Source organism: Bradyrhizobium sp. MI1.3, assembly GCF_055811695.1.
On sequence record NZ_JBVVPQ010000028.1, the window covers coordinates 45,130 to 99,171 of the forward strand.

Sequence of the window (54,042 nt, forward strand, 5' to 3'; positions counted from 1 at the left end):
GAATCCATCCATCCGCGACTTCTGCGGCCTGATGGATTCCGGGCTCGACGCTACGCGCCGCCCCGGAATGACGCTTACTCCGCCGCCTGCCGCGGCGCACGGGCGAGCCGTAGCAGCGCGTCGTCCTCCACCGTCTGGATCGGCGCGAAGTCGCGATGCGCAATGTACTCCGGCCTTGTCGGGGTTCGGATGTAGTTCGAAACCGCGTTCAGCGTCAGGTACACGATCTTGCGCGGGTAGGGCGTGATGTTGCCGGCCGAGCCATGCACGAGATTGCCGTGGAACATCAGCATGCCGCCCGGCTTTCCCGTCGGCGCCACGATGCCGCCCTGCTTGACCAGCCGCGTCACGGTCTCCTCGTCCAGCGTCCACAGCGGATACGAAGTCGTCGCGAGGTCGTGCGAGGCCTTGAGGTCGCCGGCGTTCTGGCTCTGCGGCACCAGCATCAGCGGGCCGTTGATCGGCATCACCTCGTCGAGGAAGATCGCGATGTTCATCGCGCGCGGCTCGGGCATGCCGTCGTCGCGCTTCCAGGTGCCGTAATCCTGGTGCCATTGCCAGACGTCGCCGGTGAAGGCGGATTTTGCGTTGATCTTGAACTGGTGCATGTAGACGGGCTCGCCGAACAATTGCTCGACCGGGTCGATCATGCGCGGATGCGCACCCAGAATGCCGAACGCCTCGTTGTAGAGATGCGCGGCAAAGGCGGTGCGCGGCGCGCCGCTCTTCTCGCGCCAGACTTCCGGCCGGTTCGCGTCATAGATGGCAACCGCCTCGCGCGCGAGGAGATCGACCTCCTCCGGGCTGAACAATTCCGGCAGGAACAGCCAGCCCTCGCGGTGGAAGAACTCCAATTGCTCCTGGGACAGTTTCATGGCGCGTCCTCCTTTGGTTTGTTTCTTGTCATTCCGGAGCGCGACGAAGTCGCGAACCCGGAATCTCCGCAGCATAGGCCGTCCGATGGATTCCGGGCTCGATGCTGCGCATCGCCCCGGAACGACAGCGTGTGCGGTTACGCCGCCTCTTCCGTCGCCCTCAATCGCTCTTCGGTCATTCGTCCCGCCGTTTGCGCGTGCGCAAGCGCCGCACGCTCGGCCGCCTTCGCGTCGCCCGCGAGAATGTGTCCGGCAATGTCGGCATGCTCGGCCCAGGCGCTGCCGCGATAGTCGAGTTCGGACAGCACCGTCGCCATCGAGCGGCGCATATGCGGCCATTGCGGCGTGATCGTCTCCTCGATCACGGGATTGCCGGCGAGCCGATAGATCGCGCGATGAAACGCGACGTCGAGCGCAATCAGCTCGGCGAGCGCGGTCTTGCCGTCGATCCCGCGTCCGGCGGCGAGCGCCGCCTCCAGCCGCGCGCGTCCCGCCGCATCGCTTGCGGCGCGCTCGCCGGCAAGCCGCGCCGCCAGGGCATCGATGGCTCCGCGCACCTCGTAGAGCTGGCGGATGCGTGCGGGATCGAGCTGGGTGACTTCAAAACCGCGCCGGCCGCTTTCCGCGACGAGCCCCTGCCGGTGCAGCAGGTGTAGCGCATGCGACACCGGCTGGCGCGACACGCCGAGCCTGTCGGCGAGCTCGTTCTGCCGGATGCGCTGGCCGGGCTGCAGCGTGCGGTCGGAGATCGCCTCCAGGATCCGCGCATAGACCTGGTCGATCAAGTTCGGAAGCGGGTCGAGGGGGATCACGCCGGCAGCTCCCAGAACGGCAACAGGGAATACGGAATTCCGTATTCAAACGTACGGCGCGAGGGCGAGGGCGTCAAGCGCGGCCAAGGGGGCGTCCGACCTCGTTTTTTGCGCTTCGCCAAGCCCTTGATATTGCTAGGGTCGGCTACTGTGCATGGGGTTGTTTTCGAGGAAAAAGAAAAAGAGGGGTGAGGCACCTACTCCGCCAGGAACGCTTTCATCGCCGCGCCGAACTCCAGCGGCGCCTGCTCGAACATCCAGTGCCCGGCATTGGGGATCACGGCCGTCTTCGCCCCCGCGATGTGCTCGGCCAGCACGCGCCACATCACCGACAGGCTCCCCGTCGTCGCGCCGCCGCCGATCAGGAGCGTCGGGGTCGTGATCGCTTGCGCATCCGCGAGCGTGTAGGGCCTGCGCTGCTCGTTGATCTGGCCGAGCAAGGTGATCGCGTTGTCGCGCAATTGCTGCTTGGCCGCCGCCGGCACGCGCCGCCATGAGCCGTCGCCTTCGATGCCTTCGTAGAAGTTCTGCAGCGCGCCCTCGATGTCACCGGCGCGAATCATCTCGACCGAGCGCGCCGTGCGCGCGGCCAGCGGCGGATGCGCAGGCGTGCCCGCAGGCACCGGCAGGCTCGCGTCGAGATCGCCGCCGGGTTCGGCCAGCACCAGTTTGCGCAACAGATCCGGCCGCGACTGCGCCACGCGAAACGCGATGTGGCCGCCGCGCGAATGGCCCATCAAATCGACCGGCGCGGGTTTGACCTGCTCGATGAAAGCGATCACGTCAGCGACGTGCTGGGCCATCTTGTAGTCGTCGCCGACGGCATCCCAGTGCTCGGGAAAGAAATGCCGCAGGCTGACCGGGATCACGCGATGCGATTTCGACAGCGGGCCGAGCACTGGATACCAGGTGCGGAAATCGCCGAGCGTGCCGTGCACGCAGACCAGCGGACGGCCCTCGCCGATTTCGAGATAGGCCATGTCGTAACCGTTGACGCGAAATGTCTGCATGGTCAGCTCGCCAGGAAATCCAGCACGATCTCGGAATATTTCTGCGGCGCCTGCTCGAACATCGGATGCGTCGCGTTCGGAATGATCGCCGTCTTCGAGTACGGCACATGCGCCGCCAGCGCATGCAGCACTTTCGGCAGCAGGCCCTTGGTCCGCGCGCCCAGGATGAATAGCGTCGGCATCCCGATGGACTCCGCGTCCGCCTTCGAGAACGGCGGGCGGTTGTCGCGGACCTGGCCGATCAGCGTGAAGGCGTTGTCGCGCAGATTCTGCTTCACCAGCGCCGGCAGCCGCGGCCAGGTGCCGGGCCCTTCCAGCGTGTCGACGAAGACGGCAAGGCCGCCGTCGATGTCGCCGGCCGCGATCTTCTCGGCCGAGGCCGTGAACCGCGCCAGCAGTGGCGAGGGGTCGCCGGCATAATCGGGGTCGAGGCTCGCATCGAGCTCCCCGCCGGGCTCGGCCAGCACCAACCGCCGGAGCAGCTCCGGCCGCCGCTGCGCCACGCGGAAGCAGATGTGCCCGCCGCGGGAATGGCCCATCAAATCGATCGGGCCAAGGTCGAGTTCCTCAATGAAGGCGATGACGTCGTCGACATGCTGGGCGATCGAATAGGTGTCGCCGACGCCATCCCATCGCGCCGGGAAGAAATGCCGCAGGCTGACGCAGATCAGCCGGTGCCGCTGGGATAGCGGCCCGAGCACGCAGCCCCAGACACGGAAGTCGTTGAGCGAACCATGCACGCAAACCAGCGGTGGTCGGCCCCGGTCTTCGCCCACGTCGAGATAGGGCATGTCGTATCCGTTGACGTGGAGACTTTGCATTTGCGGGCTCGCGAAAGGGGAGGCGGAACTCCTGTGCAAGATTCCCGGAAACCGGGTGGATCGCAACTATTTCCAAGCTTAGATTTGAGCTCAGTTCACATTGGGGGCATGCAAGGGAACGCAAGCCAGGGACCAAGCCATGACCGACCAGCATTTTGCCCTGTTCGATAGCAAGATCGGCCTTTGCGCCATTGCCTGGGGTCCGCGCGGCATCAACGGCACGCAATTGCCGATGGGTGGTGAGCAGAAGATCCGCACCCGCATCAGCCAGCGGCATGCTGACGCCAGCGAAGCCGAGCCGACTGCCGAAGTGCAGCAGGCGATCGACCGCATCACAAAACTGCTCGCGGGCGAGCCGGATGACCTCACCGACATTCCGCTCGATCTCGACGGCGTCCCCGACTTCAACCGCGGCGTCTACGCCATCGCCCGCACCATTCCGCCAGGCAAGACCGTCACCTATGGCGACATCGCCAGGCAGCTCGGCGGCGTCGAGCTGTCGCGTGACGTCGGCCAGGCGCTCGGCCGCAACCCGTGCCCGATCGTCGTGCCCTGCCATCGCGTGCTGGCGGCCGGCAACAAGCCCGGCGGCTTCTCCGCGAATGGCGGCGTGGTGACGAAGCTGAAGATGCTCGAGATCGAAGGCGCGCTGGTGAACCACACGCCGAGCTTGTTCGATTGAGGCGATGCCGCCGCGGGCTAAATCTTCGCCGCCGCCTTCGGCCAATATTTGTCGCGCAAATGCCGTTTCACCAGCTTGCCGGTGGGCGTGCGCGGCAGCTCGGCTTCGAAATCGATCGAGCGCGGGCATTTGATCGTCGAGAGGCGGCTCTTGCAGTAGGCGATCAGGTCGGCCTCGAGCTCGCTGCCGGCGCGCTTGGGATTGTGCGGTTGCACCACGGCCTTGACCTCTTCGCCCATCTCCTCGTTCGGCACACCGAACACGGCGACGTCGGCGACTTCAGGATGGGTGATGAGCACGTCCTCGGTCTCCTGCGGGTAGATGTTCACGCCGCCGGAGATGATCATGTAAGACTTGCGGTCGGTGAGAAAGAGAAAGCCGTCCTTATCGAGATAACCGACGTCGCCGAGCGTCGACCAGCCCTTTGCGTTGTAGGCCTTCTTCGTTTTCTCGGGATCGTTGTGATAGGTGAACACAGGCGCATCGGCGAAATAGACCGTGCCAATCTCGCCCGTCGGTTGCTCCCCGTCGTTCTCGTCCAGAATCTTGATTTTGCCGACCACGGCGCGGCCGACGCTGCCGCGGTGCTCCAGCCATTCTTTCGAGTTGCAGACGGTGACGCCGTTGCCTTCGGAGCCCGCGTAATACTCGATCAGGATCGGCCCCCACCATTCGATCATCTTGGCCTTGACCTCGACCGGGCAGGGGGCGGCGGCGTGGATCGCGCCCTTCAGTGTCGAGACGTCGTAGCGGTTGCGGACCTCGTCCGGCAGCTTCAGCATGCGCACGAACATGGTCGGCACGAGCTGCGCGTGGGTCACCTTGTACTTTTCGACCAGCTTCAGGAAATCTTCGGCGTCAAAGTGCTCCATGATGATGGAAGTGCCGCCGAGCAGGATCGCCATCATGTTGAAGCGCAAGGGAGCGGCGTGATAAAGCGGAGCCGGTGAGAGATAAATAGTCTCGGCGTTCATGCCGCACATGCTGGCGCAGAGCACACGCAGAAACGCGTTCGGCTCGTCGATCGGCTTGCCCTCGAACGCCTTCTTGATGCCCTTGGGTCGGCCCGTGGTGCCCGACGAATATAGCATGTCATAGCCGGCGACCTCGTCGGCGATCGGCGTTGTTGGCTGGGCGGCCGCTTCCTTGTCGTAGGAGCGGAAGCCTGACAGTGGCTCGTCCATCATGTAGAAGACCGGCTCGCCGGGCGCACCCTTGATCAGGGCCTTGATCTGGTCGGCGCATTTCGGTGTCGTGATCACGACCTTGGCGCCGCAATCGGCGATGATGTAGTCGATCTCGTCCTGCTTCAAATAGCGGCTGATCGCGGTGTAATAGAGCCCGCTGCGTTGCGCCGCCCAGCAGATCTCCATGAAGGCGAGGCGGTTCTCCATCAGCAGCGCGATGTGGTCGCCGGCCTTCAGCCCGAGCGAGCGGAACAGGTGCGCCCCCTGGTTCGAAAGCTCGTCGAGCTCGCGATAGGTGATCGCCTTGCCGGTCCCGGCCATCTGATAGGCGATCTTGTCGGGTGTGGCGCGGGCGTAGATGGAGGGGTGAGTCATAAGCGCGGTCCTAAGGCATACGGGACGACACTATTGGCGAGTAACGGCTTACAGCCGCTCCACGATCGTCACGTTCGCCATGCCGCCACCTTCGCACATGGTCTGCAGGCCGTAGCGCTTGCCGCGCTGATGCAGGGCATGCACCAGCGTCGTCATCAGCTTGGTGCCGGAGCAGCCGAGCGGATGGCCGAGCGCGATGGCGCCGCCATTGACGTTGAGACGTTCCGGATCGGCGCCGGTGGTCTTCAACCACCCCGTCGGTACCGAAGCAAAGGCCTCGTTGACTTCGAACAGGTCGATATCGTCGATCGTCATGCCGGCCTTTTCCAGCGCGCGCTTGGTGGCGTGCAGCGGAGCATCGAGCATGATCACGGGATCGCCGCCCATCATGGTCATGTGGTGGACGCGCGCCAGCGGCTTCAGGCCAAGCTGCTTCAGGCCACGCTCGTTCACCACCATCACGCCGGAAGCGCCGTCGCAGATCTGGCTGGCGCTGGCCGCGGAAAGCTTGCCGTTCTCGGCGATCAGCTTGACGCCCTTGATGCCGTCGAGCGTGGCGTCGAAGCGGATGCCTTCGTCGATGTGGTGGGTGTCCTTGGAGCCGTCGGCGCGGGTGATCTCGAGCGGCACGATCTCCTTCTTGAAGTGGCCGGCCTGGGTTGCCGCGATCGCGCGCTGATGGCTGTTGTAGGAGTACTCGTCGAGCTCATCCTTGGAGAGGCCGTACTTCTCGGCCATCATCTCGGCGCCGGTGAACTGGCTGAACACGATGTTCGGATAACGCTGCTCGATGCCCGGGCTCTTGTAATTGCCAAAGCCGTTCTTGGCGGGAAGCTGCGACGACAGGCCCATCGGTACGCGCGTCATCGATTCCACGCCGGCGGCGATCACCACGTCCATCGCGCCGGACATCACGGCCTGGGCTGCGAAGTGCAGCGCCTGCTGCGAGGAGCCGCACTGGCGGTCGATCGAGGTGCCCGGCACGCTCTCCGGCAGCTTCGAGGCCATAATCGCGTTGCGCGCGACGTTGTTGGACTGCTCGCCGACCTGCATGACGCAGCCCATGATCACGTCCTCGACCAGCGCAGGATCGACCTTGGTGCGGTCGACCAGCTCGTCCAGCACCTTCGCGGCGAGATCGGCCGGATGCCATCCGGCGAGGCGGCCCCCCTTGCGCCCACCGGCGGTACGCGCAGCGGCGACGATGTAAGCCTCGGCCATGTCGGTTTCTCCCTGGATTATTCTGAATGGTTGGTTGTCGGGGCGGATTTAAGGGGCGACTGGTCGTTTAGTCAATCGATCAATTAACTCTTGTGGAGAGGCGCTGCTTGGGCTTATCTGCGGCGGCTCTCGCGCTAAATCGGGGATCTCCGTGACTACCAGCGTACCGAACAGGCTCCCCAGCGGAAAGAATTCCACGGCAGAGAAATTGCTCGTGGCCGCGAGCGAGCTGATGATCGAACGCTCCTCGATCGAGATTTCGCTGAGCGACATCGCCCAGAAGTCCGGCGCCAACGCGGCGCTGGTCAAATATCACTTCGGCAACAAGGACGGCCTACTGTTGGCGCTGCTCGAGCGCGACGCGGGGACGGAACTGTCCAATCTCGAATATCTGCTGGCGCAGCCGATCACGCCGACCGCGAAGCTGAAGCTGCACATCGGCGGCATCATCCGCGCCTATCACCGGTTTCCCTACATGAACCGGTTGATTCACTATCTGCTGCACGAGAGCGTCGCGGGCTCCGCGGACGAAGTCTCGAAATTCTTCGTCGCGCCGCTGCTGGATTTCCATCGCCGCCTGCTAGCCGAAGGCGTCAGTCAGGGCGAATTCCGCGCCACCGATCCGGTGTTGTTCTACACCAGCCTGATCGGCGCCTGCGATCATTTGTTCTTCGGCCGGCACGCGATGTCACGCGCGACCGGCGTCGGCCCGGTCACCGACGACGTCTGCCGGCAATATATCAAGCACATGGAAACGCTGATCTGCGGCGGCATCCTCACGCAAGGCGAGGAAGCTGCCGCGGCCGGATGATCTGGCCAGAACGCAGAAGTCTAGAGAAGAAACGCCCAAGGAAAAGGTAGAGGAAAGGTATTTGCGATGCAGTTGAAAGACGTAGCCGTTCTTATCACCGGCGGCGGGTCGGGCCTTGGTGCCGCGACCGCCCGCGCCATGGCCGCCAAGGGCGCCAAGATCGGCGTGATCGACCAGAGTAAGGAAAACGCTGAGAAGGTCGCCGCCGAAGTGAAGGGCATCGCGCTCCACGCCGATGTCACCAGCGAGGAGCAGATCAAGGCGGCGATCGCCAAGGCGGAAGCTGCGCACGGCGTCGCGCGCGTGCTGATGAACTGCGCCGGCATCGGCGGATCGCAGCGCATCGTCGGCCGCGACGGCGTCTACCCGCTGGAAAAATTCGCGCGCATCATCAACGTCAATTTGATCGGCACCTTCAACTGCCTGCGTCTGTTCGCCGAGCGCCTCGTCACGATCGAGCCGGTCGGTGAAGAGCGCGGCGTCATCGTCAACACGGCGTCGGTCGCGGCTTACGAAGGCCAGATCGGCCAGATCGCTTATGCGGCGTCGAAGGGCGGTGTCGTTGGCCTTACCCTGCCGGCGGCGCGCGATCTAGCGAGCCAGAAGATCCGCGTCAACACCATCGCGCCCGGCCTGTTCCTGACGCCGCTGCTGATGGGCTTGAACGAAGAGGCCCGCAAGAGCCTCGGTGCCCAGGTGCCGCATCCCGCGCGACTCGGCGACGCCAATGAATACGGCTCGCTCGCCGTGCACATCGTCGAGAACCCGATGCTCAATGGCGAGACAATTCGCCTCGACGGCGCGATCCGCATGGCGCCGCGTTAGGGCTCTTTTTCCTTCTCCCCTTGTGGGAGAAGGTGGCGCGCGTAGCGCGCCGGATGAGGGGTCTCTATCCACGGAGACAGACCCCTCACCCAGGCGAATTCCGAGCTCACAGCGTACATGCCCTCTCCCACAAGGGGAGAGGGCGCAGCAATCGGCACCGCGAATGGCGGCAAGCACGAGGCGCCTCATGTCCCAACCGCTGCTGATCGAGCACAACGACGGCGTCGACACCGTGACGCTCAATCGTCCCGAACACCTCAACGCGCTCGATCCTGCGCTGATCGACGCGCTCAATGTCTACTTCCAGGGCCTTCAGCGCAACCGCGACACGCGCGTCGTGGTGCTGAAGGGCGCCGGCAAGAATTTTTGCGCAGGGCTCGATCTCAAGGCGGCGATGGCGCGTCGTGCCGGCCAGCAGGAGCCGCCCGGTGTCACGGAGTCGCTGGACTCGCAGCGGCGCATCGCCGACATCGTGATGCTGATGCGGCGCTGTCCGCAGCCGATCCTCGCGCTGGTACAGGGCGCGGCGGCCGGCGGCGGCTTTGCGCTGGCGCTCGCCTCCGACATTCGCATCGCGACGAGATCGGCGCGGATGAACTGCGCTTTCATCAAGCTCGGCCTTGGCGGCTGCGACATCGGCACCAGCTATTTCCTACCGCGCCTGGTCGGTGTCTCCGTGGCCTCGGAGCTGATTCTCACAGGGCGCTTCATCGGCGCCGAACGGGCGCTCGCGGTCGGGCTGGTCTCCGAGGTCGTCGAGGAGGACAAGCTCGATGATGCCGCCGAACCCTATGTCGACGCGATGATCACGGCCTCGCCCGTGGGCTTACGCCTGTCCAAGGAATGTCTCAACATGAGCGTCGATGCCGGATCGCTGGGGAGACGCACAATGAGTGGAAGCGCGGCGGCGGTGATGACGAAGCCCGCCTTTCGCAAGGTCAAGTGGCTTGCGCGCGACATCGATGTCGAGCGCCGCGACGACGGCACGGTGGTGCTGAAGTCGCGCATCCCGCTGCAGACCTACGAGAAGCATATCCCGGCTTCGCTGGCAAAATGGGCGAAGGAAGCGCCCGAGCGGATCTGGCTTGCCCAGCGCGGCGGCCCGAACCGCGAATGGCGTAAGGTGTCCTATGGGGAGGCCAAGCGCACCGTGGATGCGCTGACGCAAGGCCTGCTCAATCTCGCGCTCGACGGCCGCCCGGTCACGATCCTCTCCGGCAATTCGATCGAGCACGCGCTGATGACGCAGGCCGCGATGCAGGCTCGCGTCCCCGCCGCGCCGGTCTCGCCGGCCTACTCCTTAATGAGCCATGATCACGTCAAGCTGAAATATTTGTTCGACCTGATCAAGCCCGGCGTGGTGATGGTGCAGGACGGCCCGACCTTCGAGAAGGCGCTGAAAGCGCTCGATCTCACCGGCGTCACCGTCGTTCACGTCTTGCGACCCTGCGAGGACATCGAGAGCGTCAGCTTTGCCGCGCTCGCGGCGACGGCCGTGACTGCCGATGTCGAAACGTCGATTGCAAAGATCACGCCTGAGACCGTCGGCAAACTGCTGTTCACGTCAGGCTCGACCGGCATGCCCAAGGCCGTCATCAACACGCAAGCGATGATGTGCGCCAATGCGGCGATGATGATGCAGGTGCGGCCGCGCGATCCCGGCGGTCCGATCTCGACCATGCTGGACTGGATGCCCTGGAACCACACGATGGGCGGCAATGCGGCGTTCCACCCGATCCTGGTCGACGGCGGCACACTCTATATCGACGACGGCCGGCCGATGCCGGGCCAGTTCGATGAGACGCTGCGCAATCTGCGCGAGATCTCGCCGACCTATTACGCCAACGTGCCCGCCGGCTATGCCGCGCTCGCCGCGGCCATGGAGAAGGACGAGGCGCTGTGCCGGTCCTTCTTCAAGAACCTCTCGATCATGGTCTATGGCGGCGCACGACTGCCGGATGATCTCTACGACCGCATGCAGGCTTTGGCCGTGAAGACCACTGGCGAGCGCATCGTGTTCTACACCGGCTGGGGCTCGACCGAGACCGCGCCGACCTCGACCGGCACCTATTGGGACACCGAGCGCGTCGGCCTGATCGGCCTGCCGTTCCCCGGCGTCGAGTTGAAGATGGTGCCTTGCGGCTCGAAATACGAGCTGCGTCTGCGCGGCGTCAACGTCACGCCGGGATATTTCGGCCAGCCTGACCTGACGAAGAAAATGTTCGACGAGGAAGGTTTTTATTGCATCGGTGACGCCGGCATCTTCGTCGACGATTCCGATCCGGTGAAGGGAATCATCTTTGCCGGGCGCGTGGTCGAGGATTTCAAGCTGACCACCGGCACCTTCGTCCATGTCGGCTCGCTGCGCACCGATGCGATCGCCGCCGCGACGCCGGTCGTGCATGATGCGCTGGTCGCGGGGCAGGATCGCGCCTTCATCGGCCTGCTGGCCTGGCCGAATCTGCATGCCTGCCGCCAGCTCGTCGGCAATCCCGATCTCAGCTTCGGAGACGCAGTGAAGCATCCCGAGGTGATCGCCTGCTTCAGGCGCGGGCTGGAGGCTCACAACAAGGAGTGCGAAGGCGCCAGCAGCCGTATCATCGCGCGCGCCATGCTGATGGCGGAACCGCCCTCGATCGACGGCAACGAGCTCACCGACAAGGGCTACATCAACCAGCGCGCCGGCCTGGAGCGCCGTGCCGCCCTGGTGGAGCGGCTTTATGCCGACAAGCTCGACCGGGACGTCATCATTCTCAAGTAATCGACATCATCAACACGGATACGCGCCATGAACTTCGATTTCTCCGACGACCAAAAGCAGCTCCGCGATCAGGCGCGCAAATTCCTCACCGAGAAGTGCCCACCCAAAGCTGTGCGCATGGTTCTCGACGGCAAGGCGCCATACGACAAGGAGCTGTGGAAGAGCCTCGCCGAGATGGGTTTTCTCGGTGTCGCCATTCCCGAGGATTTTGGCGGCGCGGGCGCCGGTCATCTCGAACTTTGCGTGATCGCTGAAGAGATGGGCCGGGCGAACGCACCGGTGCCGTTTTCCTCCACCGTCTATCTCGCAGCCGAAGCGCTGCTGATCGCCGGCAGCGACGCGCAGAAGAAGAAATGGTTGCCGGCAATTGCCTCGGGCGAGGCGATCGGAACGCTGGCGCTGTTCGAGGGCAAGGGCAATCCGTCGCCGAAGAACGTCAAGCTGACGGCTGCGAACGGCGTGCTCAACGGTGTCAAGAAGCCGGTCCCCGATGGCGCGATCGCCGACTTCGCGGTGGTCGCGGCACGCACGGGATCGAGCGGGCGCGACGGCGACATCTCCTTATTCATCGTCGATCTCAAGGACGGCGGCGTCGAGGTGAAAAGCCTGACCAACCTCGATCCGACCCGCGGACAGGCCGAGATCACTTTCAGGGATTGCAAGGCAGAGCCGCTAGGCGCGGCCGGCGAAGGCTGGAGCATCTTGACTCAAGTGCTCGATCGCGCCGCGGTGCTCTGCGCGTTCGAGCAGGTGGGCGGCTCCGACCGCGCGCTGGAGATGGGCCGCGACTACGCGCTCGACCGCATCGCCTTCGGCCGACAGATCGGCTCGTTCCAGGCCGTCAAGCACATGCTGGCAGACATGTACGTGTCGGCGACGCTGGCACGTTCCAACAGCTATTACGGCGCTTGGGCGCTCTCGACCAATGCATCCGAATTGCCGGAAGCGGCTGCAGCCGCGCGCATCAGCGCGACGCAGGCGTTCCAGCACTGCGCCAAGAACAACATCCAGGTTCACGGCGGCATGGGTTTCACCTGGGAGTTCGACTGCCACATGTACTACCGCCGTGCCAACGCCATGGCGCTCGGGCTCGGCAGCCTGTCCTATTGGGAAGACCAGTTGATCGACCGTATGCGCAAGAAGAACGCGGCGTGACGTTATCGTCATTCAGGGGCGCCGCAGAGCGGCGAACTATGATGTGCAATTGCACATCCGAGAATCCAGAGATGAGTGAATAACGTCGAGATTCCGGGTTCGCGCTTCGCGCGCCCCGGAATGACAGAGAGAATAGAACCATGAACTTCGACGATACCCCGCAGGAAGCTGAATTTCGCGCCACTGCTCGCGCCTGGATCGCGGCCAATGCACCGAAGCAGTACGAGGAGGAGCTTCGCAAGTCTTCGCTCGGCCGCACGCAATTGAAGAACGCCAACATTCTGGAAGTGGCAAAGGCCTGGCAAAAGAAGAAGGCCGATGCCGGCTGGGCCTGCCTGCACTGGCCGAAGGAGTATGGCGGCCGCGGCTCGTCGCCGATCGAGCGTGTGATCTGGCAGCAGGAAGAGGGGCCGTTCGGCCAGCTATCCCGCATGTTCATCATCGGCCACGGCATGTGCGGGCCGACCATGATGGCGTTCGCGCGCGAGGAGCACAAGCGCGCCTATCTGCCGCCGCTCGCCTCCGGCGAAAAGGTCTGGTGCCAGCTGTTCTCCGAGCCCGCGGGCGGCTCCGACGTTGCGGGCCTGCGCACGCGCGCGGAGAAAGACGGCGACGAGTGGGTCATCAACGGCCAGAAGATCTGGACGTCGGGCGCGCACTATTCCGATTACGGCATTTTGCTCACCCGCACCGATCCGACCGTGCCCAAGCACAAGGGCCTGACCATGTTCTTCCTGGACATGAAGAGCCCCGGCGTCGAGGTGCGGCCGATCAAGCAGGCCAGCGGCGCTTCCGACTTCAACGAGGTCTATTTCACCAATGTTCGCATTCCCGATCATCAGCGCCTCGGCGAGGTCGGTGACGGCTGGAACGTCTCGCTGACCACGCTGATGAACGAGCGCAGCGCGATCGGCGCGGCCGTCTCGACAGGCTTCCCCGAGCTGTTCGAATATTGCTCCAGCCTGATGCTGGACGATGGCCCGGCAATCGAGGACCGCGCGGTGCGCGCGAAGCTGGCGAGCTGGGCGGTGAAGGCGAGCGGGTTGCGCTACACCAGCATGCGCGCGATCTCCGCGCTGTCTAAGGGCGAGCGCCCGGGGCCGGAAAATTCCATCGGCAAGCTGGTCGCGGGCTCGATGATCCAGGATGTCGCGACCTATGCGCTGGATCTGCAAGGCGCCGCCGGTGTGATCAGCGGTCCTGAAGATTCCGAACTCGCCGGCCGTTTCCAGGCGATGCTGCTGCGCGCGCCGGGCACGCGTGTCGAAGGCGGCACCGACGAGATCATGCGCAACATCATCGCCGAGCGGGTGTTGGGCCTGCCCGGCGACATCCGGGTGGACAAGGACGTGCCGTTCAACAAGATCCCGACGAAGGGAAGAGGTTGATGATCCTCATCCTGAGGAGCCGCGGAACGCGGCGTCTCGAAGGATGCAGGCCCGACTGGGGCCTCGTGGTTTGAGACGGCGCTGCGCGCCTCCTCACCATGAGGGACTAAGACAGAGCAAGAACGAAGAGGTCCGCCGTGAATTTCGACGACACCCCGCAGGAAGCCGCATTCCGCGAGACCGCGCGCAAATGGGTCGAGGCCAACGCGCCGAAGGAGTTTTTGGCCGAGCTGTCAAAATCCTCGCTCGGCCGTATCCGGCTCGCCAACCACGACATCGTCGATGTCGGCAAGGCCTGGCAGAAGAAGAAGGCCGAAGGCAATTGGGCCTGCCTACATTGGCCCAAGGAATATGGCGGCCGGGGTGCAACGCCGATCGAGCGGGTGATCTGGCAGCAGGAGGAAGGCGTCTATGGCAAGCTGACGCAGCCGTTCCAGATCGGCGAGGGCATGTGCGGCCCAACCGTGATGGCTTTTGGCAGCGAGGACGCCAAGCGGCGCCATTTGCCGAAGCTGGCCGCAGGCGAGGAGATCTGGTGCCAGCTGTTCTCCGAGCCGTCGGCGGGCTCCGACGTCGCGGGCTTGCGCACGCGCGCGGAGAAGAAGGGCGACAATTGGGTCGTCAACGGCCAGAAGATCTGGACCTCCGGCGCGCACTATTCCGACTACGGACTTTTGATCGCGCGCACCGATCCCAATGTGCCCAAGCACAAGGGTCTCACCATGTTCTTCCTGGACATGAAGAGCCCTGGCGTCGAGGTGCGGCCGATCAAGCAGGCCAACGGCATGCAGGAGTTCAACGAGGTCTATTTCACCGACGTCGTCATTCCCGACAGCCAGCGCCTCGGCGCCGTCGGCGAGGGCTGGAGCGTGTCGCTGACCACGTTGATGAACGAGCGGATGTCGATCGGCTCGCGGCTTGCGACCGGCGTGCCCGAGATGTTCGAGTTCTGCTCCAATCTGATGATGGAGGATGGCCTCGCCATCGACGATCCCGCCGTGCGCTCAAAACTTGCGAGCTGGGCCGTGAAGTCGAGCGGGTTGAAATACACCAGCTACCGAGCGATCTCGGCGCTGTCCAAGGGTGAACGGCCGGGGCCGGAGAATTCGATCGGCAAGCTCGTGTCCGGCATGATGCTGCAGGACATCGCGACCTATGCCATGGACCTCCAGGGCGCGGCCGGCGTTCTTACAGGCAGCGACGAGGAAACCGTGCAGGGCCAGTTTCAGCAGATGCTGCTGTCCTCGCCCTCGATGCGTATCGCGGGCGGCACAGACGAGATCTTGCGCAACATCATCGCCGAGCGCGTGCTGGGATTGCCGGGCGACATCCGCGTCGACAAGGACGTGCCGTATAACAAGATTCCGACCAAGGGACGGTGATCTAGCCTCTCGCTGTATCTTGTAGGGTGGGCAAAGCGAAGCGTGCCCACCATATGCAGATGCGCCGAGGTAAGTCTGTCGGTGGGCACGGCGCTATGCGCCTTTGCCCACCTTACGTAGAGAAGGCGCGAGTTGATCCATGGACGCACAAGTAAAGCAAGACGACCGCATCGGCGTGCTCGAAGAGCTGCTCAACGAGCGCTACTCGGTCCGTGCCTTCCTGGCCAAGGAGGTCGATCGCGCGACGATCGAACATTTGCTGACCACCGCGCAGCGCACGGCGTCCTGGTGCAACAGCCAGCCCTGGCAGATCGTCATCGCCAGCGGCGAGGCCAAGGAGCGTTTCCGCAATCTGATTTATAAGGAGGCTTCGGGCGGTCTCGGGGACGACTATGATTTCCCGCCGCCACGCGAATATCTCGGCGCGTACCTCGAACGCCGCCGCGAGAGCGGTTTTCAGCTCTACAACACGCTCGGCATCGTGCGCGGAGACAAGACGGCGTACGCGAAGCAGGCGCTAGAGAACTACAATTTCTTCGGTGCGCCGCATGTGGCCATCATCCACACCGACGAGCCGCTCGGCATCTACGGTGCGATCGATTGCGGCGCCTATGTCTCGAACTTCATGCTGGCCGCGCAGGCGCTCGGGCTCGGTACGATTCCGCAGGCGGCGCTCGCGCGCCACTCCGGCCTGATCCGCCGCCATTTCAATCTGCCTGATGATCGCCGCATCGTTTGCGGCATTTCGTTCGGCTATGCCGACAACGCCCATAAGGCCAACAGCTACCGCACGTCGCGTGCGAGCGTGGCCGAGACCGTGACCTTCGTGGACAAGTAATCAGGCGTGGACCGGTGATCGAGGCGGCGCACGCCCCGCATCACGTTTCAGACGCGATCACGTCAGACATACGAAGACGGCCGCGGAAGCGGCCGCCTTCATCGCGGTCTCAATCCGAATAACGCCCGCCGTCAGCCGCCGCTGCCGCCGATCACGGCGCGAATGGTCTCGTCGGGCCCGAAATCCTCCGCGCCGTCGACATAGAGCAGCGCCGCGAGCTTGGAGCGCGCGCGGTTGACGCGGCTCTTGATCGTGCCCACCGCGCAGCCGCAGATCGAGGCCGCATCCTCATAGGAGAAGCCGGAGGCGCCGACGAGGATCAGCGCTTCACGCTGGTCCTGCGGAAGCTTGTCGAGCGCCGTGCGGAATTCCTCGAACTCGAGATGGGCGTTCTGCGAGGGCTGCGTCTTCAGCGTCTTGGCATAGTTGCCTTCGGCATCCTCGACTTCCCGCCGCCGCTTGCGATAGTCGGAGCGGAACAGGTTGCGCAGGATCGTGAACAGCCACGCCGGCAGATTGGAGCCGGGCTGGAACGAGTCGATGTTGGCGAGCGCGCGCAACAGCGTCTCCTGGACAAGATCGTCGGCGCGATCGGCATTGCCGCTGAGCGAGATGGCGAACGCGCGCAGACTGGGCACGGCCGCCAGGATGTCGTTACGCAGGGAGTCCGTGAGAGGCATCAATCCCTCCCATTGTTGTTGTCGTTGGAGCCGCCACCATTTTCCACTTGGGGTGTCGCTCCCGGCGCATCAAGTTTCTTGATCAGTTCCGCGAACCGGTCCGGAACCCCCTGCCGCACCACGTCGTCGTACATGGCGCGCAGCTGGTGCCCAATCCGGGACTGAATCTCCGGAGTGAGCCCTCCCTTGCCGGGGGTCGTGCTTTTGCTGGCTTGAGACTTGAGATCTTTCATGACCTGTTCCACGTTTCCCCGAGTTAAGTAGCTGTAAAATCGAGAAGTTCTCTCAACCGGGAGCCGTTCCCTGGATAGGCTCAATGCGAGTTGCGAGAAAAAGTTCCGCCCCCATGCGGAACTTTTCTCAGTCTGAGGCGTAATCAGCCCAGCAGGGGAACCCGGGCCCCCCGCCTAACGCCTGCACGTCAAGGTCGGCCCGAAGATGATATGGAGTGGGGATGTCCCGTTCACAGCTCGTTGCTGAACACTTGCCGTTGTTGCGCCGGTATGCACGCGCCCTGACGGGCAGCCAGTCCTCCGGTGACGCCTATGTCGCAGCCATGTTGGAAGCCATGCTGGGGGATCCGTCGGTGCTCGACGAGAGCCACGGGCCGCGCGCCGGCCTCTTCCGGCTGTTCACCCAAATCTGGAATTCCGTTTCCGTCAACGACGATTCGGAAGTGACGAACCTGCCGATGCCCCCGGAGCGACGGCTGTCCAACATCACGCCGTTGCCGCGGCAAGCCTTCCTGCTGCTCTCGCTCGAGGGATTCTCGGAAGAAGAGGTCGGCTACATTCTCGGCACCGACGTCGGCGAGACGCGCCGGCTTGCGGATGCCGCAGGGCGTGAGATGGCCGCCGAGATCGCCACCGACGTGCTGATCATCGAGGATGAGACCTTCATCGCCATGGACCTCGAAAGCCTGGTGAAGAACCTCGGCCACAATGTCGTCGGCGTCGCCCGCACCCACGCCGATGCGGTCGCGCTGGCAAAGAACAAGCGACCCGGCCTGATCCTCGCCGACATCCAGCTCGCCGACGGTTCGTCGGGCCTCGACGCCGTCAACGAGCTGCTCCGCACCTTCGAGGTGCCGGTAGTGTTCATCACGGCATACCCTGAGCGCTTCCTCACCGGCGAGCGTCCCGAGCCGGCGTTCCTGATCTCAAAGCCATTCCAGCCGGCTATGGTGTCGGCGGTGGCGAGCCAGGCGCTGTTCTTCCAGCGCAACTCGCGCAACCGCGCGCCGAAAGTGCCGGCGGCGTAAGGAAGCGCCTGCGCCCGGCATTTGACGAAATCCCGATCCGGCGTGCCGCAAGGTGCGCCGGATTTTCGTTGACCGGGTTGCCACGCTTGACGGCCATCGAATTCGCCGCTCATACCTCGTGCAGCGGCCGCGTTGCAGCCGCGGTGCCATCGGAGACGTGTTCATGGACCAGCAACTCCTCGATCGTCTCGCCATCCGCGACCTCGTCGAGAACTGGGCGGTGTGGCGCGATGCCGGCGACTGGGAGCGCTTTGCCACCGTCTGGCACGAGGAAGGCTGGATGTCCGCCACCTGGTTTCAGGGGCCGGCGCGGGATTTCATGCGGGTCAGCCAGGAAGGGTTCGCCAAGGGCGTGCGCATCCTGCATTTCCTCGGCGGCACCAGTATCGACCTCGAGGGGGCGCGCGCCATCGCGCAGACCAAGATGACCATCTCGCAGCGCGCGCCGGTGCACGACGTGCCCTGCGACGTGGTCTGCACCGGGCGCTTCTACGATTTCCTGGAGAAGCGGCAGGGAAAATGGGGCATCGTCCGCCGCCAGCCGATCTACGAGAAGGACCGGATCGACCCGGTCGATCCCGCCGCGACACTTCAGCTCGACCAGAAAGCCCTTGCCGCGCTCCCGGAAGGCTACCGCCACCTCGCCTACATGCAGGAGCTGATCGGCTACAAGGTCAAGCGCGACATGCCGGGCCTGACCGGGCCTGAGGTCGAGAAGCTCTATGCCGAGGGTCGGGATTGGCTGGCGGGGAAGGCGAACTGAACTCCAGACAAAAGTAAGGCGCGACTGGCATCACCACAGTCGCGCCCTACGTCACCGGCTTATGGGGCAGGGGGGAATAGCCGGCTGTTGAGACGACTCCCGTCCGCGAAAGTCGTTCCAGGCGGTTGCGAAATTTTTTTCGCGGGGACAGTGCCCTTTCGCACACGGTTAAGTGATCTTAACGACTGAGAACTCTGGGTCCTCTCCTCGCGTTGTTCCCGCGATCGCCATGGGGCGAGGGACCGACAGCCATGTCACAGATTCAAAAGGTATTTTTAGGCGCGGTCGCGATCGCCGCGACGCTTGGCGCTGTCCAGGTGGGCGCCGTGCAGCTGGCCTCCGGCCATGATCTGGCCGACCGCTGGCAGGCGGTCGCTGACAAGCCGGGCCATAACGTCAATCGCGCCAGCAAAGCCGACCGGCTGGCCGACATCAAGCAGGCTGAGGTTCCGACCCGCACCGTGTCGATGCGGCTGAACGATCTGGCCGACACGTCGGTGCTGTTGCGGGTCCCCGCAGTGATCGAGGCCGGTAACGCCAAGCCGCCGGTGTTGCTCCCGGACCAGAAGCAGAGCCGCAAAAAGCCGACGATCGCCTGCGAGCCGATGGTCAGCTCCCTGACCGAGGTCGCAAAACTGCTCCAGCCCGGCCGCTGCGTGACCTGACCGGCATTTGCCACGGAAAAGTCGCCCTCCGTCCGGAGGGCGATTGCTGCCGTCCACTTGATCCCCTGCCCCCTCGCGTTATATCCCGGGTTTCTTCCCCTTTCGATTGACCGGGTAAACGCATGACGACGTCAGACACGGCTGTGCATACGCAGCCCTTCCAGGCCGAGGTTTCCGAGCTTCTGCACCTGATGGTGCACTCCGTCTATTCCGAGACCGACATCTTCCTGCGCGAGCTCGTCTCGAACGCATCGGACGCCTGCGACAAGCTGCGCTATGAGGCTATCGCTACTCCGGCGCTGCTGGGTGACGGCGACGCGCTCAAGATCCGGATCATTCCGAACAAGACGGCCGGAACGCTTGCGATCGCCGACAATGGCATCGGCATGGAGCGGCAGGAGCTGATCGACCACCTCGGCACCATCGCCCGCTCCGGCACCAAGGCCTTCGTGTCGAAGCTCAAGGAGGCCAAGGATGGTCTGGGCCTGATCGGCCAGTTCGGCGTCGGCTTCTATTCCGCCTTCATGGTCGCCGACAAGATCGTCGTGGTGAGCCGCCGCGCCGGCGAGAGCGACGTCTGGACCTGGACGTCCTCGGGCGGCTCGGGCTTCGAGATCGCGCGTGCCAGCGAGGAGGATGCGGCCCGCGTGCAGCGCGGCACCGAGATCGTCCTGCATCTCAAGGACGAAGCGAAGAAATATCTCGAAGCCTACGAGATCGAGCGTATCGTCGGCGCTTATTCCGACAACATTCTCTTCCCCATCGAGCTCGTGCCCGAAGAGGGTGAGCCGCGTCAGATCAATTCTGCGAGCGCGCTATGGCAGCGCTCGAAATCCGAGCTCACGCCGGAAGACTACAAGAAGGCCTATCAGCAGATCGCCTCCGCCTTCGACGATCCCGCGATGACGCTGCATTATCGCGCGGAGGGGCGTTACTCCTACGCCGTGCTGCTGTTCGCGCCATCGACAAAGCCGTTCGACCTGTTCGAGCCAAACCGCAAGGGGCGCGTCAAGCTCTATGTCCGCCGCGTGTTCATCACCGACGATGCCGATCTGCTGCCGGGCTATCTCCGCTTCATCCGCGGCGTCGTCGACAGCGAGGATCTCCCGCTCAACATCTCCCGCGAGATGCTTCAGAACAATCCGCAACTCGCGCAGATCCGCAAGGCCGTAGCGACCCGCGTACTGTCCGAGCTCGAAAGCCTTGCGGAGAAGGATCCGGAGAACTTCGCGAAAATCTGGGAGGCCTTCGGCGCGGTGCTGAAAGAAGGCATCTACGAGGATTTCGAGCGCCGCGAAAAGCTGCTCGCGCTGTCGCGTTTCACCACGACCTCGGGCGAGAAGCGCTCGCTCAAGGACGTCATCGCCGATTTCAAGCCGAACCAGACCGAGATCTATTACCTCGTCGGCGACAGTATCGAGCGGCTGAAGTCGAACCCCCGGCTCGAGGCGGCGACTGCGCGCGGCATCGAAGTGCTGCTGCTGTCCGATCCCGTCGACGCCTTCTGGACCTCGATGCCCTCGGAGTTTGACGGCAAGCCGCTGAAGTCGCTGAGCCAGGGCGATCTCAATCTCGACCTGATCCCGCGCGTCGACGAGGCCGACGAGGCGAACAAGGACGAGCCGGCCGCCGACGAGGCCGCCACCATCGCGGTGATCAAGGCCGCGCTCGGCGAGCGCGTCAGCGACGTCAAGGCCTCGACGCGTCTGACCAGCTCCGCTTCCTGCCTCGTCGCCGACAGCCAGGGCCCGAGCCGCGAGCTCGAGCGCATCCTGGCCCAGCAGAACCGTGGCATGCGCACCAAGCCGATCCTCGAGATCAACCTGCGCCATCCGCTGGTCACGGCGATCACGAAGGCTCAGGCCGGCTCGAAGGCGGTCGACGATCTCAGCCTGCTCCTGCTCGAACAGGCGCAGATCCTGGACGGCGAGCTGCCGGAGGACCCTGCGGCGTTTGCGGCAAGGCTGAACCGGCTGGTGTTGCAGGGGCTCGGCGGGTAGCCGGCGCAGGCCATATGTGCCGCCGCGCTCATTCCGCCGCGTGATCCTTCCGCTCATCGCACGCGACGGTAGCTTGCGGCTTCTTCTCCATCCAGCGCGAGAGCAGGTCGGAGAAGCGGTCGAGGTAGAGGTAGACGACCGGGGTCGTGAACAGCGTCAGCGCCTGGCTCACGAGAAGGCCGCCAACCATCGCATAACCGAGCGGTTGGCGGATTTCGGAGCCGGTGCCGCTTCCGAGCATCAGCGGCACGCCGCCTAGCAGGGCGGCCATCGTTGTCATCATGATCGGGCGAAAGCGCAGCAGCGCCGCCTGGCGGATCGATTGCTCCGGGGTGAGATGCTGCTCGCGTTCGGCCGCGATGGCGAAATCCACCATCATGATGCCGTTCTTCTTGACGATGCCGATCAGGAGAATGACCCCGATCAGGGCAATGAGACTGAAGTCGAAGCCGAAGATCATCAGGATCGCGACGGCGCCGACGCCAGCCGAGGGCAACGTGGACAGGATGGTCAGAGGATGGATGTAGCTCTCGTAGAGCACGCCCAGAATCAAATAGACCACGACCAGTGCGGCGAGGATCAGCAACGGCACGGTGCCGAGCGATTGCTGGAATGCCTGCGCGGTACCCTGAAAACTTGTTGCCAGCGCCGGCGGCGCGCGCATCTCGCGGACCGCGTGCAGCACCGCGTCGGTCGCCTGTCCCAGCGCCACGCCCTCGGCAAGATTAAAGCTGATCGTCACCGACGGAAATTGGCCTTGATGCGAGATCGCAAGCGGTCGCACGGGCACATTGGTCCAGTTGCAGAACACCGAGAGCGGCACCTCGTCGCCGGTAAGCGGTGATTTGAGATAGATCTTGTCGAGCGTACCGAGCCGGCCTTGCAGGTCCGGTGTGATCTCCAGGACGATGTGATAGCTGTTGGTCTGGGTAAAATATTGCGCGACCTGACGCTGGCCGAACGCGTCATAGAGGGTGTCGTCGATCAGCTGCGGCTGAATGCCGTAGCGTGCGGCGGTGTCGCGATTGATCCTGAGTTGAACCGTCGTGCCTTCGGTTTGCTGGTCGGTCGCGACGTCGCGCAGTTGCGGCAGCGTCTTCATCGCATCGAGGATTTTCGGCGCCCATTCGTTCAGTTCGGCGAGGTTAGCGTCCTGGAGCGTGAATTCGAACTGAGTGCGGGTGGCGCGGCCGCCGAGACGAACGTCCTGCGAGGCCTGCATATAGAGCTTGGCGCCCTCCACCTTGGCGATCTTGGGCCGCAGCCGCGCGATGATCTGCTGTGCGCCGGCATCGCGCTCCTCCAGCGGTTTCAAGGTGATGTACATGCGCCCCGAGTTCAGTGCCGTACCGCCGCCGCCGATGAACATCGCGATCGAAGCGACGGCGGGGTCGGCCTGCACGATGGTGTTGAGCTCCACCTGGCGCCGTTTCATCTCGGCAAAGGAGATGTCCTGGGGCATCTCGGACACGGCTGTGAGGAAGCCGTTGTCCTGCTGCGGGAAGAAACCCTTCGGGATCAGGATGAAGAGGTAGATCGAGAGTGCTACGGTCGCGAAGAAGATGCAAAGGGTGACGAAACTGTGGCGCAGCGCGACGTCGAGCCCGCGTTCGTAGGCGCCGAGCACCCTTCCGAACATCCGCTCGCTCCACTGGTAAAAGCGGCCGTGCCGAGCCTCGTGGTTGGCGCGCAGGAAGCGCGAAGCCATCATCGGCGTCAGGGTCAGCGACACCACCAGAGAAACAAGGATCGCCATCGCCAGCGTGACCGCGAATTCGCGGAACAGCCGGCCGATGATGCCGCCCATCAGGAGCAACGGGATCAGCACCGCGATCAGAGAGATGCTGATCGAGACGATCGTAAAGCCGATTTCGGCCGCGCCCTTGTAGGCCGCAGCAAGCGGCCTCTCGCCCTGCTCGACGTAACGGGTGATGTTCTCCAGCATCACGATGGCGTCGTCCACCACGAAGCCGACCGCGATCGTCAGCGCCATCAAGGAGAGGTTATCCAGCGAATAGCCGAAGACCCACATCAGCGAGCAGGCTCCCAGTAGCGCTAGCGGCACAGTGATGCTCGGGATGATCGTCGCCCAGAAGCTGCGGAGGAAGATGAAGATCACCATCACCACGAGCGCGATAGTGGTCATGAGCGTGATCTGTACGTCCTCGACGGCGGCGCGGATGGTGATGGTGCGGTCGCTGATGATCTTGATCGAGATCGCGGGCGGGATGGCCGCGATCAGCCGCGGCAGCTGCGCCTTGATGCGATCGACGGTCTCGATGACGTTGGCGCCGGGTTGCTTGAAGATGACGAGGAATACGCCGCGCTTGCCGTCGGCCCAGGCCGCCGTCTTCATGTCCTCCGGCCCTGCCACGGCCTCACCGATGTCGCGGATCCGCAATGGAGCGCCGTTGCGATAGGCGACGATGACGTCCTGCCAATGCTGGGCCTGGGTGAGCTGGTCGTTGGCGTAGATCGTGTAGGCGCGCTTGGCCCCGTCGATGCTGCCCTTCGGGCTGTCGGTGGTCGCAGCCGCGATCTGGGCGCGCACGTCCTCCAGCGACAGGCCCTTGGCGACGAGCTTGGCCGGATCGATCTGTATGCGTACGGAGGGTTTCTGCTGTCCGCCGACGAACACTTGGGCGACGCCGGATAACTGGCTGATCTGTTGCGCGAGCTGCGCATCGGTGCGGTCGCTGACGACGGTCAGCGGCAGCGTGTCGGACGTCGCGGACAGGATCATCACCGGCGAATCCGCCGGGTTGACCTTGCGATAGGTGGGAGGCGAGGGCAGGTTCTTCGGCAATTGGCCGCTCGCTGCATTGATCGCTGCCTGCACATCGTTGGCGGCGGCGTCGATCTTCCGGTTGAGGTCGAACTGGATCGTGATCGACGCCGAACCCAGCGAGCTGGTCGACGTCATCTGCGTGATGCCGGGGATCTGTGCGAGCTGGCGTTCGAGCGGCTGCGCCACGGAAGAGGCCATGGTCTCGGGGCTGCCGCCGGGGAGCGAGGCCGAGAGCTGAATGGTCGGAAAGTCGACCTGGGGCAGCGGTGCAACCGGCAGCAGAGGATAGGCCACGAGGCCTACGAACAGGATGCCCGCCATCAGCAGTGAGGTGCCGATCGGATAGCGGATGAACGGAGACGAGAAGCTCTCTTGCATGCCCTGACACCACAGCCCTGGCCAGCGCATCTTCTCCCCGCGCACAGCGGAGTCGCGCCCGAGAGCGCAAGTGCGTTTCCTTCAGCCCATTTGCTTGTTCATTGCCCTGGAACGTCGTCGGTCCGGGCCGGCGTTGTGATCGAAAGACTAGTACGTTCGCTTGGGCCAGCGAACGGATTCCTGCGCTGGATGCTTTGCGACCTTTGTCGAAGGAGAGCTGCAGCGAGTTATGCGTTCCGCGCAAGCCGGAAAACTGGGTGCTTTCCGCTTCCGCATCTTTGCGGCGCTGTGTCTCACTCATTTCGTCGCGTGTCACAAGCCGAAGAGGTATGAAATAGGAACAATCGCTTCTGCCGCTCAGTTGTGCCATATCGAAATGACATAACGCGTGCCGTTGCCACCGATTCGAGGAATGTCCGATGCGCCTGCCGATCCTGACCCTCACCGCAATTGTTACGCTGTTCGCGGCGGCAGATGCCAGCGCCCAGACCTACGATCCGCGTTACCCGGTGTGCATGCACGTCTATATGCCCGGCGGCTTCGGCGGTGGCGGCGGCGACTATTTCGACTGCTCCTTCACCTCGCTGCCGCAGTGCCGCGCCACGGCTTCGGGCCGCTCGGCAAGCTGCGACGTCAATCCCTACTACGCGTTCGACCAACCCCCGCCGCCGCCGCGCCGGCGCCACAAGAACGTGCACTAGCGATCCGCAATGCGGCCTTCAGGGGGAATTTTCATGCGTCGCTTATTCGGCCTGATCATGACCGTCGGTGCCCTGCTCACGGCCGCGCCGTCGCATGCGCAGACCTTCGATCCGCGCTATCCCGTCTGCATGCACGTCTATTCCGGTGCGAACGGGGGTGGCGGGGAGTGGTACGATTGCTCCTTCACCTCCGTGCCTCAGTGCCGAGCTACCGCTTCAGGCCGCTCCGCCAGCTGCGATCTCAATCCGTATTATCCGTTCAACGCACCACCGCAGCGCTTGCGCCATCAGCGCGGCGGCTAGCGCGGGGCAATTACGTCCCGGCGGTCCGTGGGGCATCGCGGATGAGCCGCCGCGTGCCTTTTAGGAGGGCGGCGCCATGTTGACAGCGTCGACGATTGCGTTGGTCAATTGCCACGTCATCTTGTCCGTGGTCCAGTCGCTTGCGTGCAGCCTGTCGTCGTCGCCTGGGTCGACCATGCGGTCGAACGAAATCCCGGCGACATCATGCCAGCCCTTCATCAGCGCGAAACGGCCGAAGACGTTGACGCGCTTCTCCTGCGCGATCTGGCTGATCGCCTTGACCATGGCGCTTGCCTTCCTGGCCTTGGCCGGTGTCAGCAGCGCCGGCACATATTGAAGGTCCATCAGGATCACATCGATCTGCTTGGCGTCGAGCAGCCGGTCAACACCCTCGCGGATCGCTTGCGTGGTGTCCTCGAACGAGGGACCGGCGGATTGCCACACTGAATTGGTACCGACCTGCCAGATCACCAGATCGGGCTTCAGATCGAAGACGTCATGCTCGAACCGATTCAACTCCAAACGAGCATCTTCGCCGCCGACGCCGCGGTTGATCACCTCGATTGCGACGTTTGGAAATTTTACCCGAAGGTCCGACAGCAGCCGCTGCGGATAGGGCGCAATACCCCCTTCGCCCGCCGTGGTCGACGAGCCGATCGCGACCAGCCTGGCCTGTCCGCCCTTCACTCGGTGAGCAAAATTTGTCAGCGGCTGCTCGAAAGGCGCGGCCCGGACGGGAAACTCTAAGGGATCGAGAGCCACGGGTCGCTTTCCTTTCGCAGCCAGAACAACGCCGGCAGAAAGAATAGCCCGTTTCCCCGAGGTCACCTAGCGTCGCGAGGCCCGATTGCTATTGCTTCCGGATGCCTGACAGCTCCACCACCTTGCGCCAACGGTCGGTCTCCGCCGTCAGCATGCCGCCGAATTCGCTGGCATTGCCGTGCAGCGGGATCGCGCCGAGCCCGGCGATGCGGGACTTGATCTCCGCATCGGACAGCGCGGCGTCGATTTCGCGATTGAGCAGGTCGATGATCTCGCGCGGCGTGTCGTGTGGAGCGCCGACACCGTAGAATGAACTCGTCTCGTAGCCGCTGAGCGTGTCCGCGATCGGCGGCGCGTCCGGCAAAATCTCCGAACGCTCGCGCGTGGTGACGCCGAGTGCGCGCAATTTGCCGGCGCGCACGAGCTCGAAGGATGAAGTGACGTTGTCGAACATGCCCTGAATCTGGCCGCTCATCACGTCGGTCAATCCGGGAGCCGAGCCGCGATAGGGCACGTGGATGAACTGCACGCCGGCCAGCGACTTGAACAGCTCGCCGGAGAGATGCAGCGAGGTGCCGATGCCGGAAGAGGCAATCGACATCTTGCCGGGATTGGTCTTGGCGTAGGCGATGAAGTCGGCGACGCTGTTCACCGGCAGGTCGTTGTTGACGACCAGCACCAGCGGAATTCGCGCGACGCCGGCGACCGGCGCGATGCCCTTGGCGAAATCATACGGCAGCGCCGGGTCGAACGAGGCGTTGATGGCGTTGGCGGTCGAGGTCAACAGCAGGGTGTGACCATCGGGGGCGGACGTAATCACCGCCTGTGTCCCGATATTGCTGCCGGCGCCGGGCTTGTTCTCGACGACGAAGGTCTGGCCGAGCCGGTCGGAGAGGCGCTGGCAGAGCAGCCGCGACAGCACGTCGGTGGCCCCACCCGGCGCATAGGGTACCACCCATTTCACGCTGCGCGAGGGATAGGAGGGATTGCCGATCGCAAAGGCGCGTGGCGTGGCGAGCACGGTTGCGGCAGAGGCTGCAGCCTGAAGGAAATGTCGCTTGGTGATCAATGCATGCATCCCGCTCTTCTTCCTTCTCCCTTGTGGGAGAAGGTGGCGCGAAGCGCCGGATGAGGGGTCACTCTCCGCACGTGAACTCGCGGAGAGTGCCCCCTCACCCGTCTCGCCGCTATGCGGCGAGCCACCCTCCCCAACAAGGCGAGAGGGGAAGCTTCCACGCACGATGAGATACTGCAAAGGCTGTGGCTGCGCACGCCCATCCCACCGGTTTGGTAAAGGATGACTAGAGTTAATCGCGCACTAACCCGGTTTTACCTTGTCTCTTAACACCTGGGCAGGGCGTGCGAGCTAAGCTCTCGGAACCAGCAGACACGTTCCGAAAGAATGAACGGCATGACAACCGGCGTCATCGAGCAACCGAAAGCCGCGCGCGCACCTTCGGCTTCGAAAATCTGGCTGAAGGCGATCGAGCTCACCGCACGGATCGAGACGTTGCCGGGCCGGCTGTTCGCCGACGTCGTCGATGATTGGGCGCAGCGCCAGCCCGATCGCATTGCGCTGGCCACCGATGACGCGAGCCTCGACTATGAGGGGCTTTCGAAACGCATCAATCGCTATGCGCGGTGGGCGCGCTCGGCCGGTGTGGCCAAGGGCGACAGTGTCGCGCTGATCATGCCGAACGGCATCGACTATGTCGCGGCCTGGCTCGGCATCAGCCGGGTCGGTGGCGTGGTCGCGCTGATCAACACCAAGCTCGTCGGCCGGTCGCTCGCGCATTGCATCGGTGTCGCAAGGCCCGCCCACATCATTGTCGCGCACGAGCTCAAGGATGCGCTGGACGGCGCGTCGCCACCCCTGAACACGGAAGCAAAGGTCTGGACTCATGGCGATGCCCGCAGCGAACGTGCGATCGATGTCGCGCTTGCCGCCCTCGACGACGGGCCGCTTTCGCCGGACGAGCGTGGCGACGTCACCATCGACGACCGGGCCCTGCTAATCTACACGTCCGGGACGACCGGCCTGCCGAAAGCCGCCAGCATCAGCCACCGCCGCATCCTCAATTGGGGCTTTTGGTTCGCCGGCCTCACCGGCGCGACGCCGCAGGATCGGCTCTACGATTGCCTGCCGCTGTTCCACTCGGTCGGCGGCATCGTCGCGCCATGCAGCATGCTCGCTGCCGGCGGTGCGGTGGTGATCGCGGAAAAATTCTCGGCCTCGAATTTCTGGCCCGACATTGTGCGCCACGACTGTACGCTGTTTCAGTATATCGGCGAGCTCTGTCGCTACCTGCTCAAGGCGCCGCCGTCGGAATACGAGAACCGGCATCGCCTGCGGCTCGTCTGCGGCAACGGCCTGCGCGGTGATATCTGGGACGATTTTCAGGCGCGTTTCGCCATTCCGCGCATCCTCGAATTCTACGCGGCGACGGAAGGCAATTTCTCGCTGTTCAACGTCGAGGGCCAGCCCGGCGCGATCGGCCGCGTTCCGCCGCTGCTCGCGCATCGTTTCCCTGCCGGTCTCGTCAAGCTCGATCCCGATAACGGCGCGCCGCTGCGCAATGCAGAGGGGTTTTGCATCGCCTGCGCGCGCGGCGAGCCCGGCGAAGCCATAGGCCGCATCGGCACGGCGGATGAGGGCGGCGGCCGCTTCGAGGGCTATACCGAGGCGAGCGAGACCGAGAAGAAGATCCTGCGCGATGTCTTTGCCAAGGGCGATTCCTGGTTCCGCACCGGCGACCTGATGCGGCTCGACGAGAAGGGATTCTTCCACTTCGTCGACCGCACTGGCGACACCTTTCGCTGGAAGGGCGAGAACGTCGCGACTTCGGAGGTCAACGACGCAGTGCGCGATTTCAGCGGCGTGATCGACGCCACCACCTACGGCGTCAGCATCCCCGGCACTGATGGCCGCGCCGGCATGAGCGCGATCGTGGTGAACGAGGGCTTCGTGCTCGAGGCGCTGCCCGCCCATCTCGCACAGCGCCTGCCGGCCTATGCTCATCCCGTCTTCATACGCATCTCGCGCGAGCTCGATGCGACCGAGACGTTCAAGCAGAAAAAGGGCGAGCTCGCGCGCGAGGGGTTTGATCCGGGCGCGGTCTCCGATCCGCTGTTCATGCTGGACCCGAAAACCGGCGCCTATGTCGCGCTGGACGCAGAGACATATGCGCAAATCAACGAGGGTACGATCCGGCTCTAGCCGCGCGAAAATCCGCCAGATAGGTCCAATTTTATCCGAATTGTCCAAGAAGCCATTTACTTCTGTCGGGTAAACAAGCGGCCAAGGGAGGCGGTCATCAAGAGCCGCCGGAACACGAACGACAACAGAAGCGAGCCAGCCATGTCGGTACGGTCTAAGGTCATCGAAGCGATCCAGCAGATCGCCAAGGAGCAGCACGTCGCGCTTCCCGCACTCTCTGACGATCTGTCCCTGCACGAGACGGGATTCGACTCGCTCGCCTTCGCCATCCTGGTGGCACGCCTCGAGGACGAGACTGGCGTCGACCCCTTCACCATCTCCGAGGACGCAGCGTTCCCCGCCACCGTGGGCGATTTCGTGCGGGCCTACGAAAATGTCCCCGCGTGAGATCTTTGCGCTCCGCGACCATCTTGGCACGGAGCTGACCGGCCGCACGCTGTCGGACGCGCACGAGGTCGTGTCGCTGACGGATATCCTGTCGCAGACGGTCCTGGCTGGCCGCCTGGGCGAGCTGTCCGGCCGCGCGGTGCTGCTGAAATTGTCCGACCAGCTCCGGTCAGGCCTTGCCATGATCGAGCTCGACGGTATCGCGCGTCGCATGCTGCTGTGCCCACCCGATCTCAACCCCGCGCATCTCGATGCGCTGATGGCGGATGCCGGGATCGATGCCGTCGTCACCGACGAGCCCGATCGCTGGGCCGAGACCGGCGTGCCGCTGGTCGTCACCGCACAACTGCCGCTTCAAGCCACGACGCCGGCCAGGACAGAACGCGCCACGGAATGGCTGATGCTCACTTCGGGCACGTCCGGCGTGCCGAAAATCGCCGGCCATACGTTGGAGGCACTCACCGGCGCGATCATCGCCGAGGGCCCCGCGAAGGCGCCCGCGCCGGTATGGGCGACGTTCTACGACATCCGCCGCTATGGCGGCCTGCAGATATTCCTCCGCGCCGTCCTCTCCGGCGGCTCGATGGTGCTGTCCGATCCGCATGAGGCGCTCGGCGATCACGTCACGCGGCTGAACGCGCGCGGCGTCTCCCACATCTCCGGCACGCCCTCGCACTGGCGCAAGCTGTTGATGAGCGGCTCGGCCGCGCGATTCGCGCCGCGCTATGTCCGCCTCTCCGGCGAGATCGCCGACCAGGCTGTGCTGGACGGCCTGAAGGCGGCGTTCCCGAATTCCTCCGTCGGCCATGCCTATGCATCAACCGAGGCCGGCGTCGGCTTTGCCGTCAATGACGGGCTGGAAGGCTTTCCGGCGGACTATCTCGGCAACCGCAACGGCGTCGAAATGAAGGTCGTCGACGGCTCGCTACGCATCCGTTCGACCCGCACAGCGCACGCCTATATCGGCCGCGACGCGGCCGCGCTCACCGATGCGGACGGGTATGTCGATAGCGGCGATATCGTCGAATTGCGCGGCGACCGCTACTATTTCGTCGGCCGCCGCGGCGGCATCATCAATATCGGTGGGCTGAAGGTTCACCCCGAAGAGATCGAGGCGGTGATCAACCGTCATCCCGACGTACGGATGTCGCGGGCGAAGTCACGCAAGAGCCCGATCACCGGCGGCATCGTCGTCGCCGACGCGATCCTCGCCGACGGTACCGATACGGCGCGCGCGAAAGAGATCCGCGACCAGATCCTGGATCAGTGCCGCGCGCAGCTCGCGTCCCACAAAGTGCCGGCGGTGATCCGCTTCGTCGAGGCGCTCGACGTCACCCCGGCCGGCAAACTGGCGCGCACCGATGCATAATGTTCTCGTCACGGGTGGTAGCCGCGGCATCGGCCTTGCAATCGGCCAGCGGCTTGTTGATGGCGGCTACAACGTGATCGCGGCGGCGCGGCGCGAGAGCGACGCGCTCAAGGCGGCGATTGCCGGGTCGGAGGGGCGCCTGCATTTCCGCGCCTGCGACCTCGCCGTGATCGACGCGATTCCCGCTTTCGCAAAACTCGTGCGCGATGAATTCGGCCCGATCTACGGCCTCGTCAACAATGCCGGCCTCGGCACCGAAGGCCTGCTCGCGACCATGCACAATTCCGAGATCGAGGCGCTGGTGCAGCTCAACGTGCTGTCACCGATCATTCTCACCAAATATGTCGCACGGCAGATGATGGCCGACGGTGCCGGCCGCATCATCAACATCTCGTCGATCATCGCGACCACCGGCTATAACGGCCTCTCCGTTTACGGTGCGACCAAGGCCGCCGCTACCGGCTTCACCCGTTCGCTTGCGCGCGAGGTCGGCAAGCTCGGCATCACCGTGAACGCGATCGCGCCCGGTTTCATCGACACCGAGCTGACGCACAATCTCTCCGACGACAGCCGAAAGCGCATCGCCGGCCGCAGCGCGCTGCGGCGCCTGCCGGAGACCGACGACGTCGCGCGCATGGTGGAATATCTGCTGGGCGAGGGCGGGCGCAACGTGACGGGTAGCGTGTTCACGGTCGACGCGGGCAACACGGCGTAGGCGGAACTCTACTGCCACAATTGCATTGATCCGGCGCAATGACATCATCCGGATTTGGTCGTAAGATGCCGCGCAATTGATTGGCTTACGTCAATCGATCTGCCCTAATCGACAGGGAGCAGTCCATGACCGCTGCGAGCCCGGACAAGGCGTCGGCAAAGCCATCTTCCGCACAGCAAAGCGACGTCCACTGCCAGACCGTTCACTGCCAACCGATGTCTCATCAAAATTCAGGTGATCACGGTTACGAAATGTATCCGCAGAAATTCGTGCGTCTGGTCGGTTGCCACAACGTACCCTCATCCGCGCTGCGCAAGCGCGAGGGCGAGAAGCTGCACTAGACATTCAGGTCCGGTGCTTCGGCAGGTCAATCCGTTCGTGTGAGAACTCCGGCGGGCCGTCGGTCAGGCGGCGGATCCGGCGCTCGCGTTCGTCTTCAGACAGCGCAGGATCGAGCAGCGCCTCGAGTTCATGCACTGCAAGCTCTTCGATCCTGGTGGCATCCGAGGCGAGCGGGTGCCCTGGCGGGAGTGCCGGGGGCGCGACCTTCAGGCCCAGCTCGACCAGCGTACGAATGGCATCGGAGCGCGACAGGTGATGGGTTTCGGCCCAGCTATCGACGGCCGCGGTCAGGCTTTCCGGCATCTTCACCGCGCTGATCGGATCACGTCCGGTGCGCCGGCTTACCGGAGCGATGGAGTCCTTCCTGTCGAAGTCGGACACGTCGATGTTCCCGCGCAACCATGTGAGATCATCGAGACTAGACGCCATTTACGGCCAACTGTTTGATGCCGATCAATGACCTTCTGTGGCATTGCAGCGCGCCCTCATCTTGTTGTCCGGGTCCATTTCGGCCAATGGTTGCAAGGGCGCCCCCCGGCGAACCCGAATCGGTTCTTCCACGTATGTTTCTTTGGACGTGCGTCCCAACTATCCGGCATCATCCGATGACATCAGCGTTCTATAGCGGCATTCCAGTCTTTCGCGGCTTCACCAGCCTGATGGACCCCGCTTTGTATTCGCCGCTGCCCGACGACTGGAGCGTCGGCGTTGCCGACATCGTGGATTCCACCAAGGCCATCGCGTCGCAGCGCTACAAGGCGGTGAACATGGCCGGTGCCGCCGTGATCGCGGCGGTGACGAACGTATTGGAGGGACGCGAATTTCCCTTCGTGTTCGGCGGCGACGGCGCGAGTTTTGCGGTCGCGCCTGATGACCTCGAACTGGCCCGCGAGGCTTTGGCTGCGACCGCGACCTGGGTGCGGGAAGATCTCGATTTGCGGATGCGCGTCGCGCTGGTGCCGGTGAGCGCCATTCGCGCGCAGGGCCTCGACGTGCGCGTCGCGCGCTTCGGCCCGTCGGCCAATTTGTCCTATGCGATGTTTTCTGGCGGCGGGCTCGCCTGGGCGGACGCAGCGATGAAGCGCGGCGAGTTTGCGATCATCGAAGCGCCCGCGGGCACGCAGCCCGATCTCTCCGGCCTGTCCTGCCGCTTCGAGGTGATTCCGGCTGCGCGCGGCCTGATCCTGTCCGTGCTGGTCATGCCGGCCCAGGGCGCCGATCACTCGGCATTCCGCAACGTGATCGAGGACATCATCCATCTCGTCGAGCGCAGCCCGGATGCCGGTCGGCCCGTGCCGCCACAAGGGCCGCCGTTGACATGGCCGCCGCAGGGGCTGGAATATGAGGCGCGCACCATGCGCGGAGGTCCGCTGCTCGGGCGCCGCGCCCGCGTGCTGGCCTACACGCTTTTCGTCTATCTGATCATGCGCTTCGATCTCAAGGTCGGCGGCTTCGTGCCGAAGCTCTATACACGACAGGTCGTGGAGAACTCCGATTTCCGGAAATATGACGACGGCCTGCGCATGATCCTCGACTGTACGCCGGAGCTCGAACGCGCGCTCAGCGATCGTCTCGCAGCTGCCGCGCGCGATGGCATCGTGTGTTACGGTCTCCACCAGCAGGACGCCGCGATGATGACCTGCTTCACCCCGTCGGCGCTCCGCAGCGACCACGTCCATTTCATCGACGGTGCGCGGGGCGGCTACGCCTCGGCGGCGACGGCGCTGAAGGCAATGATGGCGTGAAGCGCTAGCGCCCCGCGCGGGTCCAGGTTTCGCCGCCGCAGAGCGCGCCGACGCAGCCTTCGACCCGCAGTGAATCCGCAGATGTCACGGTCACGCTGCTCGCATAGGTGCTGCCGTCGTCGGCATTGTAGATCTGGCCCGACCATTTGTTCGGTCCTGAAGGCTGCATGCCGCTGAACAATGGCAAGCCGATCATCGGGCGCCTGGCGAGGGCGGGATTGGGATTCTTGCTATCGGTAGCGGGCTGGCCGGTCGCGGTGTCGTGGGGTTCACGCAGCCAGACGACGTTGCCGCAGATGCCGCCGCCGCATTTGCTGATCTTGACGCGGGCATCCCCGGCCTGGGTGAGCCAGGTCCCGTCGGCGCTCTGCGCATGGGCGGCAGTCGCGCCAAGGAACGCAGCCAGAAGGACGATGAGAGCAGCGAATCTGGAAGTCATGAAGAGAGCCCCGAGGTGGAGCGCCTCCATAGCAGCCCAGCAGGATAGTGCAACGCTGGATGGAATCACATTCCTGCGTTTATCTGCCTGCGTGCATTGACCTGCGCTCATTTGCCCCAGCGCACCAAGGCGACCGAGCCTGCGGTCGACAGCCCGAACACCACCATGGCGCCGCCGACCAGTGCGAACAGGGTCCAGGCTGGAGCCTGCGCCATCATGAGGGTGCCGCCGCCGATCGCGACGATCAGAAGGCGCGCGGTGGAGGCGAGCACGGGACCGCCGACCCGCGCCGCGCCTTGCGAGGAGAAATACAGCGACACGCCCATGCCGAAGAACACAAAGGTCGGGCCCGCCCAGTGGAAGTAGCTGTGCGCGGCGGCGGCGACGCCGGCATCCCTGGTGAAGAGCGAAACCCACAGAGACGGATCGAGCGCGATGACGAGGCCGATCAGGCCGACCGTAATTCCCGAGGCCGCGGCCGCGGTCCAGGCCACGCGCCGCGCGCGCCTCACCTGTCCGGCGCCCATCGCCATGCCGACCATCGGCACCGATGCGATGCCGAAGGCGAAGGTGATCGGGATCAGCAAGAATTCCAGTCGCGAGCCGATGCCGTAACCGGCCAACATCTCGGTGCCGAAGGTCGCCAGGATCTTGGTGAAGATCAAAATGGTGAGCACGGTCTGGAGCGGCGACAGGCAGGCGACCGCGCCGACCTTGAGGATGTCGAAGAACAACGCGCGATCGAAATGGAAGGCGCGGAAATCCAGCGGCAGCCGGCTGCGGCCGGACCAGAGATACCAGAGGAAAAAGATCGCAGCACAGGTGAACGCGATCAACTGACCGGCGGCGACGCCGGGCATGCCGAATTGCGGCACGCCGAATAGGCCAAGCCCCAGCGTGCCGCCGAGCGCGATCTGGAGCACGCTCGTCCCGATCAGCGCCATCGAGGGCAGACGCATGTCGCCGGTGCCGCGGATCACCGAGGCCAGCGTGTTGACGAGCCAGATCGCGACCGCGCCGGAGAACAGCATTTGCGAATAGCCGCTGGCTTCCTCGAGTACACGCTCGCGCCCGCCCAGCAGCATGAAGAACGAGCGGCCGAAGACGAGCATCGTCACCGTGAAGAAAAGCCCGCCGCAGAGGCCGATGATGGCGGCGTGCAGCGCCAGCGTCGCCGCACGGGTCCGATCGCCGGCGCCGAGCGCGCGGCTGATCGCAGACGAGACGCCGCCGCCCATCGCGCCCGCGCTCATCATCTGCGTCAGCATGGCGAACGGAAACACCAGCGCGATCGCTGCGAGCGGGATGGTGCCGAGCCGGCCGATATAGGAGGTCTCGGCGACCGCAACCAGCGTGCTGCCGACCATCGCGATCATGTTGGGGATCGCAAGCCGCAGCAGTGTGGGCAGGATCGGTGCCGTCAGCAAGCCGGCGATGGGGGAGGCGACCGGGGCAGGCGGCGGCACGGCGTCTATCGAGGCGTCGATCGTCATGTGTCACCGCGCGGAATATTGGATGATGACCGACATATTATATGGCGTGCGGCGCCGGCGCCAGCCTCGCTTCACGCAGGGCTCACCAGGGCAGGCCGCAGAGGTCGATGGTGCCCAGCGTCGGCGCGCTGACGATGTTGCAGACATAGGGCGCCATGTGGGTGAAGCGGATCCGCCCCTCCGGCTGCTCGCAATAGACCTCGCCCTTGAAGGGGAGCCAGCTGCGGTTCTGGTAGAACGCGACATTGTGCGGCTCGCAGAACAGCAGCGCGAAGCGGACCGCCTCGTTGGCACGCATGGTATGCAGCGCGGCGTCGATCGCCATGGTGGCATAGCCGCGGCCGCGCCGGTCCTCCCGCGTGCAGACGCCGCCGATGCCGCCGATGTGAACCTTCTGCCCGTTCCAGGTGACGGTGCGGAAATAGATGCCGACATGGCAGACGAGACCATCATCGGGCGTCTCGATCAGCACGCGCAAATCGGCATTGGCCCATTTGACGTGAGCCCAGGAGGGCTTCTCGACGGCGTCGCGTCCCCAGACGGCGCTGAGCAGGGGCTGTGCGATCGGCCATGAGGCGTCGCCGTTCAAAATGTCGATCTCGATGCTCATCGCTCTCTCTTTCGCATCTCCGTGCCGCCGGTGCGTTTCGTTCTGCCATAAGCACCTCAAAGGCAATGATATTTTACGGCCCGGTTGAAACGACCGACATCCTTGCGACGATTTTATGCAATCCGGCCAAGCCGCCGCACCATGCCTTCTGGAAAATTCGCGGTATTTAACGGCCACGGAACCTTCTATAAGGGGTGACCGTTAAGTCTCGTTCCCCCATCAGTCGCGGACAACACCCATGACCTTTACGCTGCCCCCACTCCCCTACGCCTATGACGCCCTCGGGCAATTCATGTCGAAGGAAACGCTCGAATTCCACCACGACAAGCATCATCAGGCCTATGTCACCAACGGCAACAACGCGCTCAAGGGCACCGAATGGGAAGGCAAGTCCCTTGAGGAGATCGTCAAGGGCTCGTTCGGCAAGAACCCCGCGGTGTTCAACAATGCCGGCCAGCACTACAACCACATCCATTTCTGGAGCTGGATGAAGCCCAATGGCGGCGGCACCAAGCTGCCGGGCAAGATCGAGAAGAAGATCAACGAGGATCTCGGCGGCTTCGAGAAGTTCAAGACCGACTTCCAGGCGGCCGGCGTCGGCCAGTTCGGCTCCGGCTGGTGCTGGCTCCAAGTCAAGAACGGCAAGCTCGAGATATCCAAGACCCCGAACGGCGAGAATCCGCTGGTGCACGGCGCCACCCCGATCCTCGGCTGCGACGTCTGGGAGCACTCCTACTACATCGACTATCGCAACCGCCGTCCGGACTATCTCAAGGCGTTCGTCGAGAACCTCGTGAACTGGGAATACGTCGAGTCCCTGTTCGACAAGGCGTAAGATTTTAGGCCACCATTCCGGGATGGTGCGCTAGCACCAGACCCGGAATCTCGAGATTCCGGGTTCGGCTTCGCCGCCCCGGAATGACGGAAACAACGGAAGGCGGTCGCACGTGCGGCCGCCTTTTTGCTGTGCGGAATTCGGCCCCGCATGGCCCTGCGCGAGGTGCGCATCGCTCCCGTCATCGTACTGTTTGCATCGCATCTGCGGCGCCCTTAATCAGGACGGGCATCACCCTCGAGCCGAACGCGCCCGTTGTCAGAACCCTCCCCGAAAGACCCGGCGCCCGCCGAGGACGCGGACTCCGAGCCACGGCCGGGGCGCGTGCGCAAGCCGATCGGCTGGTCGACCATCATCATCGCAGCGCTGGTGGCGGTGAGCGCGGGTCTGGTCTGGCGGCGTGACGGCACCGACGGTGTTCTCGAGATCCTGACCCACGATCTCTCGCTGTTCGGCGGCATCCTGCCGCGCGTGCTGGCCGGCTGCATGCTCGGTGCGTTCATCTCCGAGATCCTGCCGCACGAAAAAGTCTCGCGTGCGCTCGGGCCGAAATCGGGCCTGAAAGGCCTTCTGATCGGCACTGCCTTCGGCGCGATCCTGCCCGGCGGTCCCTTCACCGCCTATCCCGTGGCGAGTGCGTTGCTCGCGGTCGGCGCCGATTTCGGTGCCACCATCGCCATGGTCGTGAGCTGGACCTTGATCGGCTATGGCCGGGCGGTGGCCTGGGAAATCCCGATCATGGGTACCGACTTCACGCTGTGGCGCATCGTCATCTCGCTGCCGTTGCCGATGCTCGCAGGCGCGCTCGGCCGCTTCGTCTATGTCCGGCTCTATCCGAAGCCAGCCCTGAAGGACGACGAGAATTGAGCGCCGCGCTTCTAATCGACATCCTGTTGTGGGGCTCGGTGTTCGGCGTCGGCCTGATCGCCTTTCGCCGCGGCCCACCGGTGTTCAAGGCCTCGCTGCGCGAAGGCTCCATGGACTTCATCAACATCGTGCCCCGGATCGCGCTGGGGGTGATCGGCTCCGGCTACATCGCCGCCATCATCCCGCAGGAGGTGATCAGCGGCTGGCTCGGCCCGGACAGCGGTTGGCTCGGGGTCGCGACTGCCGTGGTCGCCGGGGCCGCGACCCCCGGCGGCCCGGTGATCGGGTTCTCGATCGGTACGGTGGCGCTGAAATCGGGCGGTGGGGTACCGCAGGTGGTCGCCTATGTCGTCGCTTGGGCGCTGTTTGCCTTCCAGCGGGTGATTTTGTGGGAAATTCCGTTCATGCCGGCCCGTTTCGTCTGGTTTCGCTGTGCGGTTTCGGTGCCGTTCCCGTTCGTCGCCGCCGCCATCGCCATGGTGATCGGGAAGCCCTAGAGCCCGGCGTGGACAGAGGTAATGTTATAATATAACGTTTCGGCATGGTTCCCGCCGCGTCCCAAGCCCATCATCACGATCATGCTCATGGCCATTCCCATGATCATTCCCGTGACCACGGGCATTCGCATGGACACGATCATACCCACGCACACATCCATGGTGCGGCCTCTCCGCATCCGGCTCAGGCGGCGCATTGGTCGATCCTGCGCATGACGATGGCCGCCCGCCTCGCGGCCGCGCTCTCGGTCTGTGCCGTGCTCTGGGGCGTGGTCTTCCTGGCGATGAGGTGACCATGGCGGCGCTGCATTTCCACAACGTTACGCTCGGCTATGACCGTCACCCGGCCGTGCACCACCTCAATGGTGAGGTCGCCCCGGGCGCGTTGCTGGCCGTGATCGGCCCGAACGGGGCCGGCAAGTCGACACTGCTGCGCGGCATTGTCGGCATCCTCAGACCACTCGACGGCAGCATCCATCTCGGCGGGCTCGACAGCCGCGATATCGCCTATCTGCCGCAGAGTGCGGAGATCGACCGCAGCTTCCCGATTTCGGTGCTGGACTTCGTTGCCACCGGGCTATGGCGCGGGACCGGCCTGTTCGGCGGCATCGGCAAGGCGGCGCGCGAAAAGATCCTCCGCGCGATCGCTTCCGTCGGTCTCAACGGTTTCGAAAACCGCCCGATCGGCACACTCTCGGGCGGCCAGATGCAGCGCGTGCTGTTTGCGCGCGTGCTGCTCCAGGACGCGCGGCTGATCGTGCTGGACGAGCCCTTCAACGCCATCGACAGCAAGACCACGGCCGATCTGCTGGCGCTGGTGAAGCACTGGCATGGCGAGGGCCGCACCGTCCTCGCCGCGCTGCACGACATGGAGATGGTGCGCACCCATTTCAGCGAGACGCTGGTGCTGGCGCGCGGGCCCGTGGCGTGGGGCCCGACGGCAGAGGTGCTGACGCCGGAAAACCTTATGGTCGCGATGCGGATGTGCGAAGCCTTCGACGACAGCGCCGCCGCCTGCTCGGCCGATGATGCCCGCTCACGGGCGGCTTGATATCCGATGCTCTATGACGCGCTGATCGGCCCGTTCACCGAATTCGAGTTCATGCGACGTGCGCTCGCGGCCGTCATCGCGCTGTCGCTCGCGGGCGCGCCGATCGGCGTGTTCCTGATGTTGCGGCGAATGAGCCTGGTCGGCGACGCCATGGCGCATGCCATCCTCCCCGGCGCCGCTGTCGGTTTCCTGCTTTCCGGTCTCAACCTGTTCGCGATGACGGCCGGCGGCCTGATCGCGGGTTTTGCCGTCGCGATCCTCGCAGGCCTCGTCGCACGCTCGACCGGGTTGAAGGAGGATGCCTCGCTCGCGACCTTCTATCTGGCCTCGCTGGCACTGGGCGTGACCATCGTCTCGATCAAGGGCACCAATATCGACCTGCTGCACGTGCTGTTCGGCAATATCCTCGCGATGGACGATCAGACGCTGCTGGTCGTCGCCTTCAACGCCACGGTGACGCTGCTGGTGCTCGCCGTGATCTATCGCCCGCTGGTGATCGAGAGCGTCGATCCCTTGTTCTTGCGCACCGTGAGCCGGGCTGGCGGGCCTGCGCATCTCGCTTTCCTTGCGCTGGTCGTGATCAACCTCGTCAACGGCTTTCAGGCGCTCGGCACGCTGCTCGCGGTCGGCCTGATGATCCTGCCGGCCGGCATCGCGCGGTTCTGGTCGCGCGATCTCACCGTCATGATCTGCATCGCGGTCGTCGCTGCCGCCGTCTCCGGCTATGCAGGTCTTGTGCTGTCGTTCCAGACCCGTGTGCCCTCGGGCCCTGCGATCATTCTGGTGGCGAGCGCGCTCTACACCGTCTCCGTTCTGTTCGGCCGGGTCGGCGGCGTCGTCAGGCAGCTGTTTCCCGGCCGGCATCTGGAAGCGTGACAGCGATGCGGCGCATCCTGCTTTGTGTGCTCTTGCTGATCGCCTCGCCGCTGCACGCTGCGGAGCAGCTGAAGGTCGTCGCGAGCTTCTCGATCCTCGCCGATTTCGTCCGTAATGTCGGCGGCGACCGGATCAATCTGACGACGCTGGTCGGGGCCGACAGCGACGTCCACGTCTACACGCCCGCGCCCAGCGATGCGAAGCGGATCGCGGACGCAAAGCTGGTCATCGTCAACGGCCTTGGTCTCGAGGGCTGGCTGCCGCGCCTCGTGCAGTCCTCCGGATCCAAGGCGCAGGTGATCACCGCGAGCGCCGGCATCGCGCCGCTCAAGCTCGGTTCGGCCGCCGACCCGCATGGCTGGCAGTCCGTTCCCAACGCCAAAATCTACGTCACCGACATCGCCAATGCGCTGGCCGCGGCCGACCCTGATGACGCGGAGCTCTTCCGCGCCCAGGCCAAGGCCTATCTGGAAAAGCTCGAAACGCTTGACCGCGAGGTCCGCGATGCCGTGGCCAAAATCCCGCAGGAGCGGCGCAAGGTGATCTCGACCCATGACGCCTTCGGCTATTTCGCCGCCGAATACGGCGTCCAATTCATCGCGCCGCTCGGCGTCTCCACGGAAACCGAGCCCAGCGCGCGGGACATCGCCACCATCATCGGCCAGATCAAGGCCCAGAAAATCCCAGCCGTGTTCCTGGAAAATATCAGCGACGACCGGCTGATCCGGCGGATCGCGGCGGAGACCGGCTCAAAAGTCGGCGGGACCCTGATTTCGGACGGTTTGACCGGCGAAAAGGGGCCTGCACCCACTTACATTGATATGGTCAGGCACAATATAAAGGCCCTGACCAGCGCGCTTGACCACTAGGGCAGGGGCCACCCCGCCTCGCGTCGCGCGAAAAGCCCGAAGTCCGGAGTTGTTATGTCTGAAGCGACCGCCCCAAAAATTCCCGTGACCGTCCTGACCGGCTATCTCGGTGCCGGCAAGACCACGCTGTTGAACCGCATCCTGTCGGAAAACCACGGCAAGAAGTACGCCGTCATCGTCAACGAATTCGGCGAGATCGGCATCGACAACGACCTCATCATCGGCGCCGATGAGGAAGTGTTCGAGATGAACAACGGCTGCATCTGCTGCACCGTGCGTGGCGATCTCGTGCGCATCATGGAAGGCCTGATGAAGCGCAAGGGCAAGTTCGACGCCATCATCGTCGAGACCACCGGTCTTGCCGATCCGGCACCGGTGGCCCAGACCTTCTTCGTCGACGAGGACGTGCAGAAGAACGCGCGTCTCGATGCGGTGGTCACGGTTGCGGACGCAAAATGGCTGTCCGACCGTCTCAAGGACGCGCCCGAGGCCAAGAACCAGATCGCCTTTGCCGACGTCATCGTGCTGAACAAGACCGATCTCGTCACCAAGGGCGAGCTTGCCGAGGTCGAGGCCCGCATCCGTGCCATCAACCCCTATGCGAAGCTGCACCGCACCGAGCGCTGCTCGGTGGCTTTGGCCGACGTGCTCGACCGCGGCGCCTTCGACCTCGATCGCATCCTCGACATCGAGCCGGACTTCCTGAATGCCGATGATCATGACCACGACCATGATCATCATCACCACGGCCACGACCATCATCACGATCATGATCACGGCCACGGCCTGAAGCACTATCACGACGAGGATATGCAATCGCTGTCGCTCAAGACCGACAAGCCGCTCGATCCCAACGTGTTCATGCCCTGGCTCCAGAATCTGGTGCAGGTGGAGGGCGGCAAGATCCTGCGCTCCAAGGGCATCCTCGCCTTCCACGACGACGACGACCGTTACGTCTTCCAGGGCGTCCACATGATGCTGGAGGGCAACCACCAGCGGAAGTGGAAGGACGGCGAGCCGCGCGAGAGCCGCCTCGTCTTCATCGGCCGCGAATTGCCGCAAGATCTCATTCGCCAGGGTTTTGAGAGCTGCATCGTCTCGTGATGAAAGAGTTTACGCCGCCCGCCGATTCCGCCTCGATCGTCTCCGTCACCGAGCGCGTCAAGCCGCTCGCGCTCGGGATGGTCGTGACCTCCGTGCATTTCCTTGGGCCCCGCGCCGCCTTCGTCGGCGGCGAGGAGACTGTCGCGTTCGTGGATGGCCAGGGCGAGATCAGCAAGGTCGCGGTGCACAGCGGCGGCATTCTCTCCGCCGCCTCCGACGGCAAGCGCCTCGTGATGGGCGGCGACGATGGAAAAGTCGTGTCGCTCGACGCCAAGGGCGAAGTGACGCTGCTTGCGACCGACCCGAAGCGGCGCTGGATCGATGCGGTGGCGCTGCATCCGGACGGTGCCTACGCCTGGTCGGCCGGCAAGACCGCTTTCTTCAAGAGCGGCAAGAGCGAGGAGAAGTCGCTTGAGGTGCCCTCAACCGTTGGCGGCCTCGCGTTTGCGCCGAAGGGCCAGCGTCTCGCGATCGCCCATTACAACGGCGCGACGCTGTGGTTTCCCAACATGGCGGGATCGGCCGAATTCCTGCCCTGGGCTGGCTCGCATCTCGGCGTCACCTTCAGCCCGGACAACAAATTCCTGGTCACCACGATGCACGAATCCGCGCTGCACGGGTGGCGGCTTGCCGACAACAGGCACATGCGTATGACCGGCTATCCCGGCCGCGTCCGCTCGATGTCGTGGAGCGCGGGCGGCAAGGCGCTGGCGACCTCGGGCGCCGACACGGTGATCCTGTGGCCGTTTGCCAGCAAGGACGGCCCGATGGGCAAGGAGCCCGCGATGCTCGCGCCGCTCCAGGCGCGCGTGTCGGTCGTCGCATGCCATCCCAGGAACGACATCTTCGCCGCCGGCTATAGCGACGGCACCGTGCTGATGGTGCGTCTGGAGGACGGCGCCGAGATCCTTGTCCGCCGCAATGGCACGCCGCCGGTGGCCGCGCTCGCCTGGAACGCCAAGGGGACGCTGCTGGCGTTCGCCGACGAAAATGGGGATGGCGGGCTGCTGGAGCTTTGATCTGTCATTGTTCCGGCCGTAGATGGGGCCATGCGGTTTCTGACGACCTTCCAGATCGCTGACTTTGCGGACACGCTGGTCAGTCTGTTCACGGCCTTCGTGCTGGGCACGCTGATCGGTGCCGAGCGGCAGTACCGCCAGCGCACCGCGGGCCTGCGTACGAACGTGCTGGTCGCGGTCGGCGCCGCCGCTTTCGTCGATCTCGCCATGCACCTGACCGGCGCCGACGGCGCGGTGCGGGTGATCTCCTACGTCGTCTCGGGCATCGGCTTTCTCGGCGCCGGCGTCATCATGAAGCAGGGGATGGACGTGCGCGGGCTCAATACCGCGGCGACGCTATGGGCTTCGGCCGCGGTCGGCTCCTGCGCGGGCGCCGACATGATTGCCCAGGCGGCGGCGCTGACGGTGTTCGTGATTGCCGGCAACACCATGTTGCGGCCATTGGTCAACGCCATCAACCGCATTCCGCTGAACGAGAAGACCTCCGAGGCGACCTATTACTTCAAACTCGCGGTCGCACCGGACGCCTTGCCCGACATGCGCGACCGCCTGGTCGAGAAGCTCGAGGGCGCAAAATATCTGGTGGCCGATATCGAAATGGTCGAGACTGGGGACGATCTGATCGAGATCGTGGCAAAGCTGGTCGCGAGCGCCGTCGATCCGAACGAGCTGAATGCGGTGGCGACCGATCTCCAGCACCTGCCCGGCGTCCGCCACGCCACCTGGGAAGTCAGCACCACGGATTGAGCGCGCAGGCGTCGAGTTCCGGCCGTCACGGGCAGGGAACCGCAGACCGGCGATTTCGTTGATCCCCTGGACAAAGGCGGTGATCGACATGCCCGGCCAATATGACAAGCGCAGACTGAAGCTCGACCTGATGGTTGCCTGCTCGCTGTTCGCGGCAGGCGTCGTGGTGTCAGGCATGTCGCTGGCGCAAATCCGCGCCGAGACCCGGATGCAGACGGCCCAGGCGACGCAACCCCTTCAGGGCACGCCGTCCGACGATCAGAACAAGCCCGCGGAAGCCAAGCCCGGCGGCGACCGGCCGACCACGCCCGCCCCAGAGCCGGCGCGACCCGACCCACAGACGCAAGGGGCTGCCGGTGCGGCTAAACCAGCATTGCCGCCAGCGCCAGCCGAGAAGATCGCGCCGCCGATTGAGAGGAAGTAGGCTCCCCTGTCATTCCGGGCTCGCGCCAAGTGGCGCGCCTCGGAATGACGAGCGGAGAGTTGGGTGACGGCTCTCACCGCACCAGAACGTTCCGGAACTGCCACGGATCTGACGTATCGATATCCTCCGGAAACAGTCCCGGACGATCCGTCAGCGGCGTCCAGTCGGTATAAAACCCCTTCACCGGGCCGAGATACGGCAGCTGAATTTCCAGCAGGCGATCGAAATCCATCTCGTCGGCTTCGACGATGCCTTCCTTCGGGTTTTCGAGCGCCCACACCATGCCGCCGAGCACGGCGGAGGTCACTTGCAGGCCAGTGGCGTTCTGGTAGGGCGCGAGCTTGCGGGTCTCTTCGATGGAGAGCTGCGAGCCGTACCAATAGGCATTGTTGTCATGGCCGAACAGCAGCACGCCGAGTTCGTCGATACCGTCGACGATCTCGTTCTCGTCGAGGATGTGGTGCTTCTCCTGCATCTTCGCGGCGCGGCCGAACATTTCATGCAGTGACAGCACGGCATCGTCAGCCGGATGATAGGCATAGTGGCAGGTCGGACGGTACACCGCCGTGCCCGATGCGTCGCGCACGGTGAAATAGTCGGCGATCGAGATCGACTCGTTGTGGGTGACGAGGAAGCCATACTGCGCGCCGCGGGTCGGGCACCAGGTGCGCACGCGCGTGTTGGCGCCGGGCTGCATCAGATAGATGGCAGCGCCACAGCCGGCTTCGTGAGTCCGCGCATTTTCGGGCATCCATTTTTCATGGGTGCCCCAGCCGAGTTCTGATGGCTGCACGCCTTCCGACAGAAAACCTTCCACCGACCAGGTGTTGACGAAGACATCCGGCTCTTTCGGCTTCTTGGAGCGCTGGGTGTCGCGTTCAGCGATGTGGATGCCCTTGATGCCGGCCTGTCGCATCAAGTCCGCCCATTCGGCTTTGGTTTTCGGCTTGGGGGCATTGAGCTTCAGATCGGCGGCGACATTGAGCAGCGCCTGCTTCACGAAAAACGAGACCATGCCGGGATTGGCGCCACAGCAGGAGACCGCCGTCGTCGAGCCTGCAGGGCGCGCCTTCTTGGCAGCCAGCGTCGCTTCGCGAAGGGCGTAATTGGAGCGCGCTTCCGGGCCTTTCGAGGAGTCGAAATAGAAGCCGAGCCAGGGCTCGTTGACGGTGTCGATATAGAGAGCGCCGAGCTCGTTGCAGAGCTCCATGATGTCGGTGGAACCGGTATCGACCGAGAGATTGACGCAAAAGCCCTGGCCGCCGCCCTCAGTGAGCAGCGGGGTCAGCAACTCGCGATAATTGTCCCTGGTCACGGCCTTCTGGATGAAACGCACATTGTGCTTCTCGCAATGCGCCTTGCGGCCCTCGTCCTTGGGATCGATCACGGTGACGCGCGACTTGTCGTATTCGAGATGCCGCTCGATCAGCGGCAACGTGCCTTTCCCGATGGAGCCGAAGCCGACCATGACGATGGGACCAGTGATCTTCGCGTAGATCTGCGAGGCGGGGCTCATGGGATGGTTTCTCCGGAACGTGCTGGCGGACAAAGGGTGGGTGGATCAAGCGCTACGGCGCTTGGCGGTGACTTCGATCTCGACCTTCATCTCGGGCTTGGCGAGGCCGCTGACGACCACCAAGGTCGCGGCCGGCCTGATGTCACCGAGAACCTCGCCGCAGACGGCGAAATGGGCATCGATATAGCTAGCGTCGGTGACGTAATAGGTCGCGCGGACGATATCGGCCATCTCGAATCCGCCCTCCTGCAGGGCGGCTTCGATGGTCTTGAAGCAGTTGCGTGACTGGCTCGTGACATCGGCCGGCATGGCCATCGTCGTGTAGTCATAGCCGGTGGTGCCCGCGACGAAGGCGAACTCGCCGTCGATCACGGCGCGGCTGTAGCCGACGGTCTTCTCAAGCGGAGAGCCGGTGGAGATCAGGCGACGGGACATGGTCTTGGGCCTCGACTGAAGGGGGCGTTTGGCGGGTTAAAGGGCGTTTCTCAGGCCCGCGCAACCCTAAAGCAAAGGGTCGCGCGAGCATCTCCGCTCGCCGCGGCTTTGGTCATCGCGATCATGGCAATCCCTTACGCCGCGCGCGCCTCGAGGCCGCGAACTAGCCTCCGTTTGGGTAGGGCCGCGCCAGTCGGGACGATCATCCCGGCGGCGCCATCCAGCGCACCCGCTTCGAATTCGATCGCCAGCAGGCGGTCGCGCTCGAACGGACCGGGCAGCGACAGCTCGCCGGTGTTGGCGGCTGAGAAGCCGAAGCGGGCGTAATAAGGGGCATCGCCAAGCAGGATCACGGCGGCATGCCCGCGCGCCCGGGCGGCAGCCAGCGCTTGTTGCATCAGCGCGGCGCCGATCCCGAGCTCGCGGCAAGCAGGGTCCACCGCCAGCGGTCCGAGGACCAGAGCGGGCCTGCCTCCGGCGCTGACGTGCCACAGCCGCACGGTTCCCACGAGCTTCCCCTCGCGCATCGCGGCCAGCGCAAGGCCGGCTGCGGGTGCGCGTCCGTCGCGCAGGCGCTGGCAGGTGCGGCCATGGCGGTTATCGCCAAAGGACGCATCGAGCAGCGCTTCACGCATCGCAACGTCGCCAGCACGCTCCGCACGGATCGCGAACGGAGCGGCTTTCGAGGTGGGGTCAACCTGTGTCTTCCGAAGAGCAGTCATGGCGCGTCAGTCCCCGCTTGAAACCGACGTGCGCAAAGCACGCCGGTCCAAGGCGTCGTCAGATCGAAATGTCAGGGAGGAGCCGGCAAGCCGGCTCCCGGGTTCGTCAGGCCTCGGAAAGAGAGGCGATCAGATATGGTAGGTCTTCAGCGGCGGGATGCCGTTGAACGCCACCGCCGAGTAGGTCGACGTATAGGCCCCGGTGCCTTCGATCAGCAGCTTGTCGCCGATCTCGAGCGTCACCGGAAGCGGATACGGGTTCTTCTCGTACAGCACGTCGGCGCTGTCGCAGGTTGGCCCAGCGAGCACGCACGGTGTCATGTCCGCACCGTCATGCGGGGTGCGGATGGCGTAACGGATCGACTCGTCCATGGTCTCGGCGAGACCGCCGAACTTGCCGATGTCCAGATAGACCCAGCGCACCTCGTCCTCGTCGCTCTTCTTGGAGATGAGCACGACCTCGGACTCGATGATGCCGGCGTTGCCCACCATGCCGCGGCCCGGCTCGATGATGGTCTCCGGAATCTGGTTGCCGAAGTGCTTGCGCAGCGCGCGGAAGATCGAGCGCCCGTAGGTGACCACCGGCGGCACGTCCTTCAGGTACTTGGTCGGGAAACCGCCGCCCATGTTGACCATGGTCAGGTTGATACCGCGCTCCGCGCAGTCGCGGAACACCTGCGAGGCCATCGCCAGCGCACGGTCCCACGCCTTCACCTTGCGCTGCTGCGACCCGACATGGAAGGAGATGCCGCACGGCTCCAGGCCCAGACGCTTGGCAACGTCGAGCACGTCGACGGCCATCTCCGGGTCGCAGCCGAACTTGCGCGACAGCGGCCATTCGGCGCCGGCGCAGTCATAGAGGATGCGGCAGAACACCTTTGCGCCGGGAGCGGCACGGGCGACCTTCTCGACTTCGGCGGCGCAATCGACCGCGAACAGCCGAATGCCGAGCGCGAAGGCACGCGCGATGTCGCGCTCCTTCTTGATCGTGTTGCCGAAGGAGATGCGGTCGGGCGTCGCACCGGCGGCCAACGCCATCTCGATCTCGGCGACCGTGGCGGTGTCGAAGCAGGAGCCCATGGAGGCGAGCAAAGCCAGCACTTCCGGCGCCGGGTTCGCCTTGACCGCATAGAACACGCGGCTGTCGGGCAGCGCCTTGGCAAAGGTCTGGTAATTGTCGCGCACGACTTCGAGGTCGACGACGAGGCACGGTTCGGTGTCGAGGCCCTCGCTGCGGCGGTTGCGCAGGAATTCCTGGATACGGTCGGTCATAGCACTCTCCCAAACGGCCCAGCGACGGGGATCCGTTCAAAAAATGACGTCGGATAAGAGCGCTCCGGCCAGATCGCGCGATGGAGGCGCGACGAGCCAAAGACTCAGATCAGACTGTGCTGCCGTGGATTGGTTGGGAATGTTCCCGCCCGCACACCTGGCAATGAAGGACAAGCCTTTTCAGTAGCCCGCGCCGGCGTTGGACTGCCGGTAGAGACCAAAAAAGCCCGATCCGTCGTTGCTTTAAGTCGCGTCCCCCGTTGAGAGCGGGGTGCGCCGGTTCGCCTCCGGCTGCCAGTCACGGTTGCAAAGAGCAAAGTCACCTTCGACAAGGCATCTCTTTGAGAGAGATGCTGGACGCTCCGGGTTTGCTTTCGTCTTCCGGCTATGAGCCTTCCGACTTCCACACTTCCGAAGAGCCCCTCGGCTTCTTCGCCCCTTGGCGGCTGTCCGGCCTCTTGTCCGGATACCTACCGACTGACACACGACCACAGGCACGTGCGAAATTGGGCAATCCGCACATAAGTGTTTTGACTCTGCTTCGCAAGAGATTTTTTAGGCTGCGAACAGAATTGCCTAACATCTGCTTGCGCAGTGTTGCGCGAGCGACGCGGAAGATGAACGCGCGTTAAGTTTTCTGTGCGGCGCGCGTCACTCGCGCGCGTGCGCGCTTCAGCCGCGCTTCGTGAACGGCTCGACGCGCTGAGCGGCGCGGATGAAGGCAGTCATGACGAGCACGCCGAGCGCGAACAGCGCGGCCTGAAGGATGTGCGTGCCCTGCTCGCCCAGCCCGAACAGGATCGCGAGCGCCCAGCCGCCGGCAAACGCCGCGCCGAACACCTCGGCGCCGATCAGGATGGCGGCGCTGATGACGGTGATGACGCTCGGCCAGACGATCCGACGGGAAGACGAGGAAGTCGCGTTCATGAGCTCAGGGGTCCTAGGCTTTGAAGGGCCGCAATCTCCCCGAAAAGGCAGCCGGGAGCAAGGGCAAATGGCCCAAAAAAGCCCCATCGCGTGCTATAGCTGGCCGCAACAATCGAGCCACAAATCGGGACTTGTAATGTCAGAAACCCGCCAAACTACGGACTCCGAGACCAACCCGCTGCTGAAGGCCTGGGTGACGCCATTTGCGACCCCGCCCTTCGACGAGATCAGGCCGGAGCACTTCCTCCCGGCCTTCGAGCAGGCCTTCGCGGACCACTCCGCCGAGATCGCTGCGATCACCAACGACCCGACTGCGCCCGACTTCGCCAACACCATCACGGCGCTGGAGCGCTCGGGCAAGCTGCTCAGCAAGGTTGCGTCAGTCTTTTACGACCTCGTCTCGGCGCATTCCAACCCGGCCATCCTGGAGATCGACAAGGAGGTTTCCTTGCGGATGGCGCGGCACTGGAATCCCATCATGATGAACGCCGTGCTGTTTGGCCGCATCGCCCAGCTGCACGAGAACCGCGCCAATCTCGGTCTGACACCGGAACAGCTCCGCCTGCTCGAGCGTACCTACACCCGCTTCCACCGTTCCGGCGCCGGCCTCTCCGAAGAGGCCAAGACGCGGATGGCGGAGATCAACGAGAGACTCGCCCAGCTCGGCACCAGCTTCAGTCATCATCTGCTCGGCGACGAGCAGGAATGGTTCATGGAGCTCGGCGAAGCCGACCGCCAGGGCCTGCCGGAGAGTTTTGTCGCCAGTGCCAAGGCTGCGGCGGAAGAACGCGGCATGGCCGGCAAGGCCATCGTCACCCTGTCGCGCTCCTCGGTCGAACAGTTCCTGAAGAGCTCGGCCCGGCGTGACCTGCGCGAGAAGGTCTACAAGGCCTTCACCGCGCGGGGCGACAACGGCAACGCCAACGACAACAACGCGACCATCGTCGAGGTCCTGAAGCTGCGCGAGGAAAGCGCCAATCTCCTGGGCTACCCGACCTTCGCGGCGTACCGGCTCGAGGATTCCATGGCCAAGACGCCGGAAGCCGTGCGCGGCCTTCTGGAGCGGGTCTGGAAGCCGGCGCGGGCGCGGGCGCTCGCCGATCGCGACGACATGCAGGCGCTGATCACGGAGGAGGGTGGCAATTTCAAGCTCGCCCCCTGGGACTGGCGCTTCTATGCCGAAAAGCTCCGCCTTCAGCGCGCCAATTTCGACGACGCCGCGATCAAGCCGTATCTGGCGCTCGATCACATGATCGCCGCCGCCTTCGACTGTGCCACGCGCCTGTTCGGCGTCACCTTCGAGGAGCGCAAGAACGTGCCGGTCTGGCATCCGGACGTCCGGGTTTGGGAGATAAAGGGGCAGGACGGCAAGCACAAGGCGCTGTTCTATGGCGACTACTTCGCCCGGCCGTCGAAGCGCTCCGGCGCCTGGATGACCTCGCTGCGCGACCAGCAGAAGCTCGACGGCGAGGTCGCACCCCTGATCCTCAACATCTGCAACTTCTCAAAGGGCGCGGATGGGGAACCCTCGCTGCTGTCGCCGGACGACGCCCGCACCCTGTTCCACGAGTTCGGCCACGGCCTGCACGGCATGCTCTCCAACGTGACCTATCCGTCGCTGTCGGGCACCTCCGTGTTCACCGATTTCGTCGAGTTGCCGTCGCAGCTCTACGAGCACTGGCAGGAGCGGCCCGAGGTGCTGCAGCAATTCGCCCGCCACTACCAGACCGGCGAGCCGCTGCCGGACGATCTGCTGCAACGGTTCCTGGCCGCGCGAAAATTCAACCAGGGTTTTGCCACCGTCGAGTTCGTCTCCTCGGCGCTGATCGATCTCGAATTCCACACCCAGCCGGCCTCCGCCGCGCAGGATGTCCGCGCCTTCGAGAGACGCGAGCTGGAAAAGATCGGCATGCCCGAGGAGATCTCGCTGCGTCACCGTCCCACGCAATTCGGTCACATCTTCACCGGCGATCACTATGCCGCCGGCTATTACAGCTACATGTGGTCGGAGGTGATGGATGCCGACGCCTTCGGCGCGTTCGAGGAAGCCGGCGACATCTTCGATCCCGCCGTCGCAAAACGCCTGCACGATGACATCTACTCGAGCGGCGGATCGGTCGATCCGGAAGCCGCCTATGAGGCCTTCCGCGGCCGCCCGCCGGAGCCCGACGCGCTCTTGCGTCGCCGCGGCCTGCTCGACGCTCCGAAGGCGGCCTGATGGGCATGCGGGCCCTGTTGGGGCTGCTGCTCGGTGTCGCCCTGTCGCTCGCGGCAGGCGCGGCGCGGGCGCATCCGCATGTCTGGATCACTGCGACCAGCGAGTTGCTCTATGCCGCGGACGGCAGCATCACCGGCGTGCGCCACGCCTGGACGTTTGACGACATGTTCTCGGCCTATGCGGTGCAGGGGCTCGAGAGCAAGACCAAGGGCGCCTACACCCGCGAGGAGCTGGGGCCGCTGGCGCAGACCAATGTCGAGTCGCTGAAGGAATATGCCTACTTCACCTTCGCGCGAGCCGACGGCAAGAAGGAGCGATTCCAGGAGCCGGTCGACTATTTCCTCGACTACAAGGATAGCGTGCTGACCCTGCACTTCACGCTGCCGCTGAAGAACCCGGTCAAGCCCAAGCAATTGATGCTCGAAGTGTTCGACCGCTCCTTCTTCATCGACTTCCAGATGGCCAAGGACAATCCGGTCAAGCTGGTCGGCGCGCCCGCCGGCTGCCAGATGAAGCTGGAGCGGCCGAGCGACGGCACCGCGAGTGCGCAGAAGCTCAACGAGCAGACCTTCATGAACGGCGAGAATTCCAATTTCGGCATGATGTTCGCCAACAAGATCACGGTGGATTGCCCGTGAAGCGGCAACTCACGCCCATGGCACGCGGGCTCGCTGTCTGCGCCGGCGTTCTTCTCGTCGTGGGCGTGACCGATGCGGCGCTCCACGATCTCCTCGCGCAGAACCCGTTCGGCGCGCCGCGTTCGCCACAAGCTGCCCAGCCCGAGGCCGGCGGCTTGATCGGCTGGCTGTTGGCAAAACAGTCGGAATTCTATCGGCAGATGTCGGCGACCATCCGCGCCGCGAAGTCCGATGGCTCCGCGGTGTGGACGCTGCTGTTCATTTCCTTTGCCTATGGCATTTTCCACGCGGCCGGCCCGGGCCACGGCAAGGCGGTGATCGCCTCCTATCTCGTCGCCAATCGCGAGACCGCCCGGCGGGGCATCGCGCTGTCGTTTGCCTCGGCGTTGATGCAGTCGCTGGTGGCGATCCTGATCGTCGGCATCTCGGCCTGGGTGCTGAATGCGACCGCCAAGACCATGTGCAAGGCGGAGGGCGTGATCGAGATCGCGAGCTACGCGTTGATCGCGCTGTTCGGTCTGCGCCTGGTCTGGGTCAAGGGCCGCACTTTCATCCGTGCGCTGCAGGCGGTTCAACCGGTGCCGGCGATCGCGGGCGTGCCGCATGACCATGATCACGACCATCACCATGCGCACGCCCATCATCACCACCAGCATAACCACGTCCATGACGAGCATTGCGGCCATTCCCACGGCCCCACCCCGAGCGAGCTCGCCGGCCCCGGTGGCTGGGGGCGCGGCTTTGCCGCGATCCTGACCGTCGGCATCCGTCCCTGTTCGGGCGCGATCCTGGTGCTGGTGTTCGCGCTGGCCCAGGGCCTGTTCTGGGCCGGCATCGCCGCGACCTTGCTGATGGGGCTCGGCACCGCGATCACGGTCGCGGCCATTGCGGTGGTCGCCGTCTCCGCCAAGGACATCGTCGCCCGCCTGAGCGCCGGACGCGACGGCAGCGGCGCACTGTTCATGCGCGGCATCGAATTCGCCGCCGCCGGCCTCGTGCTGCTGTTCGGCGCAGGCCTGTTGTTGGGTTACGTCGCGGCCGAACGGACGACGTGTTTTTGAGTTTTTCCCTCGCCCCTTGTGGGAGAAGGTGGGGCGAAGCGCCGGATGAGGGGTTCTATCCGCGAACGCAGCTGCAAGAGGATCGCTCGCGGAGACAACCCCTCACCCGTGGGGGGGGGGGGGGGGCCCCCCCCCCCCCCCGCGGGCGGGGGGGGGGGGAAAAAAAAAAAACAACGACCGAGCGGCGGCGCGCGACCCCAAAA

Annotated in this window: 54 protein-coding genes and 1 pseudogene; 35 read left to right on the plus strand and 20 right to left on the minus strand. The window is 64.4% G+C overall.

The window, feature by feature from the left end; all coding sequences use genetic code 11:
* Positions 1–74: 74 nt before the first annotated feature.
* The 4 genes from AC0L3A_RS21210 to AC0L3A_RS21225 form a co-directional block, all read right to left on the minus strand.
* Positions 75–875 carry a phytanoyl-CoA dioxygenase family protein gene (locus tag AC0L3A_RS21210; protein WP_354126821.1) on the minus strand — a complete coding sequence of 267 codons (801 nt, stop codon included), beginning with the start codon at positions 873–875 and terminating at the stop codon, positions 75–77.
* Positions 876–1,012: 137 nt separating this feature from the next.
* On the minus strand, positions 1,013–1,687 hold the full coding sequence (locus tag AC0L3A_RS21215) for a GntR family transcriptional regulator (protein ID WP_007597265.1): 675 nt from the start codon (positions 1,685–1,687) through the stop codon (positions 1,013–1,015).
* 197 nt (positions 1,688–1,884) lie between these two features.
* Positions 1,885–2,697, minus strand: a complete 813-nt coding sequence (locus AC0L3A_RS21220) for an alpha/beta fold hydrolase (RefSeq protein ID WP_354126820.1) — start codon at positions 2,695–2,697, stop codon at positions 1,885–1,887.
* 2 nt (positions 2,698–2,699) lie between these two features.
* Positions 2,700–3,518, minus strand: a complete 819-nt coding sequence (locus AC0L3A_RS21225; protein WP_354126819.1) for an alpha/beta fold hydrolase — start codon at positions 3,516–3,518, stop codon at positions 2,700–2,702.
* A 139-nt stretch (positions 3,519–3,657) separates the two neighbouring features.
* On the opposite strand from AC0L3A_RS21225, the gene AC0L3A_RS21230 reads away from it, so the two are divergent.
* Positions 3,658–4,200 (plus strand): methylated-DNA--[protein]-cysteine S-methyltransferase, encoded by a 543-nt coding sequence (locus AC0L3A_RS21230; RefSeq protein ID WP_219680412.1) that lies wholly within the window; start codon positions 3,658–3,660, stop codon positions 4,198–4,200.
* Positions 4,201–4,217: 17 nt separating this feature from the next.
* Here the strand turns inward: AC0L3A_RS21230 and AC0L3A_RS21235 are convergent, their stop codons facing one another.
* Together AC0L3A_RS21235 and AC0L3A_RS21240 are read right to left on the minus strand one after the other, a co-directional pair.
* A complete protein-coding gene (locus tag AC0L3A_RS21235; protein ID WP_473255130.1) occupies positions 4,218–5,762 on the minus strand; it encodes an acyl-CoA synthetase in 1,545 nt (514 codons plus the stop codon).
* 48 nt (positions 5,763–5,810) lie between these two features.
* On the minus strand, positions 5,811–6,983 hold the full coding sequence (locus AC0L3A_RS21240; protein ID WP_219680406.1) for an acetyl-CoA C-acetyltransferase: 1,173 nt from the start codon (positions 6,981–6,983) through the stop codon (positions 5,811–5,813).
* A 232-nt stretch (positions 6,984–7,215) separates the two neighbouring features.
* On the opposite strand from AC0L3A_RS21240, the gene AC0L3A_RS21245 reads away from it, so the two are divergent.
* The 8 genes and pseudogenes from AC0L3A_RS21245 to AC0L3A_RS21280 all read left to right on the plus strand — a co-directional run bounded on the left by AC0L3A_RS21245 (position 7,216) and on the right by AC0L3A_RS21280 (position 16,143).
* Positions 7,216–7,794, plus strand: a complete 579-nt coding sequence (locus AC0L3A_RS21245) for a TetR family transcriptional regulator (protein ID WP_473255131.1) — start codon at positions 7,216–7,218, stop codon at positions 7,792–7,794.
* A 66-nt stretch (positions 7,795–7,860) separates the two neighbouring features.
* Positions 7,861–8,619, plus strand: a complete 759-nt coding sequence (locus AC0L3A_RS21250) for an SDR family NAD(P)-dependent oxidoreductase (protein ID WP_007615252.1) — start codon at positions 7,861–7,863, stop codon at positions 8,617–8,619.
* Positions 8,620–8,806: 187 nt separating this feature from the next.
* Positions 8,807–9,472: pseudogene (locus AC0L3A_RS21255) on the plus strand (enoyl-CoA hydratase/isomerase family protein); the annotation flags it as partial.
* A 36-nt stretch (positions 9,473–9,508) separates the two neighbouring features.
* A complete protein-coding gene (locus tag AC0L3A_RS21260) occupies positions 9,509–11,380 on the plus strand; it encodes an AMP-binding protein (RefSeq protein WP_473255144.1) in 1,872 nt (623 codons plus the stop codon).
* Positions 11,381–11,407: 27 nt separating this feature from the next.
* A complete protein-coding gene (locus tag AC0L3A_RS21265; protein ID WP_007597244.1) occupies positions 11,408–12,535 on the plus strand; it encodes an acyl-CoA dehydrogenase family protein in 1,128 nt (375 codons plus the stop codon).
* A 140-nt stretch (positions 12,536–12,675) separates the two neighbouring features.
* Entirely contained in the window at positions 12,676–13,923 is a 1,248-nt protein-coding gene (locus AC0L3A_RS21270; protein ID WP_219680396.1) for an acyl-CoA dehydrogenase, read from the plus strand.
* Between the two features lie 137 nt (positions 13,924–14,060).
* The gene (locus tag AC0L3A_RS21275; RefSeq protein ID WP_219680393.1) at positions 14,061–15,305 is read left to right on the plus strand and encodes an acyl-CoA dehydrogenase; all 1,245 of its coding nucleotides are present in this window, start codon (positions 14,061–14,063) and stop codon (positions 15,303–15,305) included.
* 139 nt (positions 15,306–15,444) lie between these two features.
* Positions 15,445–16,143 (plus strand): nitroreductase, encoded by a 699-nt coding sequence (locus AC0L3A_RS21280; protein WP_473255132.1) that lies wholly within the window; start codon positions 15,445–15,447, stop codon positions 16,141–16,143.
* 131 nt (positions 16,144–16,274) lie between these two features.
* Here AC0L3A_RS21280 and AC0L3A_RS21285 read toward each other — a convergent pair whose 3' ends face one another.
* Together AC0L3A_RS21285 and AC0L3A_RS21290 are read right to left on the minus strand one after the other, a co-directional pair.
* Positions 16,275–16,823 carry a sigma-70 family RNA polymerase sigma factor gene (locus AC0L3A_RS21285; RefSeq protein WP_007597240.1) on the minus strand — a complete coding sequence of 183 codons (549 nt, stop codon included), beginning with the start codon at positions 16,821–16,823 and terminating at the stop codon, positions 16,275–16,277.
* Entirely contained in the window at positions 16,823–17,056 is a 234-nt protein-coding gene (locus AC0L3A_RS21290; RefSeq protein ID WP_007597239.1) for a NepR family anti-sigma factor, read from the minus strand. The genes AC0L3A_RS21285 and AC0L3A_RS21290 overlap by 1 nt, the downstream gene beginning before the upstream one ends.
* 221 nt (positions 17,057–17,277) lie before the next feature.
* Here AC0L3A_RS21290 and AC0L3A_RS21295 point away from each other — a divergent pair, with 221 nt between their 5' ends.
* The 4 genes from AC0L3A_RS21295 to htpG all read left to right on the plus strand — a co-directional run bounded on the left by AC0L3A_RS21295 (position 17,278) and on the right by htpG (position 21,512).
* Positions 17,278–18,084, plus strand: a complete 807-nt coding sequence (locus AC0L3A_RS21295) for a response regulator (protein ID WP_007597237.1) — start codon at positions 17,278–17,280, stop codon at positions 18,082–18,084.
* A gap of 163 nt (positions 18,085–18,247) precedes the next feature.
* Positions 18,248–18,847: a nuclear transport factor 2 family protein gene (locus tag AC0L3A_RS21300; RefSeq protein ID WP_219680387.1), complete on the plus strand. Its 600-nt coding sequence runs from the start codon at positions 18,248–18,250 to the stop codon at positions 18,845–18,847.
* A gap of 251 nt (positions 18,848–19,098) precedes the next feature.
* Positions 19,099–19,512 (plus strand): hypothetical protein, encoded by a 414-nt coding sequence (locus AC0L3A_RS21305; RefSeq protein WP_007597234.1) that lies wholly within the window; start codon positions 19,099–19,101, stop codon positions 19,510–19,512.
* A 122-nt stretch (positions 19,513–19,634) separates the two neighbouring features.
* The gene (gene htpG, locus AC0L3A_RS21310; protein ID WP_007597233.1) at positions 19,635–21,512 is read left to right on the plus strand and encodes a molecular chaperone HtpG; all 1,878 of its coding nucleotides are present in this window, start codon (positions 19,635–19,637) and stop codon (positions 21,510–21,512) included.
* 28 nt (positions 21,513–21,540) lie between these two features.
* Here htpG and AC0L3A_RS21315 read toward each other — a convergent pair whose 3' ends face one another.
* Positions 21,541–24,678 (minus strand): efflux RND transporter permease subunit, encoded by a 3,138-nt coding sequence (locus AC0L3A_RS21315; protein ID WP_473255134.1) that lies wholly within the window; start codon positions 24,676–24,678, stop codon positions 21,541–21,543.
* A 419-nt stretch (positions 24,679–25,097) separates the two neighbouring features.
* Between AC0L3A_RS21315 and AC0L3A_RS21320 the strand changes: the two genes are divergently transcribed.
* Entirely contained in the window at positions 25,098–25,379 is a 282-nt protein-coding gene (locus AC0L3A_RS21320) for a DUF3551 domain-containing protein (RefSeq protein ID WP_219680379.1), read from the plus strand.
* A gap of 33 nt (positions 25,380–25,412) precedes the next feature.
* Positions 25,413–25,682: a DUF3551 domain-containing protein gene (locus tag AC0L3A_RS21325; RefSeq protein ID WP_219680377.1), complete on the plus strand. Its 270-nt coding sequence runs from the start codon at positions 25,413–25,415 to the stop codon at positions 25,680–25,682.
* Positions 25,683–25,742: 60 nt separating this feature from the next.
* On the opposite strand, the gene AC0L3A_RS21330 is transcribed toward AC0L3A_RS21325, so the two are convergent.
* Both AC0L3A_RS21330 and AC0L3A_RS21335 read right to left on the minus strand, forming a co-directional pair.
* Complete coding sequence (locus AC0L3A_RS21330; protein ID WP_473255135.1) at positions 25,743–26,444, minus strand: SGNH/GDSL hydrolase family protein; 702 nt, start codon at positions 26,442–26,444, stop codon at positions 25,743–25,745.
* A gap of 88 nt (positions 26,445–26,532) precedes the next feature.
* Positions 26,533–27,513 (minus strand): Bug family tripartite tricarboxylate transporter substrate binding protein, encoded by a 981-nt coding sequence (locus AC0L3A_RS21335; protein ID WP_354171457.1) that lies wholly within the window; start codon positions 27,511–27,513, stop codon positions 26,533–26,535.
* 333 nt (positions 27,514–27,846) lie between these two features.
* On the opposite strand from AC0L3A_RS21335, the gene AC0L3A_RS21340 reads away from it, so the two are divergent.
* From AC0L3A_RS21340 to AC0L3A_RS21360, 5 genes are all read left to right on the plus strand, one after another.
* Complete coding sequence (locus AC0L3A_RS21340; RefSeq protein WP_354126815.1) at positions 27,847–29,661, plus strand: long-chain-acyl-CoA synthetase; 1,815 nt, start codon at positions 27,847–27,849, stop codon at positions 29,659–29,661.
* Between the two features lie 141 nt (positions 29,662–29,802).
* Positions 29,803–30,048 carry an acyl carrier protein gene (locus AC0L3A_RS21345; RefSeq protein ID WP_007597226.1) on the plus strand — a complete coding sequence of 82 codons (246 nt, stop codon included), beginning with the start codon at positions 29,803–29,805 and terminating at the stop codon, positions 30,046–30,048.
* Positions 30,035–31,417: a class I adenylate-forming enzyme family protein gene (locus AC0L3A_RS21350; protein WP_354126814.1), complete on the plus strand. Its 1,383-nt coding sequence runs from the start codon at positions 30,035–30,037 to the stop codon at positions 31,415–31,417. The genes AC0L3A_RS21345 and AC0L3A_RS21350 overlap by 14 nt, the downstream gene beginning before the upstream one ends.
* Entirely contained in the window at positions 31,410–32,132 is a 723-nt protein-coding gene (locus tag AC0L3A_RS21355) for an SDR family NAD(P)-dependent oxidoreductase (protein ID WP_219680369.1), read from the plus strand. Before AC0L3A_RS21350 ends, AC0L3A_RS21355 begins: the two co-directional genes overlap by 8 nt.
* A gap of 125 nt (positions 32,133–32,257) precedes the next feature.
* Positions 32,258–32,473, plus strand: a complete 216-nt coding sequence (locus tag AC0L3A_RS21360) for a hypothetical protein (RefSeq protein ID WP_473255136.1) — start codon at positions 32,258–32,260, stop codon at positions 32,471–32,473.
* 4 nt (positions 32,474–32,477) lie between these two features.
* On the opposite strand, the gene AC0L3A_RS21365 is transcribed toward AC0L3A_RS21360, so the two are convergent.
* Complete coding sequence (locus AC0L3A_RS21365; protein ID WP_354171464.1) at positions 32,478–32,903, minus strand: ribbon-helix-helix domain-containing protein; 426 nt, start codon at positions 32,901–32,903, stop codon at positions 32,478–32,480.
* Positions 32,904–33,079: 176 nt separating this feature from the next.
* Between AC0L3A_RS21365 and AC0L3A_RS21370 the strand changes: the two genes are divergently transcribed.
* The gene (locus AC0L3A_RS21370; RefSeq protein ID WP_473255137.1) at positions 33,080–34,219 is read left to right on the plus strand and encodes a DUF3095 domain-containing protein; all 1,140 of its coding nucleotides are present in this window, start codon (positions 33,080–33,082) and stop codon (positions 34,217–34,219) included.
* Between the two features lie 4 nt (positions 34,220–34,223).
* Here AC0L3A_RS21370 and AC0L3A_RS21375 read toward each other — a convergent pair whose 3' ends face one another.
* The 3 genes from AC0L3A_RS21375 to AC0L3A_RS21385 form a co-directional block, all read right to left on the minus strand.
* Complete coding sequence (locus AC0L3A_RS21375) at positions 34,224–34,658, minus strand: DUF2147 domain-containing protein (protein WP_088941344.1); 435 nt, start codon at positions 34,656–34,658, stop codon at positions 34,224–34,226.
* Positions 34,659–34,765: 107 nt separating this feature from the next.
* Positions 34,766–36,151, minus strand: a complete 1,386-nt coding sequence (locus AC0L3A_RS21380) for an MATE family efflux transporter (RefSeq protein ID WP_473255138.1) — start codon at positions 36,149–36,151, stop codon at positions 34,766–34,768.
* Positions 36,152–36,233: 82 nt separating this feature from the next.
* Positions 36,234–36,761: a GNAT family N-acetyltransferase gene (locus AC0L3A_RS21385; RefSeq protein ID WP_473255139.1), complete on the minus strand. Its 528-nt coding sequence runs from the start codon at positions 36,759–36,761 to the stop codon at positions 36,234–36,236.
* Positions 36,762–36,999: 238 nt separating this feature from the next.
* Between AC0L3A_RS21385 and AC0L3A_RS21390 the strand changes: the two genes are divergently transcribed.
* The 11 genes from AC0L3A_RS21390 to AC0L3A_RS21440 all read left to right on the plus strand — a co-directional run bounded on the left by AC0L3A_RS21390 (position 37,000) and on the right by AC0L3A_RS21440 (position 45,050).
* Positions 37,000–37,596 (plus strand): superoxide dismutase, encoded by a 597-nt coding sequence (locus AC0L3A_RS21390; protein ID WP_007597204.1) that lies wholly within the window; start codon positions 37,000–37,002, stop codon positions 37,594–37,596.
* Positions 37,597–37,851: 255 nt separating this feature from the next.
* Positions 37,852–38,463, plus strand: a complete 612-nt coding sequence (locus tag AC0L3A_RS21395) for a permease (protein ID WP_473255140.1) — start codon at positions 37,852–37,854, stop codon at positions 38,461–38,463.
* Positions 38,460–38,960, plus strand: a complete 501-nt coding sequence (locus AC0L3A_RS21400) for a hypothetical protein (protein WP_148775145.1) — start codon at positions 38,460–38,462, stop codon at positions 38,958–38,960. The genes AC0L3A_RS21395 and AC0L3A_RS21400 overlap by 4 nt, the downstream gene beginning before the upstream one ends.
* A 44-nt stretch (positions 38,961–39,004) precedes the next feature.
* Entirely contained in the window at positions 39,005–39,253 is a 249-nt protein-coding gene (locus AC0L3A_RS21405) for a hypothetical protein (protein ID WP_035993672.1), read from the plus strand.
* A gap of 2 nt (positions 39,254–39,255) precedes the next feature.
* A complete protein-coding gene (locus AC0L3A_RS21410) occupies positions 39,256–40,011 on the plus strand; it encodes a metal ABC transporter ATP-binding protein (RefSeq protein WP_007597191.1) in 756 nt (251 codons plus the stop codon).
* 6 nt (positions 40,012–40,017) lie between these two features.
* The gene (locus AC0L3A_RS21415) at positions 40,018–40,887 is read left to right on the plus strand and encodes a metal ABC transporter permease (RefSeq protein WP_007597190.1); all 870 of its coding nucleotides are present in this window, start codon (positions 40,018–40,020) and stop codon (positions 40,885–40,887) included.
* Positions 40,888–40,892: 5 nt separating this feature from the next.
* The gene (locus AC0L3A_RS21420) at positions 40,893–41,756 is read left to right on the plus strand and encodes a metal ABC transporter solute-binding protein, Zn/Mn family (RefSeq protein ID WP_007597189.1); all 864 of its coding nucleotides are present in this window, start codon (positions 40,893–40,895) and stop codon (positions 41,754–41,756) included.
* Between the two features lie 54 nt (positions 41,757–41,810).
* Positions 41,811–42,860 (plus strand): CobW family GTP-binding protein, encoded by a 1,050-nt coding sequence (locus tag AC0L3A_RS21425; protein ID WP_007597188.1) that lies wholly within the window; start codon positions 41,811–41,813, stop codon positions 42,858–42,860.
* Positions 42,860–43,879 carry a WD40 repeat domain-containing protein gene (locus tag AC0L3A_RS21430; protein ID WP_219680615.1) on the plus strand — a complete coding sequence of 340 codons (1,020 nt, stop codon included), beginning with the start codon at positions 42,860–42,862 and terminating at the stop codon, positions 43,877–43,879. Before AC0L3A_RS21425 ends, AC0L3A_RS21430 begins: the two co-directional genes overlap by 1 nt.
* 30 nt (positions 43,880–43,909) lie before the next feature.
* The gene (locus AC0L3A_RS21435) at positions 43,910–44,626 is read left to right on the plus strand and encodes an MgtC/SapB family protein (RefSeq protein WP_219680356.1); all 717 of its coding nucleotides are present in this window, start codon (positions 43,910–43,912) and stop codon (positions 44,624–44,626) included.
* Positions 44,627–44,714: 88 nt separating this feature from the next.
* Positions 44,715–45,050: a hypothetical protein gene (locus AC0L3A_RS21440; protein WP_007597175.1), complete on the plus strand. Its 336-nt coding sequence runs from the start codon at positions 44,715–44,717 to the stop codon at positions 45,048–45,050.
* 73 nt (positions 45,051–45,123) lie between these two features.
* Here AC0L3A_RS21440 and AC0L3A_RS21445 read toward each other — a convergent pair whose 3' ends face one another.
* The 5 genes from AC0L3A_RS21445 to AC0L3A_RS21465 all read right to left on the minus strand — a co-directional run bounded on the left by AC0L3A_RS21445 (position 45,124) and on the right by AC0L3A_RS21465 (position 49,922).
* Entirely contained in the window at positions 45,124–46,566 is a 1,443-nt protein-coding gene (locus AC0L3A_RS21445) for a homospermidine synthase (RefSeq protein ID WP_473255141.1), read from the minus strand.
* A 45-nt stretch (positions 46,567–46,611) separates the two neighbouring features.
* Positions 46,612–47,001 carry a RidA family protein gene (locus tag AC0L3A_RS21450; protein ID WP_007597171.1) on the minus strand — a complete coding sequence of 130 codons (390 nt, stop codon included), beginning with the start codon at positions 46,999–47,001 and terminating at the stop codon, positions 46,612–46,614.
* A 134-nt stretch (positions 47,002–47,135) separates the two neighbouring features.
* Positions 47,136–47,723: a GNAT family N-acetyltransferase gene (locus AC0L3A_RS21455; RefSeq protein ID WP_007597169.1), complete on the minus strand. Its 588-nt coding sequence runs from the start codon at positions 47,721–47,723 to the stop codon at positions 47,136–47,138.
* Between the two features lie 129 nt (positions 47,724–47,852).
* Positions 47,853–48,995, minus strand: a complete 1,143-nt coding sequence (locus tag AC0L3A_RS21460) for a type III PLP-dependent enzyme (RefSeq protein WP_018453321.1) — start codon at positions 48,993–48,995, stop codon at positions 47,853–47,855.
* A gap of 672 nt (positions 48,996–49,667) precedes the next feature.
* Positions 49,668–49,922 carry a hypothetical protein gene (locus tag AC0L3A_RS21465; protein ID WP_007597166.1) on the minus strand — a complete coding sequence of 85 codons (255 nt, stop codon included), beginning with the start codon at positions 49,920–49,922 and terminating at the stop codon, positions 49,668–49,670.
* A 136-nt stretch (positions 49,923–50,058) separates the two neighbouring features.
* Here AC0L3A_RS21465 and AC0L3A_RS21470 point away from each other — a divergent pair, with 136 nt between their 5' ends.
* Genes AC0L3A_RS21470 through AC0L3A_RS21480 form a run of 3 tightly spaced genes read left to right on the plus strand, consistent with a single transcriptional unit; the run spans position 50,059 to position 53,839 of the window.
* Entirely contained in the window at positions 50,059–52,140 is a 2,082-nt protein-coding gene (locus AC0L3A_RS21470; protein WP_219680347.1) for a M3 family metallopeptidase, read from the plus strand.
* A complete protein-coding gene (locus tag AC0L3A_RS21475) occupies positions 52,140–52,778 on the plus strand; it encodes a DUF1007 family protein (protein WP_007597162.1) in 639 nt (212 codons plus the stop codon). The genes AC0L3A_RS21470 and AC0L3A_RS21475 overlap by 1 nt, the downstream gene beginning before the upstream one ends.
* The gene (locus AC0L3A_RS21480; RefSeq protein ID WP_219680343.1) at positions 52,775–53,839 is read left to right on the plus strand and encodes a nickel/cobalt transporter; all 1,065 of its coding nucleotides are present in this window, start codon (positions 52,775–52,777) and stop codon (positions 53,837–53,839) included. Before AC0L3A_RS21475 ends, AC0L3A_RS21480 begins: the two co-directional genes overlap by 4 nt.
* The last annotated feature ends 203 nt before the right edge of the window (positions 53,840–54,042 follow it).

Bases quoted from the DNA above. Each gene is read 5' to 3' on its own strand.
- AC0L3A_RS21350 (WP_354126814.1), top strand. From the start codon at position 30,035: ATGTCCCCGCGTGAGATCTTTGCGCTCCGCGACCATCTTGGCACGGAG.
- AC0L3A_RS21240 (WP_219680406.1), bottom strand. From the start codon at position 6,983: ATGGCCGAGGCTTACATCGTCGCCGCTGCGCGTACCGCCGGTGGGCGC.
- AC0L3A_RS21445 (WP_473255141.1), bottom strand. From the start codon at position 46,566: ATGAGCCCCGCCTCGCAGATCTACGCGAAGATCACTGGTCCCATCGTC.
- AC0L3A_RS21390 (WP_007597204.1), top strand. From the start codon at position 37,000: ATGACCTTTACGCTGCCCCCACTCCCCTACGCCTATGACGCCCTCGGG.
- AC0L3A_RS21340 (WP_354126815.1), top strand. From the start codon at position 27,847: ATGAACGGCATGACAACCGGCGTCATCGAGCAACCGAAAGCCGCGCGC.
- AC0L3A_RS21225 (WP_354126819.1), bottom strand. From the start codon at position 3,518: ATGCAAAGTCTCCACGTCAACGGATACGACATGCCCTATCTCGACGTG.
- AC0L3A_RS21365 (WP_354171464.1), bottom strand. From the start codon at position 32,903: ATGGCGTCTAGTCTCGATGATCTCACATGGTTGCGCGGGAACATCGAC.
- AC0L3A_RS21465 (WP_007597166.1), bottom strand. From the start codon at position 49,922: ATGAACGCGACTTCCTCGTCTTCCCGTCGGATCGTCTGGCCGAGCGTC.
- htpG (WP_007597233.1), top strand. From the start codon at position 19,635: ATGACGACGTCAGACACGGCTGTGCATACGCAGCCCTTCCAGGCCGAG.
- AC0L3A_RS21375 (WP_088941344.1), bottom strand. From the start codon at position 34,658: ATGACTTCCAGATTCGCTGCTCTCATCGTCCTTCTGGCTGCGTTCCTT.
- AC0L3A_RS21455 (WP_007597169.1), bottom strand. From the start codon at position 47,723: ATGACTGCTCTTCGGAAGACACAGGTTGACCCCACCTCGAAAGCCGCT.
- AC0L3A_RS21285 (WP_007597240.1), bottom strand. From the start codon at position 16,823: ATGCCTCTCACGGACTCCCTGCGTAACGACATCCTGGCGGCCGTGCCC.
- AC0L3A_RS21420 (WP_007597189.1), top strand. From the start codon at position 40,893: ATGCGGCGCATCCTGCTTTGTGTGCTCTTGCTGATCGCCTCGCCGCTG.
- AC0L3A_RS21380 (WP_473255138.1), bottom strand. From the start codon at position 36,151: ATGACGATCGACGCCTCGATAGACGCCGTGCCGCCGCCTGCCCCGGTC.
- AC0L3A_RS21370 (WP_473255137.1), top strand. From the start codon at position 33,080: ATGACATCAGCGTTCTATAGCGGCATTCCAGTCTTTCGCGGCTTCACC.
- AC0L3A_RS21460 (WP_018453321.1), bottom strand. From the start codon at position 48,995: ATGACCGACCGTATCCAGGAATTCCTGCGCAACCGCCGCAGCGAGGGC.
- AC0L3A_RS21410 (WP_007597191.1), top strand. From the start codon at position 39,256: ATGGCGGCGCTGCATTTCCACAACGTTACGCTCGGCTATGACCGTCAC.
- AC0L3A_RS21405 (WP_035993672.1), top strand. From the start codon at position 39,005: ATGGTTCCCGCCGCGTCCCAAGCCCATCATCACGATCATGCTCATGGC.
- AC0L3A_RS21220 (WP_354126820.1), bottom strand. From the start codon at position 2,697: ATGCAGACATTTCGCGTCAACGGTTACGACATGGCCTATCTCGAAATC.
- AC0L3A_RS21300 (WP_219680387.1), top strand. From the start codon at position 18,248: ATGGACCAGCAACTCCTCGATCGTCTCGCCATCCGCGACCTCGTCGAG.
- AC0L3A_RS21355 (WP_219680369.1), top strand. From the start codon at position 31,410: ATGCATAATGTTCTCGTCACGGGTGGTAGCCGCGGCATCGGCCTTGCA.
- AC0L3A_RS21280 (WP_473255132.1), top strand. From the start codon at position 15,445: ATGGACGCACAAGTAAAGCAAGACGACCGCATCGGCGTGCTCGAAGAG.
- AC0L3A_RS21295 (WP_007597237.1), top strand. From the start codon at position 17,278: ATGTCCCGTTCACAGCTCGTTGCTGAACACTTGCCGTTGTTGCGCCGG.
- AC0L3A_RS21305 (WP_007597234.1), top strand. From the start codon at position 19,099: ATGTCACAGATTCAAAAGGTATTTTTAGGCGCGGTCGCGATCGCCGCG.
- AC0L3A_RS21210 (WP_354126821.1), bottom strand. From the start codon at position 875: ATGAAACTGTCCCAGGAGCAATTGGAGTTCTTCCACCGCGAGGGCTGG.
- AC0L3A_RS21290 (WP_007597239.1), bottom strand. From the start codon at position 17,056: ATGAAAGATCTCAAGTCTCAAGCCAGCAAAAGCACGACCCCCGGCAAG.
- AC0L3A_RS21260 (WP_473255144.1), top strand. From the start codon at position 9,509: ATGAGTGGAAGCGCGGCGGCGGTGATGACGAAGCCCGCCTTTCGCAAG.
- AC0L3A_RS21265 (WP_007597244.1), top strand. From the start codon at position 11,408: ATGAACTTCGATTTCTCCGACGACCAAAAGCAGCTCCGCGATCAGGCG.
- AC0L3A_RS21230 (WP_219680412.1), top strand. From the start codon at position 3,658: ATGACCGACCAGCATTTTGCCCTGTTCGATAGCAAGATCGGCCTTTGC.
- AC0L3A_RS21470 (WP_219680347.1), top strand. From the start codon at position 50,059: ATGTCAGAAACCCGCCAAACTACGGACTCCGAGACCAACCCGCTGCTG.
- AC0L3A_RS21235 (WP_473255130.1), bottom strand. From the start codon at position 5,762: ATGACTCACCCCTCCATCTACGCCCGCGCCACACCCGACAAGATCGCC.
- AC0L3A_RS21430 (WP_219680615.1), top strand. From the start codon at position 42,860: ATGAAAGAGTTTACGCCGCCCGCCGATTCCGCCTCGATCGTCTCCGTC.
- AC0L3A_RS21250 (WP_007615252.1), top strand. From the start codon at position 7,861: ATGCAGTTGAAAGACGTAGCCGTTCTTATCACCGGCGGCGGGTCGGGC.
- AC0L3A_RS21245 (WP_473255131.1), top strand. From the start codon at position 7,216: ATGATCGAACGCTCCTCGATCGAGATTTCGCTGAGCGACATCGCCCAG.
- AC0L3A_RS21415 (WP_007597190.1), top strand. From the start codon at position 40,018: ATGCTCTATGACGCGCTGATCGGCCCGTTCACCGAATTCGAGTTCATG.
- AC0L3A_RS21385 (WP_473255139.1), bottom strand. From the start codon at position 36,761: ATGAGCATCGAGATCGACATTTTGAACGGCGACGCCTCATGGCCGATC.
- AC0L3A_RS21320 (WP_219680379.1), top strand. From the start codon at position 25,098: ATGCGCCTGCCGATCCTGACCCTCACCGCAATTGTTACGCTGTTCGCG.
- AC0L3A_RS21435 (WP_219680356.1), top strand. From the start codon at position 43,910: ATGCGGTTTCTGACGACCTTCCAGATCGCTGACTTTGCGGACACGCTG.
- AC0L3A_RS21270 (WP_219680396.1), top strand. From the start codon at position 12,676: ATGAACTTCGACGATACCCCGCAGGAAGCTGAATTTCGCGCCACTGCT.
- AC0L3A_RS21325 (WP_219680377.1), top strand. From the start codon at position 25,413: ATGCGTCGCTTATTCGGCCTGATCATGACCGTCGGTGCCCTGCTCACG.
- AC0L3A_RS21475 (WP_007597162.1), top strand. From the start codon at position 52,140: ATGGGCATGCGGGCCCTGTTGGGGCTGCTGCTCGGTGTCGCCCTGTCG.
- AC0L3A_RS21440 (WP_007597175.1), top strand. From the start codon at position 44,715: ATGCCCGGCCAATATGACAAGCGCAGACTGAAGCTCGACCTGATGGTT.
- AC0L3A_RS21425 (WP_007597188.1), top strand. From the start codon at position 41,811: ATGTCTGAAGCGACCGCCCCAAAAATTCCCGTGACCGTCCTGACCGGC.
- AC0L3A_RS21360 (WP_473255136.1), top strand. From the start codon at position 32,258: ATGACCGCTGCGAGCCCGGACAAGGCGTCGGCAAAGCCATCTTCCGCA.
- AC0L3A_RS21450 (WP_007597171.1), bottom strand. From the start codon at position 47,001: ATGTCCCGTCGCCTGATCTCCACCGGCTCTCCGCTTGAGAAGACCGTC.
- AC0L3A_RS21315 (WP_473255134.1), bottom strand. From the start codon at position 24,678: ATGCAAGAGAGCTTCTCGTCTCCGTTCATCCGCTATCCGATCGGCACC.
- AC0L3A_RS21345 (WP_007597226.1), top strand. From the start codon at position 29,803: ATGTCGGTACGGTCTAAGGTCATCGAAGCGATCCAGCAGATCGCCAAG.